20 protein-coding genes (2 of these 20 only partly in view) are annotated in these 57,671 nt (G+C 73.4%); 9 read left to right on the top strand and 11 right to left on the bottom strand.

Annotation, left to right across the window (positions count from 1 at the left end; translation table 11 throughout):
* The 5 genes from J8403_RS40490 to J8403_RS40470 form a co-directional block, all read left to right on the top strand.
* On the top strand, window positions 1-14,345 hold the 3' portion of the coding sequence (locus J8403_RS40490) for a non-ribosomal peptide synthetase (RefSeq protein WP_211127531.1). 4,294 nt of this gene lie to the left of the window's left edge; 14,345 of the gene's 18,639 nt are visible here — the last part of the coding sequence; its start codon lies off the left edge, out of view; the stop codon is at window positions 14,343-14,345.
* 11 nt (window positions 14,346-14,356) lie between these two features.
* Entirely contained in the window at window positions 14,357-34,411 is a 20,055-nt protein-coding gene (locus J8403_RS40485; protein ID WP_211127530.1) for a non-ribosomal peptide synthase/polyketide synthase, read from the top strand.
* Window positions 34,408-35,664, top strand: coding sequence for an MFS transporter (locus J8403_RS40480; RefSeq protein WP_211127529.1), 1,257 nt, complete (start codon window positions 34,408-34,410; stop codon window positions 35,662-35,664). The genes J8403_RS40485 and J8403_RS40480 overlap by 4 nt, the downstream gene beginning before the upstream one ends.
* A gap of 71 nt (window positions 35,665-35,735) precedes the next feature.
* Complete coding sequence (locus tag J8403_RS40475) at window positions 35,736-35,939, top strand: MbtH family protein (RefSeq protein ID WP_046086618.1); 204 nt, start codon at window positions 35,736-35,738, stop codon at window positions 35,937-35,939.
* A gap of 149 nt (window positions 35,940-36,088) precedes the next feature.
* Window positions 36,089-36,952, top strand: a complete 864-nt coding sequence (locus J8403_RS40470; RefSeq protein WP_211127528.1) for an SAM-dependent methyltransferase — start codon at window positions 36,089-36,091, stop codon at window positions 36,950-36,952.
* Between the two features lie 21 nt (window positions 36,953-36,973).
* Here J8403_RS40470 and J8403_RS40465 read toward each other — a convergent pair whose 3' ends face one another.
* Both J8403_RS40465 and J8403_RS40460 read right to left on the bottom strand, forming a co-directional pair.
* Window positions 36,974-37,189 carry a ferredoxin gene (locus tag J8403_RS40465; RefSeq protein WP_211127527.1) on the bottom strand — a complete coding sequence of 72 codons (216 nt, stop codon included), beginning with the start codon at window positions 37,187-37,189 and terminating at the stop codon, window positions 36,974-36,976.
* A 5-nt stretch (window positions 37,190-37,194) separates the two neighbouring features.
* Window positions 37,195-38,385 carry a cytochrome P450 gene (locus tag J8403_RS40460; RefSeq protein WP_211127526.1) on the bottom strand — a complete coding sequence of 397 codons (1,191 nt, stop codon included), beginning with the start codon at window positions 38,383-38,385 and terminating at the stop codon, window positions 37,195-37,197.
* Window positions 38,386-38,518: 133 nt separating this feature from the next.
* On the opposite strand from J8403_RS40460, the gene J8403_RS40455 reads away from it, so the two are divergent.
* On the top strand, window positions 38,519-39,112 hold the full coding sequence (locus J8403_RS40455; RefSeq protein ID WP_211127525.1) for a TetR/AcrR family transcriptional regulator: 594 nt from the start codon (window positions 38,519-38,521) through the stop codon (window positions 39,110-39,112).
* A gap of 42 nt (window positions 39,113-39,154) precedes the next feature.
* Here the strand turns inward: J8403_RS40455 and J8403_RS40450 are convergent, their stop codons facing one another.
* The 4 genes from J8403_RS40450 to J8403_RS40435 form a co-directional block, all read right to left on the bottom strand.
* Window positions 39,155-41,845 (bottom strand): SMI1/KNR4 family protein, encoded by a 2,691-nt coding sequence (locus tag J8403_RS40450; RefSeq protein WP_211127524.1) that lies wholly within the window; start codon window positions 41,843-41,845, stop codon window positions 39,155-39,157.
* Window positions 41,846-41,976: 131 nt separating this feature from the next.
* Window positions 41,977-43,296 (bottom strand): NAD(P)/FAD-dependent oxidoreductase, encoded by a 1,320-nt coding sequence (locus J8403_RS40445; RefSeq protein WP_246586225.1) that lies wholly within the window; start codon window positions 43,294-43,296, stop codon window positions 41,977-41,979.
* 128 nt (window positions 43,297-43,424) lie between these two features.
* Window positions 43,425-45,377 carry a glycoside hydrolase family 84 protein gene (locus J8403_RS40440; protein WP_211127522.1) on the bottom strand — a complete coding sequence of 651 codons (1,953 nt, stop codon included), beginning with the start codon at window positions 45,375-45,377 and terminating at the stop codon, window positions 43,425-43,427.
* A 223-nt stretch (window positions 45,378-45,600) separates the two neighbouring features.
* Window positions 45,601-46,095, bottom strand: coding sequence for an SRPBCC family protein (locus J8403_RS40435; protein ID WP_211127521.1), 495 nt, complete (start codon window positions 46,093-46,095; stop codon window positions 45,601-45,603).
* A gap of 203 nt (window positions 46,096-46,298) precedes the next feature.
* Here J8403_RS40435 and J8403_RS40430 point away from each other — a divergent pair, with 203 nt between their 5' ends.
* Complete coding sequence (locus tag J8403_RS40430; RefSeq protein WP_211127520.1) at window positions 46,299-47,816, top strand: glycoside hydrolase family 28 protein; 1,518 nt, start codon at window positions 46,299-46,301, stop codon at window positions 47,814-47,816.
* A gap of 150 nt (window positions 47,817-47,966) precedes the next feature.
* Here the strand turns inward: J8403_RS40430 and J8403_RS40425 are convergent, their stop codons facing one another.
* Both J8403_RS40425 and J8403_RS40420 read right to left on the bottom strand, forming a co-directional pair.
* On the bottom strand, window positions 47,967-50,222 hold the full coding sequence (locus tag J8403_RS40425; protein ID WP_211127519.1) for a HelD family protein: 2,256 nt from the start codon (window positions 50,220-50,222) through the stop codon (window positions 47,967-47,969).
* A gap of 139 nt (window positions 50,223-50,361) precedes the next feature.
* Window positions 50,362-51,321 carry an NAD(P)-dependent alcohol dehydrogenase gene (locus J8403_RS40420; protein ID WP_211127518.1) on the bottom strand — a complete coding sequence of 320 codons (960 nt, stop codon included), beginning with the start codon at window positions 51,319-51,321 and terminating at the stop codon, window positions 50,362-50,364.
* Between the two features lie 90 nt (window positions 51,322-51,411).
* On the opposite strand from J8403_RS40420, the gene J8403_RS40415 reads away from it, so the two are divergent.
* On the top strand, window positions 51,412-52,095 hold the full coding sequence (locus tag J8403_RS40415) for a TetR/AcrR family transcriptional regulator (RefSeq protein ID WP_211127517.1): 684 nt from the start codon (window positions 51,412-51,414) through the stop codon (window positions 52,093-52,095).
* 1 nt (window position 52,096) lies between these two features.
* Here the strand turns inward: J8403_RS40415 and J8403_RS40410 are convergent, their stop codons facing one another.
* Together J8403_RS40410 and J8403_RS40405 are read right to left on the bottom strand one after the other, a co-directional pair.
* Window positions 52,097-52,612 carry a CAP domain-containing protein gene (locus J8403_RS40410; protein WP_211127516.1) on the bottom strand — a complete coding sequence of 172 codons (516 nt, stop codon included), beginning with the start codon at window positions 52,610-52,612 and terminating at the stop codon, window positions 52,097-52,099.
* A gap of 351 nt (window positions 52,613-52,963) precedes the next feature.
* The gene (locus J8403_RS40405; RefSeq protein ID WP_211127515.1) at window positions 52,964-54,655 is read right to left on the bottom strand and encodes a phospholipid carrier-dependent glycosyltransferase; all 1,692 of its coding nucleotides are present in this window, start codon (window positions 54,653-54,655) and stop codon (window positions 52,964-52,966) included.
* 226 nt (window positions 54,656-54,881) lie between these two features.
* Here J8403_RS40405 and J8403_RS40400 point away from each other — a divergent pair, with 226 nt between their 5' ends.
* Window positions 54,882-56,450 carry an MDR family MFS transporter gene (locus J8403_RS40400; protein WP_211127514.1) on the top strand — a complete coding sequence of 523 codons (1,569 nt, stop codon included), beginning with the start codon at window positions 54,882-54,884 and terminating at the stop codon, window positions 56,448-56,450.
* Between the two features lie 20 nt (window positions 56,451-56,470).
* Here the strand turns inward: J8403_RS40400 and J8403_RS40395 are convergent, their stop codons facing one another.
* Window positions 56,471-57,671, bottom strand: partial view of an NHLP bacteriocin export ABC transporter permease/ATPase subunit gene (locus tag J8403_RS40395; RefSeq protein WP_211127513.1) — the 3' end only. It continues 1,670 nt past the right edge of the window; 1,201 of the gene's 2,871 nt are visible here — the last part of the coding sequence; the start codon falls outside the window, past its right edge; it ends in the stop codon at window positions 56,471-56,473.

Raw genomic sequence — 57,671 nt, 5'->3', positions numbered from 1 at the left:
CCCGGGGCTATCTGAGGCGGCCCGGGCTGACCGCCCACCGCTTTCTCGCGGACCCCCTGGGGCCGCCCGGCAGCCGGATGTACCGCACCGGTGACCTGGTCCGCTGGAACGGCGAGGGCCGGCTGGAGTACATGGGCCGGGCCGATGACCAGGTGAAGATCCGCGGCTTCCGGATCGAACTGGGCGAGGTGGAGACGGCGCTGCTGCGCCACCCCGACATCGCCGGGGCCGCCGCCGTCGCAAAGGAGGCGGACGGTCATACGCGGCTGATCGCCTATGTGGTGGCCGCCGCGGCCGCCGCACCCGACTCGGCGGGGCTGCGGCGGTTCCTGCGGCGTTCGCTGCCCGACTACATGGTGCCCGCCTCGGTCGTCGTCCTGGAGCGGATGCCCCTGAACCCCAACGGCAAGCTGGACCGCGCCCGGCTCCCCGAACCGGACTGGGCCGAGGCCGCGGCACCGGGCTATGTGGCGCCCCGCACCGCCACCGAGCGGACCCTGGCGGCGGTCTGGGCCCGGGTGCTGCGGGTGGAGCGCGTGGGGGTGGAGGACAACTTCTTCTCCCTCGGCGGCGATTCGATCCTCAGCATCCAGCTGGTCTCCCAGGCGCGGCAGGCCGGGCTCGCCGTCACCTCGCGCGATGTCTACCGCCACCAGACGGTCGCCGCGCTGGCCCTGCATCTGGACACCACCACCGCCCCGGCCGGGCCGCCCGGCTCCGACGGGGACGTAACGGCCACCGGGGAGCTGCCGCTGACCCCCATTCAGCACTGGCTGTTCACCACCGACCCCGAGCGGGCCGGCCACTTCAACCAGACCATCTCCCTGGTGCTGCCCGAGGACGTGGACGAGGACGCGCTGCGGCACGCCCTGGACGCGCTGGTGGCACACCATGACGCCCTGCGCTCCCGCTTCCACCGCCGGGACGACGGCTGGCACCAGCGGATCGAGGACGCGGCGGCGGTCCGCGTACCGCTGACGGCCACCGGCGGCGCGCATCTGGGCCGCTTCGACCTGGCCGGGGAGCCGCTGCTGCGCGCGGTGCTCGACCGGGACGCCGGGCCGCGCCCGGTCCTCCATCTCACCGTCCACCACGCGGTCGTGGACGGGGTGTCCTGGCGCGTCCTCCTGGAGGACCTCGACAGCGCCTACCGGCGGGCCGCCCACGACGAGGGGGCCGGACTTCCCGCGAAGTCCTCCCCGCTGCGCCGCTGGGCGCTGCGGCTCACCGCCCATGCGTCCGAGGGCGGATTCGCCGACGAGGAGGCGTACTGGACCGGCCTGGCCGGGGTCTGCGACCCCTCGCTGCCGATGGACCTGGACGGGCCGAACACCTATGCCTCGGCCCGGTCGGTCACCTTCCGGCTCGGCCCGGAGGAGACCGCCGCGCTGCTCCAGACGCTGCCCGAGGTCTACCGCACGCAGGTCAACGATGTGCTGCTGAGCGCGCTGGCCCGGGTGCTGCACCGCTGGACCGGGCGCCCCCGGGTGCCGGTGGACGTGGAGGGCCACGGCCGCGAGGAGCTCTTCGCGGACCTGGATCTGTCCCGTACGGTCGGCTGGTTCACCACCCGCTTCCCGGTGGCGCTCGACCTCCCGGACGGCGGCTGGGGCACGGTCCTCAAGTCGGTCAAGGAGCAGATGCGGGCCGTGCCACGGCGTGGTCTGGGCTACGGCGTGCGGCGCCATCTGCTCGACGGCGAGGGCCTTCCCGACGGCCCCACGGCCGGGATCAGCTTCAACTACCTCGGCCGGTTCGAGGCGCCGGGCGGTGGCGACGGCCTGTTCCGCGGCCTCCACCGGGAGCTGGCCCTGGACGCCGACCCGGCCTCGCCGCGCCCGCATCCGCTGGAGGTGGTGGGCCGGGTCGAGGGGAACGACCTGGAGTTCACCTGGTTCTACTCCGGGAATCTGCACCGGGAGGAGACGGTCGCCCGGCTCGCCGGGGAGTTCCGCGAGGCGCTGTGCGAGATCGCCCGGCACGGCAGCGCGCCAGGAGCGGGCGGCCGCACCCCGTCCGACTTCCCGCTCGCCGCGCTCGACCAGGCCGCCGTGGACCGGCTGGCGGGGAACGGCGGCACGGTGGAGGACATCTACCCGCTCACCCCCACCCAGGCGGGCATGCTGTTCCACAGCCTGGCCCAGGACGACCGGCGCGCCTACTTCCAGCAGCTCAGCTTCGTCCTCGACGGGGTGCCCGATCCGGCGGCGCTGGCCGCGGCCTGGCAGCAGGTCGCCGACCGTACGCAGGTGTTGCGCGCCCGTGTGGTGTGGGAGGGGGTGCCGGAGCCGGTCCAGGTGGTGGAGCGCGGGGTGCGGATCCCGGTCACCCTGCTCGACTGGCGTCATCTGTCCGGGCCGGACGAGCGCCGGGAGGAGCTGCGGAGGTTCCTCGCCGAGGACCGGGAGCGCGGTCTCGACCTGGCCGCCGCTCCGCTGACGCGGCTGGCGCTGGCCCGGCTGTCGGCCACCGAGGTCCAGGTGGTGTGGACGTTCCACCATCTGATCCTGGACGGCTGGAGCCTCTTCCAGGTGCTCTCCGATGTCTTCCACTGCCATGCGCGGGCACGTGACGGGGCGTCCGGCGCGGCCCTGGCCACCGGTCTGCCCGGCCGCCGCCCGTTCGGCGACTATGTGGCGTGGCTGCGGGAGCGCGACGGGGCGCTGGCCGAGGAGCACTGGCGGGCCCGGCTCGGCGACCTCACGGAGGCCACCCCGCTGCCGTATGACCGGGAGCCCACCGAGACCCATCACGCCGAGTCCACCGAGGACATCCGGCTCACCCTGCCCGCCGCCGCCACCAGTCGCCTTCAGGAGCTGGCCCGGGGCGAGGGGCTCACCCTGAACACGGTGGTGCAGGGCGCCTGGGCGCTGCTGCTGGCCCGGCAGTCCGGCCGCGAGGACGTCGTCTTCGGCACCACGGTGTCCGGACGGCCGCCGGAGCTGCCGGGCGTGGAGACGATGAACGGGCTGTTCATCACCACCGTGCCGACCCGCCTCACGGTGCCGGCCGGCTCCACCCTGCTGTCCTGGCTGGGCGAGGTGCAGGCCGGGCAGACCGAGGACCGGCGGTTCGACTTCGTACCGCTCACCCGGCTGCGGTCCTGGACCGGTCTGCCCGAGCGGGTGAACCTCTTCGACTCCATCGTGGTCTTCGAGAACTATCCGCTCGGCGACGACCTCGCCGCCGCCCACGGCCTCGCCCTGCGCGAGCTGGAGGGCGTGGAGACCACCAACTACCCGCTGTCCCTGGTGGTCTATCCCGGCGCCGAGCTGGCGCTGCGGCTCGGCTACGACCCGGCGCTGTTCGATGCGGCCACCGCCCGGCGGGCGGCGGAGTACCTGACGGTGCTGCTGACGGCCATGGCCGACGGCCCGGACCGGGCGCCCGCGCGCCTTCCGATGCTCACCTCCGTGCGGCGCCACCAGGTGCTCAGGGAGTGGAACGACACGGCGGTCCCGCTGCCCGAGTCCACGGTGGCCAAGATGTTCGCCGACCGGGTGCGGAGCGCGCCGGACGCGACGGCCCTGGACGGCGCGGCGGGCCCGGTGAGCTACCGGGAGCTGGACGCCCGCGCCAACCGGCTGGCCCACCGGCTCATCGGCCACGGCGTCGGGCCGGAGCGTCCGGTGGCCGTTCTGATGGACCGGTCGGTGGAGCTGGTGGTGGCGCTGCTGGCGGTCGTCAAGGCGGGCGGGGTGTACGTACCGCTGGACACCCGCGCCCCCGAGGACCGGCTGCGGAGCGTGCTGGCGGAGGCGGGGGCCGAGCTGCTGCTGACCGACCGCGCCTGGGAGCGCACGGCGGCGGACGTCTCCGGCGCCGGGCGGACCCTGGTGGTGGAGTCCGGCGGCAGCGCCGGCGAGGGCCCGTCCGAGCCGCCGAGCGTGGCACTCTCCCCCGACAACGCCCTGTATCTGATGTTCACTTCGGGCTCCACCGGGCGGCCCAAGGGGGTCGCGGTGCGCCACCGCGATGTGACCGCCCTCGTGGCGGACCGCGCCTTCGCGGACCACGACCGGGTGCTGGTGCACTCGCCCCAGGCGTTCGACGCCTCGACGTACGAGCTGTGGGTGCCGCTGCTGCGCGGCGGCCGGGCCGTGCTGGCGCCCGCCGGGGACGTGGACGCGGACACCGTGCGCCGGGCGATCGCGGAACACGGGGTGAGCTGTCTGTGGCTGACCGCCGGGCTGTTCCGGCTGATCGCGCAGGAGGCGCCGGAGGCGCTGCGCGGCGCCCGGGAGGTGTGGACCGGCGGTGAGGCGGTGCCCCCCGGGGCGGTGCGCCGGGTGCTCGCGGCCTGCCCGGAGCTGACGGTGGTGGACGGCTACGGACCCACCGAGACCACGACCTTCGCCACCCGGCGCTCCTTCGGCGCCGGGGAGGAACTGCCGCGCTCGCTGCCCATCGGACGGCCGCTGGACAACACCCGGACGTACGTCCTCGATGGCGCCCTCCAGCCGCAACCCCCGGGCATTCCCGGGGAGTTGTACATCGCGGGCGCGGGGGTGGCCCGCGGCTACCACGGCCGTCCCGGCGCCACCGCCGAGCGGTATGTGGCCGATCCGTTCGGGCCGCCCGGCTCCCGGATGTACCGCACCGGGGACATCGTGGCCTGGACCGACGACGGTGAACTGCGCTTCCAGGGCCGCGCCGACGACCAGCTGAAGGTCCGGGGCTTCCGCATCGAGCCCGGCGAGATCGAGGCCGCGCTGGCCCGCCACGAGGCCGTGGCGCAGGCGGTCGTCGCGCTCGCCCGCGTGGGCGACCGCACGCTGCTGACCGGCTATGCGGTGCCGGTCCACGGGGCCGAGATGCCCGGCGCCGGGGAGCTGCGCGCCTTCCTGGGCGCCCTGCTGCCCGACTACATGGTGCCCTCGGCCTTCGTCTCCCTCGACGCGCTGCCGCTGACCCGCAACGGCAAGGTGGACCGCCGCGGGCTGCCCGCGCCCGACCCGGACGCGGCCGGGACGGCGGGATACGTGGCGCCCCGTACCGACACCGAGCGGACCCTCGCCGAGATCTGGGGCACCCTGCTGGGCCGGGAGCGGATCGGCGCCGAGGACAACTTCTTCCATTTGGGCGGGGATTCGATCCTCAGCATCCAGGTGGCCTCCCGCGCCCGGCAGGCGGGGCTGGCCCTCACCCCCCGCGAGCTGTTCCGGCACCCCACCGTCGCCTCGCTCGCGGCCGTCACCACCCCGACGGCGGCGCCCGCCGCCGACACCGGGCCGGTGACCGGTGAGGTGCCGCTCACCCCGATCCAGCACTGGTTCTTCGGTATGCGGACCGCCCGGCCCGGCCACTTCAACCAGTCCGTGGTCGTCGAACTCCAGCGGGATCCGGACCTCCGCGCGCTGCGCGCGGCGCTCGACGCGCTGCTGGTCCACCATGACGCGCTGCGGACGCGGTTCGAGACCCGGGCCGACGGAAGCCACCGGCAGTACTGCCCGCCGCCGGAGCCGACGGGCACGGCGCTCCTGCGGGAGGACGACCTGTCGGGGCTCGGCACACCGGAGCGGCGGGCCGCCGAGGACGCGGCGATGGCGGAGGCCCAGGCCGGATTCGACCTGGCCCGGGGTCCGCTGCTGGCCGCGCGGCTCTTCCACCACGGAGACGGGCAGCGGCCGACGCTCTTCCTGACCGCCCACCACCTCGTGGTCGACGGTGTCTCCTGGCGAGTGCTGCTGGAGGACCTGAACACCGCGTACCAGCAACTCCTCACGGGCGGGCGGGCCGACCTCGGCCCGCGCACCACCTCCGTACGGGACTGGTCCCACAAGCTGACCGAGCACACCGCCACCGGCGGATTCGACGCCGAACTCCCCCACTGGCGGGCGGTGTCCGCGGAGTGCGCCGCCGGGCTGCCCGTGGACGGCGAGGGCGACAACACGGTGGCGTCCATGGCCCAGGTCACCGTCCGGCTGGACCGGGAGCGCACCGACGCGCTGCTGCGGCAGGTCCCCGAGGTCTACCGCACCCGCGTGGACGATGTGCTGCTCACGGCGCTGGGCCGGGTGCTCGGCGACTGGACCGGACGGCGCCGGATCGCCGTGGACCTGGAGGGCCACGGCCGGGAGGAGCATCTGCTGGACGGGGTGGACCTGTCCCGCACCGTCGGCTGGTTCACCAGCCTGTACCCGGTCGCCCTGGACCTCGCCGAGGGCGGCTGGGGCGAGACGCTCAAGTCCGTCAAGGAACAGCTGCGGGCCGTTCCCTCGCACGGCATCGGCTACGGCGCGCTGCGCCGTCTCGACCCCGCCTCGGGGCTGCGGAGCGCGGCGGAGCCCGGCATCAGCTTCAACTACCTCGGCCAGTTCGACTGGTCGGCCACGGCCGAGGACACCGAGGACTCCGGTCTCGTCCGCACCGTACGGGACGGTCTGGGCGGGGACGCCGCGCCCGACACCGTCCGGGCCCATCTGCTGGACGTCGTGGGCCGGGTGGAGCACCGGTGCCTGGAGATCACCTGGTACTACGGCTCCGGGACGCACACCGAGGAGACGGTGGCCGGGCTGGCGCGGGGGATGCTGCGCGCGCTGGAGGAGATCATCGGCCACTGCGCCGACCCCGCGGCGGGCGGCCGGACCCCGTCCGACTTCCCGCTGGCCCGGCTGGACCAGGCCGCGGTGGACCGGATCGCCGCCGACGGCCGGGCGGTCGAGGACATCTATCCGCTGACCCCGACGCAGGCCGGGATGCTGTTCCACGGGCTGATGGATCCGGCGTCGGACACCTATCTCAACCAGGTCCAGCTGACGCTGACCGGGGCGCGCGATCCGCAGGCGCTGGCCACCGCCTGGCGGCACACGGTGGACGCCAATCCGATCCTGCGCACCCATCTGGTGTGGGCGGAAACCGCGGAGCCGCTGCAGGTCGTGACGCGCGGGGCGAGGCTCCGGATCGTCCACCACGACTGGACGCAGCGGCCCGAGGAGTGGCGCGAGGCCGAGCTGCTCCGCATGCTCGCCGAGGACCGGGCCGAGGGGATCGACCTGGCCACGGCGCCGCTGATGCGGCTGGCGCTGATCCGGCTGTCCGCCGACGAGGTCCGGATCGTGTGGACCTTCCACCATGTGCTGCTCGACGGCTGGAGCGCGGCACAGGTCTTCGACGAGGTCTGCGAGCGGTACGCGGCGCTCACGTCGGGCCGGGCGCCCGTGGTCCCCGCCCGCCGGCCGTTCCGCGAGTACCTGGGCTGGCTCGGCGAGCAGGACACGGCGGAGGCCGAGCGGTACTGGCGTTCGGCGCTGGCGGGGTTCGCCTCGCCCACCGAACTGCCCCGTGACCGGCCCGCGTCGGAGGCGCACCGCACCGCCTCGTCGGGCTCGCACCGGGTCGCCCTCGGCGCCGAGGAGTCCGCCCTGCTCCGTACGACGGCGCAGCGGGGCGGGCTGACCATGAACACGGTGGTGCAGGGCGCGTGGGCGCTGCTGCTGTCCCGGTACAGCGGATCCGAGGACCTGTGCTTCGGCACCACCGTCTCGGGGCGGCCGGCCGCGCTGCCGGGGGTCGAGTCCATGGTCGGGGTGTTCATCAACACCATCCCCACCCGGGTCCGGGTGGCGGGGCGCAGCAGGCTGCTGGACTGGCTGCGGGAGCTGCAGTCGGCGCAGTCGGAGGCCCGGCTCTTCGAGTCCGTGTCCCTGGCCCAGCTGGGGAGCTGGAGCGAGGTGCCCGGCGGGATGAGCCTCTTCGACTCCATCGTGGTCTTCGAGAACTACCCGTTCGACAGCGAGGCCATCACGGCTCACGGCCTGGGCATCCGGCAGGAGCGGGACGTGGAGCCCACCAACTTCGCGCTCAGTGTCGTGGTGGCACCCGAGGAGCGGCTGTCGATCTCACTCGACTACGACCCCGCGGCCTTCGACGCCCCGACGATCGAGCGGCTGGGCGCGTGTCTGCGCACACTGCTGGAGGAGATGGCGGCCGATCCGGAGCGCCGGCTGGACGACCTGCCGCTGATCGGTGAGGGCGAGACCCGCGGGATCCTCGACCGCTTCAGCGGCACCGTCGCCGCCGCGCCGCACACGGTGCTGCCCGCGCTCTTCGAGGCACAGGCGGCCCGTACCCCGGACGCGGTGGCGGTGCTGGGCGACGGCGGACGGCTGACCTACCGGGAGCTGAACGAGCGCGCCAACCGGCTCGCCCGGCTGCTGATCGCCTCGGGCGCCGGGCCGGAACGGTTCGTGGCCCTCGCGCTGCCGCGCACCCCGGAGCTGGTGGTGGCCGTGCTGGCGGTGCTCAAGAGCGGGGCCGCCTATCTGCCGGTCGACCCGGCGTATCCGGCGGAGCGGATCGCCTTCATGCTCGGCGACATCGCCCCGGACACGGTGGTGACCACCGGGGACGTGGCGGACCGCATCCCCGCCGGGGCGAGCGCCCGGATCCTGCTGACCGACGCGGAGTGCGGCCGGCGGCTGGCCCAGCTGCCGGCCCACGACATCGACGACGCCGAGCGGCGCTGCCCGCTGGATCCCGGCCATCCGGCGTACGCCATCCACACCTCGGGGTCGACCGGTACGCCCAAGGGCGTGGTGGTCACCCATGCGAGCGTGGCGGCGCTGGCCGCATGGGCGCGGGAGGAGTTCGGCGCCCAGGGGCTCTCCCATGTGGTGGCCTCGACCTCCCTCAACTTCGATGTGTCGGTCTTCGAGATCATCTGCCCGCTGCTGACCGGCGGCGCCGTCGAGATCGTGCGCGATCTGCTCACCCTGACCGAGGGGACGGAACCCTGGACGGCGAGCCTGATCAGCGCCGTGCCCTCGGCGCTCGGGCAGGTGCTCGGCAAGGGGTCGGTCTCGGTGACGGCCGGCACGGTGGTGCTGGCGGGCGAGGGGCTCGCCGCCCGCACCGTCCAGGAGGTCCGCGCGGCCATCCCCGGCTGCCGGGTGGCGAACATCTACGGACCCACCGAGGCGACCGTCTACGCCACCGCCTGGACCTGCGACCCCGCCGATCCCGACCGCACCCCGCCCATCGGCGCCCCGGTCGCCGCCACCCGGGCCTATGCGCTGGACGCGCGGCTGCGGCCGGTGCCGGTCGGTGTGCCGGGCGAGCTGTATCTGGCGGGGCCGGGCCTGGCCCGGGGGTACTTCGGCCGGCCGGGGCTGACCGCGCAGCGGTTCACGGCCGATCCGTTCGGCCCCGCGGGCGGCCGGATGTACCGCACCGGCGACCTGGTCCGCTGGGACGAGCGGGGGCAGCTGGAGTACCTCGGCAGAACGGACGACCAGGTCAAGGTGCGCGGCTTCCGGATCGAACTGGGCGAGGTCGAGGCCGCGCTGGCCCGCCACCCCGATATCGCCGAGGCGGCCGCGACCGTCGTCGACACCGGCGGTCACAAGCGTCTGGCCGGCTATGTGGTCCAGGTCCCCGGCGCCCCGCCGGTGGACACCGCCGCGATCCGCGCCTTCCTCACCACGAGCCTGCCGGACCATATGGTCCCCTCGGCCCTGGTCGTCCTGGACCGGCTGCCGCTGGGGTCCAGCGGCAAGCTGGACCGGCGTGCGCTGCCCGCGCCCGTCTGGGCGGCCCGCGCCACCGGCCACGTCGAGCCGCGCACGGAGACCGAGAAGGCCCTCGCCGCCATCTGGGCGGAGGTCCTCGGGGTGGAGCGGATCGGCGTGGAGGACAACTACTTCGCCCTCGGCGGCGATTCCATCCTCAGCATCCAGATCGTCTCCGCCGCCCGGCGGGCCGGAATCGAGCTGACCCCGCGCCATCTCTTCGTCCACCAGACGGTGGCGGAGCTGGCCACGGCCGCGCGGGAGGCCCCGGCCGCGGCGCCCGCCCACGAACAGGACCCGGTCGTCGGGGAGGTGCCGCTGACCCCGATCCAGCACTGGCTCTTCGAGCAACTGCCCGGCACGGCAGGGCACTTCACCCAGTCGATCACGGCCGAGCTGACCGCACCGGTGGACGAGAACGCGCTGCGGGCCGCCCTGTCCACGGTGGTGACCCACCATGACGCCCTGCGGCTGCGCTTCGAGCGGACCGAGGACGGCGCCGTACGCCAGTACAACGCCCCGCCAAAGGACCAGCCGGTGCTGGACCTCCACGACCTGTCCTCCGTGGCGCCCCGGCGGCGGGAGGCGGTGATGCGGGAGACGGCGGCGCGGATACGGGCCGGGTTCGACCTGGCCCGGGGGCCGCTGCTGCACGCGGCGCTGTTCACCCGGGGCGAGGGGGAGCGGCCCGTACTGCTGCTGACGGCCCACCATCTGGTGGTCGACGCCGTCTCCTGGCGCATCGTGCTGGAGGACCTGGACACCTCCTACCGGCAGATCGCCGCGGGCCGGACGGTGGAGCCGGGTGCCAAGACCACATCGTTCCGCACCTGGGCACGGCGCCTGAGCGAGCACACGGCCGCCGGGGGCTTCGACGCCGAGCGCGGCCACTGGGCGGCCGCCCGCGGCTGCACCGACCTGCCCACGGACGGCGAGGGCCCCAACACCGCCGCCTTTGAGGAGGAGGTGACCGTCCGGCTCGGCGCCGAGGAGACCCGTCTGCTGCTGCAGGAGGTGCCGGGCGCGTACCGGACCCGGGTCAATGACGTCCTGCTCTGCGCCCTGGGCCGGGTGCTGGCCCGCTGGACCGGCCGGGACCGGGTGGCGGTGGCCCTGGAGGGGCACGGCCGCGAGGAGATCTTCGAAGGCGTCGATCTGTCCCGTACGGTCGGCTGGTTCACCAGCATGTACCCCGTCGCGCTGGAGACGCCCGCCGACTGGGGGCTGGAGCGGACGCTGAAGGCCGTCAAGGAGGGGCTGCGCGCGATCCCCGGAAACGGCCTGGGCTATGGCGCGCTGCGCCATCTGCCCGGCGCGGCCGCCGCCGGCCTCCCCGCCGCCCCGAAGATCAGCTTCAACTACCTCGGGCAGCAGGACTGGGAGCCGCCCGCGGCGGATGGTCTGCTGCACGCCCTGACCGGCGGGCTGGAGGGCGATATGAGCCCCGAGGCGGACCGGCCGCATCTCCTCGATGTGATCGGCCGGGTGGCGGACCGCCGGCTCGAGCTCAGCTGGTCCTACTCCCGGTCGCTGCACCGGCGCGCCACGGTGCGCCGGCTCGCCGAGGAGATGGTGGAGGAGCTGCGGGCCATCGTGCGGCTGTGCACCCGCCCCGACGCGGGCGGGCGGACGCCCTCGGACTTCCCGCTGGCCGCGCTGGACCAGGCGACCGTCGACCGGCTGGCGGGCGACGGCCGGGACGTGGCCGATATCCATCCGCTGACCCCGACCCAGTCCGGGCTGCTCTTCCACGCACTGGCCCAGCGGGACCAAGGGCTCTATGTGGAGCAGGCGACGTTCGTCCTGGACGGGGTCGCCGACTCCGGGGTGCTGGCGGCCGCCTGGCAGCATGTCGTGGACCGCACCCCGGTGCTGCGCGGCGAGGTGGTGGTGCACGATGTGGCCGAGCCGCTGATGGTCGTGCGCCGCACCGCGGTCGTACCGGTCGAGGAGCTGGACTGGACCGGCCTCACGGATGCCGAGCGCACGGCCGCGCTGGAGCGGCTGCTGGAGCAGGACCGCGCCCGCGGCATCGACCTCGCCGCGGCCCCGCTGCTCCGCGTGACCCTGGCCCGGCTCTCGCCCGGTGAGGTGCGGGTGCTGTGGACCTTCCACCATGTGCTGCTGGACGGCTGGAGCGTCTTCCAGGTGCTCGGCGATGTCTTCGCCGCCCATGCCGCCCTGGCCGCCGGTGAGCAGCCGAGACTGCAGGCCCGCAGGCCGTTCGCGGACTATGTCGCCTGGCTCGGCCGTCAGGACCACACGCGCGCGCAGGCGCACTGGCGGCAGGCCCTGGAGGGATTCACCGCTCCCACTCCCCTCCCCTATGACCGCAGGCCGACGCCGGAGATCGCGACCCGGTCCTCGCATTGGCTGTCGCAGCGACTCGGTGAGCAGAACACCGCCGCCCTGCAGGACTTCGCCCGGCGCCACCGGCTCACCATGAATACGATCGTGCAGGGCGCTTGGGCGTTGCTCGTATCCCGCTTGAGCGGCGAATCGGACGTCTGCTTCGGGACGACGGTCTCCGGGCGGCCGGCGGAGCTGCCCGGCGCGGACGACATCACCGGCATCTTCATCAACACCCTCCCGGTGCGGTGCGCGGTGGCGGGCGCCGCCGGGACCGCCGCCTGGCTGCGGGAGCTCCAGGCCGAGCAGGCGGACGCGCGCGGCTTCGGCCATGTGCCGCTGTCCGAGCTGCGGGGCTGGAGCGAACTCCCGGCCGGGGTGGACCTCTTCGAGAGCCTGGTGGTGTTCGAGAACTACCCCATCAACAGCGCCGCCGCGGCCGAGCACGGGCTGCGGGTGCGCGATCTGAACGCCCTGGAGTCCACCAACTACGCGCTGACCGTGGTGGTCTCGCCCGGATCCGAACTGTCGGTGGAACTCGGCTACGATCCGCGGCTGTTCGAGGAGGCCACCGCCGAGGCACTGGCGGACCGGCTCACCCATCTCCTCGGCGCGCTGGCCGCGGCCCCCGACGAGCTGCCGCTGGACCACATCGACGTCCTCCCGGCCGCCGAGCGCCACCGGCTGCTGGTGGACTGGAACGACACCGCCCGGCAGGTGCCCGAGGCGACATGGGCCGAGCTGTTCGAGGCGGCGGCGGACCGCGACCCGGACGCGGTGGCGGTGGACTCCCTGCGCCTGCGGCTGACCTACGCGGAGCTGGACGACCGGGCCAACCGCCTCGCCCACCACCTCATCGGGCAGGGCGTGGGCCCCGGGCGGATCGTCGCGCTGGTGCTGCCCCGGTCGGTGGAGTCCGTCGTCGCCCGGCTCGCGGTGGCCAAGGCCGGGGGCGCCTATCTGCCCATCGATCCCGACTACCCGGCCGAGCGCGTCGAGTTGATGCTCAAGGACTCCGCCCCGCATCTCGTGATCGAGCGGGCCGCCGAGCTCCGGACCCCGGACGGCCCGGCGCACCGCCCCACGGATCAGGACCGCCTCGGCCCCGTCCACCCGGACGACCCCGCCTATGTGATCTACACCTCCGGGTCCACCGGAACCCCCAAGGGAGTGGTCGTCACCCACCGCGGGATCGCCGGGTTCGCCACCGCCGAGGCCGAGCACTTCCAGGTGCGGCCGGGCGACCGCGTGCTGCAGTTCTCCTCGCCCGGCTTCGACGCCTCCGTGCTGGAGCTGTGCATGGCACTGCCGTCCGGGGCCGCCCTGGTGGTGCCCGAGCCCGGCCCGCTGCTGGGCGGCCACCTCGCGGAGATCCTGCGGCGGCAGCGGATCACGCACACCCTCATCCCGCCCGCCGCGCTCGCGACACTGCCCACCGGCACCGAGCGGGAGCTGCCCGACCTGCGGACACTGATCGTGGGAGGCGACGCCTGCGGGGCGGAACTGGCCGCCCGGTGGGCGCCGTTCCACCGCATGATCAACGCGTACGGGCCGACCGAGACCACCGTGGTGGCCACCTGGTCCGAGCCGCTCGACGCCAACGGCGCCCCGCCGCCGATCGGGCGGCCCCTCCCCAACACCCGGGTCCGGCTGCTCGACGCGCGGCTGCGCCCGGTGCCGGTGGGTGTGCCCGGCGAGCTGTGGGTCAGCGGTCCCTCGCTCGCCCGGGGCTATCTGGGCCGCGCCGGGCTGACCGCCGCCCGCTTCCTCGCCGACCCCTTCGGGCCGCCCGGCTCCCGGATGTACCGCACCGGCGACCTCGCCCGCTACGACGCCCAGGGCCGCCTCCACCATCTGGGGCGCGTCGACCACCAGCTCAAGCTGCACGGCCATCGCATCGAGGCCGGTGAGGTGGAGACCGCCCTGTGCGGCCACCCCGCGGTGGCGGAGGCCGTGGTGACGGTGCGGGAGGACGAACCCGGTGTGCGCCGGCTGGTGGCCCATCTGGTCCTCGCGCCCGGGGCCGCCGCCCCGGCCGACACCGAGCTGCGCACCCAGCTGGGCCGCACGCTTCCCGGCCCGATGGTCCCCTCGGCGTTCGCCGTGCTGGACCGGCTGCCGCTGACCGAGAACGGCAAGACCGACCGCGCGGCGCTGCCCGCGCCCGGCCCCGTCACCACCGCCGCCGCACCGGCCGGCCATATCGCCCCGCGCACCCCCACCGAGGAGGTCATCGCGGAGATCTGGTCGGCGGTGCTGGGGGTGGCGCCGGTCGGCACGGAGGACGAGTTCTTCGCCCTGGGCGGAGACTCGGTCCGCAGCCTGCTGATCGCCTCCCGGGCCAAGGAGGCGTTCGCCGTCGATCTGACCCCGCGGGACATTCTGACCGCGCGCACCGTCTCCGCCCTCGCCGACCTGGTCGAGGAGCACATCCTGCGCGAACTCGAAGACGCCGCTTCCGGCGGCAGCGACCACGACGACCGGTGAGGAAGGACGACATGACGTCTTCGAGGAACGATCGCGCCGCCGCGCTGCCCGTGGAGCTGCGGGAGGCCCTTCGGCGCCGCCTCGCGGGCAAGGCCGGGCGCACCGACGCCATCCCCCGCGCGGACCGCGCGCGGCCGCTGCCGCTGTCCTTCGCCCAGGAACGGCTGTGGTTTCTGCATACCCTCCAGCCCGAGGAGGCCGGGTACAACAGCGCGGTGGCGCTGCGGCTGACCGGCGCGCTGGACGTGGCGGCGCTCTCCGGGGCGCTGGATGCCCTGGTGGAGCGCCATGAGGCGCTGCGGACCACGTTCGACGACATCGACGGCCGGCCCGCCCAGGTGGTGCGCCCGGCCGCGCCCGTCGCCCTGCCGGTGGCCGACCTCACCGGCGCGGACCGGGGCCCGGGGGCGCTGGACCAACTGCTCCTGGCCGAGTACGCCCGGCCGTTCGATCTGCGCACCGGCCCGCCGCTGCGGGCGCTGCTGATCCGGTCGGCCGAGGACGAGCACGTGCTGCTGCTCACGGCCCATCACATCGTCACCGACGGCTGGTCGATGGGGGTGCTCCAGGACGAGCTGTGTGCGCTGTACGCGGCGGAGCCGCTGCCCCCGGTGCCGGTGCAGTATCCCGACTTCGCCGTGTGGCAGCGGGAGCGGCTCTCGGGGGCCGCGCTGGACCGGCAGCTCGACTACTGGAAGGGGCGGCTGGACGGGGTCGTCCCGCTGGAGCTGCCCACCGACCGGCCCCGGCCCGCGGCGCACACCTCGGCGGGGGCGATGCATGAGTTCACCGTGGACCGCGCCACCGCGGACCGGCTGCGCGCGCTGGCCGCGCGGGAGCGGACCACGCTGTTCACGGCGCTGGTCGCCGCCTGCCAGGGGCTGTTCGCCCGCTGGTCGGGGCAGGACGACATCGCCATCGGCACCGTCACCTCCGGCCGCGGCCGCACCGAACTGGAACGCGCCGTCGGCTTCTTCGTCCATACGGTGGTGCTGCGCTCCACCGTGGACACGGCCCGTTCCTACCGCGAGCTGCTGGCCGACGCCGGGGCCACGGTGCTGGACGCCTTCGCCCACGACGAGACGCCCTACCAGCGGCTGGTGGAGGCCGTGGGGGCGCGCCGGGAGGCGGGCCGCAATCCGCTGTTCGACGTGATGGTGCTGCTGCACAGCGCCCCGCGGAGCGCGCCCCGGCTGTCCGGGCTGGCCGCGGCGAGCGTGGATGTGCCCCGGCAATCGGCCACCTTCGACCTCAGCGTCGAGTTCGTCGAAGACGGGCCGGATGGGGCGGAGCTGCGGGGGCTGCTGGAGTACAGCACCGAGCTGTTCGACACGGCGACCGCCGAGCGGATGGCGGGCCATCTGCTGGTGCTGCTCGACGGGGTGGCCGCCGATCCGGACCGGCCGGTGCGGGAGCTGCCCCTGCTCACGGACGGCGAACGGCGGCGGATGACGGCCGCCGGGCGCGGCCCCGCGCTCGCGGTCCAACCGGCCACGTTCCCGGCGATGTTCGAGGCTCAGGCGGCCCGTACGCCGGAGGCGACGGCGCTGGTGGCCTCCGACGCCACCTACGACTTCGCGGGACTCAACGCGGCCGCCAACCGGCTGGCGCACCATCTGATCGCCCAGGGCGTCGGGCCGGAGCGCGTGGTCGGGGTGAAGCTGCCGCGGACCGCCGACATGGTTGTGGCGATCCTGGCGGTGCTCAAGGCGGGCGGGGTCTATCTGCCCCTCGACCCGGAACTCCCCGCCGAGCGCCTCGCGTTCCTCCTGGCCGACGCCGATCCGGCGCTGGTGCTGGACGAGGACGCCCTGCGCGCCGTCCCCGCCACGCTGCCGACGGCCGATCCCACCGACGCGGACCGGACCGCCGCACTCCACCCCGACGGCGCCGCCTACGTCCTGTACACCTCCGGCTCCACCGGCCGCCCCAAGGGGGTGGCCGTGGAGCACCGGTCGATGGTCAATCTGCTGGTCAGCCATCGGCAGGGCTTTGTGGCGGAGGCGGGCGGGGGGCCGCTGCGCGCGGGGCTGACCGCGTCGTTCTCCTTCGACACCTCGCTGGAGGGGCTGCTGCTGCTGGCGGACGGCCATGAACTGCACCTCGTCGACGAGGCCACCCGGCTCGACCCGGCCGCGCTGGTGGAGCGCATCGCCGAGCACCGCATCGACTTCCTCGACCTCACCCCCTCCTATGTGCGGCAGCTTCTCCCGGCGGGGCTGCTGGACCACCCCCGGCACCGGCCGCGGGTGCTGATGCTGGGTGGCGAGGCCCTCGGCCCGTCGCTGTGGCGGCGGCTGGCGGACACGCCCGGCACGACGGCGTACAACTTCTACGGTCCGACCGAGTGCACCATCGACGCGCTCGCCGCCCGGATCGGCGGCGCCGGGCGGCCGGTGGTGGGCCGGCCGCTGGGCAATCTGCGCGCCCATGTGCTCGACTCGCGGCTCCAGCCGGTGCCGGCCGGGGTGGCGGGTGAGCTGTATCTGGCCGGTGCGCAGGTGGCCCGGGGGTACCGGGGCCGTCCGGGGCTGACCGCGTCCCGTTTCGTGGCCGATCCGTACGGGCCCGCCGGGAGCCGGATGTACCGCACCGGCGACCTGGCCCGCTGGACCGCCGACGGGGAGCTGGACTGCCTCGGCCGCGCGGACGACCAGGTGAAGATCCGGGGCCACCGGATCGAACCGGGCGAGATCGAGGCGGCGTTGCTCGAGCTGCCGTCCGTCGCCGAGACGGCCGTCGTCGCGGTGACCGACGACCGCGGCCACACCCGGCTGGCCGCCTACTACGTGCCCGCCCCGGGCGGTGAGCCGCCCGCCTCCGCCGAACTGCGCGCGGCCCTCGGGCGCACCCTGCCCGGCCATATGGTCCCCGGTGCGTTCGTCGCCCTCGACGCCATGCCGCTCAACTCCAGCGGCAAGCTGGACCGCCGGGCGCTGCCCGCCCCGCGGCTCGACGTGGACCGGCCGGAGGGGACCACCACCGCCCCGCGCACCGAAACCGAGCGGGAGCTCGCCCGGATCTGGGCCGAGGTGCTGGGCGCCCGAGCGGTGGGGGTGAGCGACAACTTCTTCGAGCTGGGCGGCGATTCGATCCTCAGCATCCAGATCGTCTCCCGCGCCCGCCAGGCCGGGCTCGCGCTCACCTCGCGGGATGTCTTCCTGCACCAGACCATCGCCGAGCTGGCCGCCGCCGTGACGCCGCGCGGCGTGCCCCACGCCCCCGGCGACGAGGCGGTGGACGCGGCGGGGCCGGCGCCGCTCACACCGATCCAGCACTGGTTCTTCGCCACCCACGGCCCGCTGCGCCACTTCACCATGTCGATGGTCCTCGATCCGCCGCAGGATCTGGACGAGGGCGCGCTGGAGACCGCGCTGGACGCCGTGGTCGCGCACCACCCCGCCCTGCGCACCCGGTTCGTCCAGGACGACGACGGCGGGTGGCGGCAGTTCGCGGACGGCGCGACCGGCGGGCCGCTGCTGCGCCACCACGATCTGGCCGGGCTCGAGGGGGCCGGGGAGACGGCCGCCGCCGAGGCGGCCGCCGAGGCCGCCCGCGCCGAACTCGACGTGACCACCGGGGCGTTGCTGCGGGGCGTCCTCTTCCGGCGCGGCGCGGGGGCCCGGCCGCGGCTGTTCCTCACCGCACACCATCTCGCCGTGGACAGCGTCTCGTGGCGCATTCTGCTGGGCGATCTGGAGAGCGCCTACCGGCAGGCCGCCGCCGGTGAGCCGGTGCGCCTGGAGCCCGCCTCCACCGCCTTCACCACCTGGGCCACCCGGCTGGGCGAGCGGGTGCGGGAGGGCCGGCTGGACGGCGATCTGGCGTACTGGGAGGGCGTACGGGAGGCGGGCGGCGCGGACCTTCCGGTGGACCGCCCGGGCACGGCCACGGCCGGGTCCACCCACACCGTGCGCGTGACGCTCGACCGCGAGGTCACCGACGGGCTGTTGCGCCGGGTGCCCGGGGTGTACCGGACGCAGATCAACGATGTGCTCCTCAGCGCGCTGGGGCGGGTGCTCGCCGGCTGGACGGGCGAGGACCGGGTGCTGGTGGCCATGGAGGGCCATGGCCGGGAGGAGCTGGACGGGGCCGTCGATCTGTCCCGGACCGTGGGCTGGTTCACCACGCAGTACCCGGTGGCGCTGACGCTGCCCTCAGGCGGCTGGGGCACGGTGCTGAGGTCGGTGAAGGAGCAGTTGCGCGCGCTGCCGCACCGGGGGCTGAGCTATGAGGCGCTGGCGTATCTGAGCGCCCCGGACTCCCCCGCGCGGGCGCTCGCCGACGCGCCGCTGCCGGGCATCTGCTTCAACTACCACGGCCAGTGGGGCTCGGGCGGGGACGGTGGCGCGTTCGCGCTCACCGGGGAGAGCCTGGGGCGGGATCTGGCCGCCGACGAGCCCTCGGTGTATCCGCTCGATGTGTCCGCCGTGGTGGCGGACGGCGAACTGGAGCTGACCTGGCTGTTCTCCGACCGGGTCCATGACGCCGCCACGGTGCGGCGGCTCGCGGACGGCATGCTCACGGCGCTGCGGGAGATCGTGGCGCACTGCGACGGACCGGGCGCGGGCGGCCGGACGCCCTCCGACTTCCCCCTGGCCCGGCTGGACCAGGCCGCCGTCGACCGGCTGGTGGGTGACGGACGGGAGATCGAGGACGTCTATCCGCTGACTCCGCTCCAGGAGGGCATGCTCTTCCACCGGCTGGTCGGCGGCGCGGAGGACGTCTACCTCGACCAGGCCGTGCTGACCCTGGAGGGGGTCCGCGACCCGGAGGCGTTCGCCCGGGCCTGGCAGGAGACGGTGGACCGCACCCCGGTGCTCCGCAGTGGCGTCGTCTGGGAGGGTGTGGAGCGGCCGTTGCAGCTCGTCCGCCACCGGGCCGAGGTGCCCGTGACCCATCTGGACTGGCGCGGGCTGTCCGATGAGCGGCGGGAGGCCGAGCTGGAGCGGTTCCGCGCCGAGGACCTGGCCCTGGGCATCGATCTGGCCGCGCCGCCGCTGATGCGGCTGGCCATCGCCCGGCTGGCCGACGCCCGGGTGGCGCTGATCTGGACCTCGCACCATCTGGTCCTGGACGGCTGGAGCCTGGCGCAGGTGTTCACCGAGGTGTGCGAGCGGTACACCGCGGCCGCCCGGGGCCATGCCCCGGCGCTCCCCGCCCGCCGGCCGTTCCGCGACTATCTGCAGTGGCTGGCCGGGCAGGACGGCCAGGAGGCCGAGCGCCACTGGCGGGACCTTCTCGCGGGCTTCACCGCGCCGACCCCGCTCCCCCGCGACCGCGTGGCCGTGGAGTCCCACCGCGCCCGGTCCTCGGCGACCGTGGCGGTGGCGCTCACCCCCGAGGTGTCGGAGGCGCTGCGCCGCACGGCCCGCGGCGGCGGCCTGACCGTCAACACGATCGTGCAGGGCGCCTGGGCCCTGCTGCTGGCCCGGTACGGCGGTGTGGAGGACGTGGTCTTCGGCACCACCGTCTCGGGCCGTCCGGCGGAGCTGGCCGGGGTCGAGTCGATGGTGGGGATGTTCATCAACACCCTGCCGACCCGGGTCCGGGTGGACGCCGCCCGGAACACCGGTGACTGGCTGCGGGAGCTCCAGATGGCGCAGTCCGCGTCCCGGCGCCATGAATCCGTCTCGCTGGCGCAGGTGTCGGGCTGGAGCGAACTGCCGCCCGGGACACCGCTCTTCGACTCCATGGTGGCCTTCGAGAACTACCCCTTCGACGACTCCTCGGCGCGCGAGGCGGGGCTGCGGATCGTCGAGGTGCGATCCGTCGACGCGACCAACTTCGGGCTGAGTCTGCGGGCGCATCTCTCCGACCGGCTGGGCTTCGACCTCGGCTATGACCCGGGGCTGTTCGACGCCCGGACCGCGGCCGCGCTCGCCGACCGGCTGTGCCTGCTGCTCACGGCGATCGCGGCGGACACCGACCGTCCGCTGCGGGCGCTGCCGTGGACCACCGGCGAGGAGCGCCGGCGGATCCTGGTGGAGTGGGGCGGCGGCGCGGCACCGGCGGCACCGGAGCGGACCCTGGTGGAGCTGTTCGAGGAGCAGGCCGCCCGCACTCCCGGGGCCATCGCCGTCTCCTGCGCCGGGGAATCGCTGTCGTACGCCGAACTCGACGCGCGGGCGGGCCGGTTGGCGCACCGGTTGTTCGCCGAGGGCGCCGGGCGGGAGCGGTATGTGGCGCTGGCGCTGCCCCGTTCGCCGGAGATGATCGTGGCGATCGTGGCGGTGCTGAAGACGGGGGCGGCCTATCTGCCGCTCGACCCGGACCAGCCGTCCGGCCGGATCGCCCGGATGCTCGCCGACGCCGAACCGGCCGTCCTGCTGGCCACCGCCGCCCTGGAGGCGCGGCTGGCCGAGGACGACGATGCCCTCACCGCCGTGGCCCGGCTGTGCCTGGACGACCCCGCTCTGATGGCCGATCTGGAGCGCCGGCCCGCCGCCGTCCCGGCCGGTTCGGGGCCGCTGCCGGACAGCCCCGCCTACGCCATCTACACCTCCGGGTCCACGGGTGTGCCCAAGGGAGTGGTGATCCCGCACGCCAATGTGGTCCGGCTGTTCTCCCGGACCCATGCGTGGTTCTCGTTCGACGCGAGCGATGTGTGGACGCTGTTCCACAGTTACGCCTTCGACTTCTCCGTGTGGGAGATCTGGGGGCCGCTGCTGCACGGCGGCCGGCTCGTGGTCGTGCCGTACGCCGTCTCGCGCTCCCCGGAGGAGTTCCTGCGGCTGCTGGCGGACGAGCGGGTGACGGTGCTCAGCCAGACGCCGTCCGCCTTCCAGGGGCTGATGCGCGCGGACGAGGAGAACCCCGGGGCCCCGCTCGCGCTGCGCCGGGTGGTGTTCGGCGGTGAGGCGCTCGACGCGCGGCGGCTGGCGGGCTGGTACGCGCGGCATCCGGACACCGCGCCGGTGCTGGTCAACATGTACGGGATCACCGAGACCACCGTGCATGTCACCTACGCCCCGCTCGACCGCGCCACCGCGTCCGCCGCGGCGGCCACCGGGAGCGCCATCGGCACCGGCATTCCCGACTTGCGGGTGTACGTGCTGGACGAGGGTCTTCGGCCGGTGCCGCCGGGGGCGGTCGGCGAGCTGTATGTGGCGGGGGCCGGGCTCGCCCGGGGCTATCTGCGCCGGCCGGGGCTGACCGCGTCCCGTTTCGTGGCCGATCCGTACGGGCCCGCCGGGAGCCGGATGTACCGCACCGGCGACCGGGCCCGGTGGAGCGCGGACGGGGAGCTGGAGTATCTGGGCCGCGCCGACGACCAGGTGAAGATCCGCGGTTTCCGGATCGAGCCCGGGGAGATCGAGGCCGCCCTGGCCGCCCATCCGCGGGTCGGCGACGCGGTGGTGACCGCGCGGGAGGACCAGCCCGGGGTGCGGCGGCTGGTGGCGTATGTGGTGGCCGCCGGTGCGGCCGCGCCACCGGACGCCGCCGAGCTGCGGGAGTTCCTTCAGCGGTCGCTGCCCGCACAGATGATTCCGGCGGCGTTCATGCCGCTGGACGCGCTGCCGCTGACCGTCAACGGCAAGCTGGACCGGGGCGCGCTGCCCGCGCCCGGCCCGGACGGCTTCGCGGCGAGCGCCGAACGGATCGCCCCGCGCACCGAGGCCGAGCGTACGGTGGCGCGGGTGTGGGCCGAGGTCCTCCCGGTCGAGGAGGCCGGGGCCACGGACGACTTCTTCGCCCTGGGCGGCGATTCGATCCTGGCCATCCGGGTGGCTTCCCGGCTGCGCACGGCCTTCGGCACGGACGTCACCCCGCGCGCGCTGTTCACCCACACCACCGTGGCCGAGCTCGCCGCCGCGCTGACCGCGCCCGGGGAGGGCGGGAGCGCGGACACCATCCCCGGCAGCGCGGACACCATCCCGGCCGTGCCACGGGACGGCGAGCTGCCGCTGTCCTTCGCGCAGGCGCGGCTGTGGTTCCTGGACTCCTTCGACGACGGCGGTACGGAGTATGTGACGCCGTTCGCGCTGCGGCTGCGCGGCCATCTGGACACCGCCGCCCTGCACACCGCCCTGGACGGTCTGGTGGCCCGGCACGAGCCGCTGCGCACCACCTTCGCCGAGGTGGACGGCCGCGGGGTGCAGCGGGTGCACGACCCGTACCCGGTGGCACTGCCCCCGCACGACCTCACGGACCGTCCCGCGGCCGACCGTGAGCGGGAGCTGGCGCGGCTGCTGGAGCGGGAGGGCGCCACCCCCTTCGACCTGCGCACCGGGCCGCTGCTGCGGGCGTCGCTGATCCGGCTGGACGACGAGGAACACGTGCTCACCCTGACGATGCACCACATCGTCACCGACGGCTGGTCCACGGCCGTCATCGGCGCCGATCTGAGCGAGCTGTACGGCGCGGCGGTCATGGCACGACCGCCCGCGCTCGCCCCGCTGCCGCTGGGTTACGCCGACTACGCGGCGTGGCAGCGCGATCCGCTCGGCGGCGCGGCGGCGGTGGAGCCGCAGCTGGAGTACTGGCGGGCGCGGCTGGCCGAGCTGGCGCCGCTGGAGCTGCCGACCGACCGTCCGCGGCCGGCCGTACAGACCAAGAATGGGGCGCTGCTGGAGTTCACCCTGCCCGCCGGGCTGGTGGAGCGGCTGCGCGCGGCCGGGCGGCGCGGCGATGCCACCCTCTTCATGACACTCCTCGCCACCTGCCAGGTGCTCCTCGCCCGCTGGTCGGGCCAGCGGGACATCGCGGTGGGCACCGTGACCTCGGGACGGGAGCGCCCCGAACTGGAGCAGCTGGTCGGGATGTTCGTGAACACGCTGGTGCTGCGCACCGCCGTGGACACCGACCAGCCGTTCGAGGAAGTGCTCACCCGGGTGCGGGCCACCGTGCTGGACGCCTTCGCCCATCAGGACGTGCCGTTCGAGCGGATCGTGGACGCGCTCCAGCCGGAGCGGGACACCAGCCGCACCCCGCTCTTCCAGGTCATGGTGGCGCTGCACAATCTGGGCGCCGAGGTGCCGGATCTGCCCGGGCTCAGCGTGGAGGCCGTCCGGGTTCCGGGCCGGACCGCCGGTTTCGATCTGGGCTTCGACTTCGTGGAGCACCTCGGCGCCCTGACCGGCTTCGTGGAGTACAACACCGATCTGTTCGACGCGGCCACCGTGGAGCGGATGACCCGCCAGCTGCGGCTGCTGCTGGAAGCGGTGGCCGAGGACCCGGGGCTGCGGGTGGGCGAACTGCCGCTGCTGACCAGCGAGGAGCGGCGGACGGTGCTGGAGGAGTGGAACGACACCGCGCTCGCGGTGGCGGACACCACCTTCCCCCGTCTCTTCGAGGAGCAGGCCGCCCGCACCCCGGGCGCCACCGCGCTGGTGGCCCCCGACGCCACCTACGACTTCGCGGGGCTCAGCGCCCGCGCCAACCGGCTGGCCCACCAGCTGATCGCCCTCGGCGTGGGACCGGAGAAGGTGGTCGCGGTCAGGCTTCCGCGCACCGCCGATCTGCTGGTGGCCCTGCTCGCCCTCCTCAAGGCGGGCGGTACGCATCTGTACATCGACCCCGAACTGCCCACAGAACGCGCACGATTCCTGCTGGAGGACGCGGCACCCGAGGTCGTCCTCACCCCCGAGGTCCTGCGGGACGCGCCCCTGGAGGCCCTGCCGGACACCGATCCCACCGATGCGGACCGGCTGTCCCCGCTGCTCCCCGGGCACACCGCGTACATCACCTACACCTCGGGGTCCACCGGCCGCCCCAAGGGTGTCGCCGTCGAACACCGCCAGCTGGTCAACCTCTGCCTCGACCACGCGGCCGAGCTCATCGCACCGCATCAGGCCGAGGCGGGCCGTCCGCTGCGCGCGGCGCTGACCGCCGCCTTCTCCTTCGACACGTCCTGGGAGGGCGCGGTGTTCCTGGCCGCGGGCCAGGAGGTGCATCTGGTCGACGACGCGGTACGGCTCGACCCGGCCGCCCTCGTTGCGCTGATCGACACCCGTGGCGTGGACTTCGTCGACCTCACCCCGTCGTACCTCCATGAACTGATGGCGGCCGGGCTGTTCGCCCAGGGTCGCCACCGCCCCCGGATCGTCATGGTGGGCGGCGAAGCCCTCGGGGCGGCGCTGTGGCGGGAGCTGCGCGCGGTGCCGGGCGTGGCGGCGTACAACTTCTACGGGCCCACCGAATGCACGGTGGACGCGGTCTACGGCGACCTGGCCGGTCTCGGCGAGCGTCCGCTCATCGGACGGCCCGGCCGCAATCTGCGGGCGTACGTCCTGGACGGCGCGCTGCGGCCGGTGCCGCCTGGTGTCCCCGGTGAGCTCCATCTGGCCGGGGCCCAGGTAGCCCGCGGCTATCTGCGCCGCCCCGGACTCACCGCGGGGCATTTCGTCGCCGACCCGTACGGCCCGCCCGGCGGCCGGATGTACCGCACCGGCGACCGGGCGCGCTGGACGGCGGACGGGGCGCTGGAGTTCCTCGGCCGCGCCGACGACCAGCTCAAGATCCGTGGGCTGCGGATCGAGCCCGGGGAGATCGAGGCCGCGCTGCTGGACCATCCGGCGGTCCAGGAGGCGGTGGTCGTGGCCCGCGAGGACACCGGCCACCGGCGGCTGGTGGCCTATCTGGTGGCCGCCGGTCCCGCCGACTCCCCCGCCTTGGACGCCGCTTCGCCCGCTGAGGCCGCCGATTTCCCCGACCCGGTGGAGCTGCGTGCCCGGCTCAGGCGCACCCTGCCCGACTACATGGTCCCGGCCGCCTTCGTGACGCTGGCGCGGATGCCCCGCACCGACAGCGGCAAGGTCGACCGGCGGGCGCTGCCCGCTCCCCCCGACCGGCCGGAGCAGGGCGCGCCGTATGTGGCGCCCCGCACCCCTGCCGAGACGGTGCTGGCGGGCGTCTGGGCCGAGGCGCTGGGCGTCCCCCGGGTGGGCGTGGAGGACAACTTCTTCGCCCTGGGCGGGGATTCGATCCTCAGCATCCAGATCGTCTCCCGCGCCCGCCAGGCCGGGCTGACCCTCACCTCCAAGGACGTCTTCCGCCACCAGACCGTCGCCGAACTCGGGTTGAGCGTCGAGACCACCGGGCGGCAGCCGCTTCCGGAGCCGGCCGGGGCGGTGGCCGGACCGGCGCCGCTGACCCCGATCCAGCACTGGTATCTGGACGGGCGGCGGCCCGGCGAGCGGCACCACTTCACCATGAGCCACCGGCTGGAGCTCACCGGCGACCTCGACGAGACCGCCCTGCGGCAGGCGGTGGACGCCCTGGTGGCGCAGCACGCGGCGCTGCGCACCCGCTTCCTGGCCGTCGACGGGCGGTGGCGGCAGGAGGTCCTTCCCGCCGCCCCCGACGGGGTCCTGGAGCGGCACGACCTGTCGGGTCTGGACGACGCGGCACGCGCCGCCGCCGTACGGGAGGCCACCGTCGCGGCCCAGACGGGGCTGGACATCGCCGAGGGGGCCGTACTGCGGGTGCTGCTGTTCACCTTCGGCCCCGGGCGGCCGTCCGAGCTGCTGCTCACCGCCCACCATCTGGTGGTGGACGGCGTCTCCTGGCGGGTGCTGCTCGGCGATCTGGAGACCGCCTACCGCAGCGCCGCCGCCGGTGGCGCGGCCACCCTGCCCCCGCCGAGCAGCGCCTTCACCCGGTGGGCCGCCCGGCTGGCGGAACACGTGCGCTCCGGCGGCCTCGACGGCGATCTGGCGTACTGGACGGGCGTGGCGCGCTCCGCGCCCGCCGCGCTCCCCGTCGACCGTGAGGGCCCCAACACCCATGAGACGGCGGCCACCGTGACCACCGTCCTCGGCCGTGCCGAGACCGAGGCGCTGCTGCGTCAGGTCCCCGGTGTCTACCGGACGCGGATCGACGATGTGCTGCTGGGCGCGCTCGGCCGGGCGCTGGCGCGCTGGACCGGTGGGGACACGGTGCTGATCGGCGTGGAGGGACACGGCCGCGAGGATCTCTTCGAGGACCTGGATCTCTCCCGGACGGTCGGCTGGTTCACCTCCGAATACCCGCTCGCGCTGGCCGTCGACGCCGGGGCGGGGTGGCGCGACACCCTCCGGTCCGTCAAGGAGCAGCTGCGCGCCGTCCCGCACCACGGGCTCGGCTACGGCGCGCTGCGCCATCTGGCCCCCGAAGGCTCCCCGGCCGGGGAGCTGCGGGGCGGCCCGTCGCCGCAGATCGTCTTCAACTACCACGGCCAGTGGGAGGTGGCGGCGGACGACGACGGCGCTGCCCCCGGCCTCTACCGTGCCGCCCTCCCCGTGACCGGCCAGGACGCCCCGCCCGGGGAGACCCGCCCATGTCTGCTGGAGGTCACCGGCGCGGTCCAGGACGGCCGTCTGGAGCTGGGCTGGAGCTATCCGGCCCGGATATACGACGAGGCGACCGTGCGGCGGCTCGCGGACGACTGTCTGGCCGCGCTGAAGGAGATCGTGGCGCACTGCGCGGAGCCCGGCGCGGGCGGGCGCACACCGTCCGACTTCCCGCTCGCCCGGCTCGACCAGCGCCAGGTGGACCTGATCGCCGGTGACGGCGGTGCGGTGGAGGACATCTATCCGCTGACCCCGCTCCAGGCCGGCATGCTCTTCCACGGCCTCGTGGACAGCGGTGCCACCGGTGGCGCCTACTTCGACCAGATCGCCATCCGGATCGGCGGGATCGCCGACCCGGACGCCTTCGCGGCCGCCTGGCAGCGGGTGGTGGACCGTACGCCGGTGCTGCGCAGCTCCGTGCGCTGGGAGGGGCTCGCCGAGCCCGTCCAGCTCGTCCACCGCCAGGCCGAACTGCCCACCACGCGCCTGGACTGGCGGGAGCTGACGCCGTCCGCGCGGGAGGAGGCGCTGGGCCGGCTGCTGGCCGAGGACCGCGCCGCCGGGATGGAGCTCACGTCGGCCCCGCTCAGCCGGATCGCGGTGGCCCGGCTGCCCGATGACGAGGTCATGCTGGTGTGGACGTCGCACCATCTGATGCTCGACGGCTGGAGCACCGGCCAGATCTTCGCCGAGGTGTGCGAGACCTACGCCGCCCTCGTCGCCGGGCGCACACCGCGGCCGATCGCGCGCCGGCCCTTCCGGGACTTCCTGCGCTGGCTGCGCGGACAGGACCAGGAGCGGGCGGAGCACCACTGGCGCGGGGTGCTGGCGGGCTTCGGCGCCCGCACGCCGCTGCCGTACGACCGGCCGCCCCGGGAGGCGCACCGCACCACCTCGACCGCGCTGACCCGGCTGGAGCTGACCGAGGAGGTGTCCGCCCGGCTGCGGGAGACCGCGCGCGGCGGCGGGCTGACGGTCAACACAGTGGTGCAGGGGGCGTGGGCGCTGCTGCTGTCGCGGTACGGCGGTGAGCGCGACGTGGTGTTCGGCACCACCGTCTCGGGCCGCCCGGAGGGGCTGCCGGGCGTGGAGACGATGGTCGGCATGTTCATCAACACGGTCCCCACCCGTGCCGTGGCCGAGGGCGGCCGTGAGGTGGTGGAGTGGCTGCGGGAGCTTCAGGAGCAGCAGAGCGAGTCCCGCCGCTTCGACTTCGTCGCCCTCCCCCGGATCCAGGCCCTCAGCGCGCTCCCGGCCGGTGAGGCGCTCTTCGACAGCATGGTGGTGTTCGAGAACTACCCCTTCGACGAGGCGTCGGCGGCCGGTGCCGGGATCCGTGTCCGGGAGGTGCGGGCCGAGGACGCCACCAGTTTCCCGCTGTGTCTGCGCGCCTATCTCGGCGACCGGCTGGGCTTCGACATCGCCTACGATCCGGCGCTGTTCGACGCGGCCACGGTGGAGCGGACGGCGGACCATCTTCGGACGCTGCTGACCGGGATCGCGGACGGCGCCGGACGGTCGCTGGACGAGCTGCCGCTGCTGACGGCGGCGGAGCGCCTCCGGGCGGTACGGGAGTGGAACGCCACCTCCCGCCCGCTGCCGGAGGGCTCGCTGGCCGAGCTGTTCGCCGAGCGGGCCCGCCGTGCCCCGGACGCCGTCGCCGTCACCGACGGCGCCACTTCGCTCAGCTATGCCCAACTCGACGACTGGGCGGGCCGGTTGGCGGGACACCTGCTGCGGTGCGGGGTGCGGCCGGAGGACCGGGTGGCGCTGCTCATGGACCGGTCGGTGGAGCTGGTCGTGGCCCAGCTCGCGGTGGTCAAGGCCGGTGGGGTGTACGTCCCGGTGGACGTCCGCGCCCCGGGCGATCGGCGGCGGACGCTGCTGGACCAGGCGGGCGCCGCGGTCGTGCTGACGCCGGAGGAGGTGGCCGCCGCGCGGGAGGGCGAGCCGATGGCGCAGGTGGTGCCGGTGCACCGGGACCAGTTGGCGTATGTGATGTTCACCTCCGGGTCGACCGGTGTGCCCAAGGCCGTGGGGGTGCGCCACCGCGATGTGGCGGCGCTCGCCCTCGACCGCGCCTTCGCCGGTGGCGGCCACGAGCGGGTGCCGCTGCATTCGCCGGTGGCGTTCGACGCCGCCACCTACGAGATGTGGGTGCCGCTGCTGGGCGGTGGCCGGGTGGTGGTGACACCGGGCGAGCTGGACGCCGCGGCGGTGCGCGGGCTGGTGGCCGGGCAGGGGATCACCGGGCTGTGGCTGACCGCCGGGCTGTTCCGGCTGCTGGCACAGGACACGCCGGACTGCTTCACGGGGCTGCGCGAGGTGTGGACGGGCGGCGACGTGGTGCCCGCGGCCTCGGTGCGCCGGGTGCTGGAGCACTGCCCCGGACTGACCGTGGTGGACGGGTACGGGCCGACCGAGACGACGACCTTCGCCACGTCCTTCCCGATGTCCCGCGCCGACGAGGTGCCCGAGGTGGTGCCGATCGGCCGCCCGCTGGACAACATGCGGGTCCACGTCCTGGATGCGCGGCTGCGGATCGTGCCGCCGGGCGTGGTCGGGGAGCTTTTCGTCGCCGGGGAAGGGGTGGCGCGTGGCTACCTCGGCCGTCCCGGTCCGACCGCCGCGGCGTTCCTCGCCGATCCGTACGGGCCCGCCGGGGAGCGGATGTACCGCACCGGCGATCTGGCGCGCCGGCGGCCGGACGGCACGGTGGAGTTCCTCGGCCGCGCCGATGACCAGGTCAAGGTCCGTGGCTTCCGGATCGAACCGGGCGAGGTGGAGGGGGTGCTGGCCGGGCATCCGGAGGTGGCGGATGTCGCCGTGGTCGCCCGGAGCGGCGGTCCCGGCGGGAAGCGGCTGGTGGCCTACGTGGTGGCCGGTGGCGACGGGGCGGTGGACGGTGAGCGGCTGCGGGCGTACGCGGCGGAGCGGCTCCCGGACTATATGGTGCCGTCCGCCGTCGTCCCCCTGGACGCGCTGCCGCTCGGCCCCACCGGAAAGCTGGACCGCGCGGCGCTGCCCGCCCCGGGCCAGGACATCCGCCGTACGCCCTACCGCGCGCCGCGCGCGGGGACCGAACAGGCCGTGGCGGCGGTGTGGGCCGAGGTGCTGGAGGTGGAACGGGTCGGCGCCGGGGACAACTTCTTCGAGCTCGGCGGCGACTCGATCCTCTCCATCCGGCTCACCTCACGGCTGCGGGAGGTGCTCGGGGTGGAGCCCTCGCCCCGCCTGGTGTTCACCCATCCGACCGTCGCCGCCCTGGCCGAGGCGCTCGGTGGCGCGGACGGCCGCGCCGAGGACCGGCCCGCCCCGATCACCCCGGTGGCCCGGGACGGTGAGCTGCCGCTGTCGTATCCGCAGCAACGCCTGTGGTTCCTGGACTCCTTCGCACCGGACAGCGCCGAGTACATCACCCCGCTGGCGCTGCGGATGCGCGGCGCCCTCGATGTGGACGCGCTCGGCGCGGCGCTCACCGCGCTGGTGGCCCGGCATGAGTCGCTGCGGACCACCTTCGACGCGGTGGACGGCCGTGGCGTGCAGATCGTGCACGACCCCTGGGAGATCCGGCTCGAGCCGTACGATCTGTCCCACCTCCCCGCCGACGGGCGGGAGGCGGAGCTGGTGGAGCTGCTGGCGTACGAACGGGCGCGCCCGTTCGATCTGCGGCGCGGACCGCTGCTGCGCACCCGGCTGATCCGGCTCGGCGCCCAGGAGCATGTGCTGAGCCTGACGTTGCACCACATCATCACCGACGGCTGGTCCACCGGTGTGCTCACCGGCGATCTGCGGGAGCTGTACCGGGCGGCGCTGAGCGGTGAGCCCGCGGCGCTCCCCCCGCTGCCGGTGCACTACGCGGACTTCGCCGCCTGGCAGCGCGCCGAGCTCACCGCTCCCCGCGCGGATGAGGAACTGGCTTACTGGACACGCCAGTTGGCCGGGGTGCCGCCGCTGGAGCTGCCCACCGACCGGCCCCGGCCCGCGGTGCGGACGAAGAACGGCGCGACCGTGGAGTTCGCGGTGCCCGCCGAGGTGAGCCTGCGCCTCAAGGAGTTCGGGCACACGCGGGGCACCACCCTGTTCATGACGCTGGTGGCGGCGTCCCAGATCCTGCTGGCGCGGCTGTCGGGCGGGCGGGACATCGCCGTGGGCACCGTCACCTCGGGTCGGGAGCGCCCCGAGGTGGAGCGGCTGATCGGCTTCTTCGTCAACACACTCGTGCTGCGCTCCACGGTCGATCCGCGGGCCCGGTTCGGGGACTTCCTGGCCGAGGTGCGCGGCACCGTCCTGGACGCGTTCGCCCATCAGGCGGTGCCGTTCGAGCGGGTGGTGGACGAGGTGCGGCCGGTCCGGGACACCAGCCGGACCCCGCTGTTCCAGGCGATGGTGGTGCTGCAGAACGCCCCGGGCCGGGCGCTGGAGCTGCCCGGTCTGGAGCTGGCGGATGTGGAGCTGGAGACCGACACCGCCGCCTTCGACCTCACCTTCGAGTTCGCCGAGGCCGAGGGGGGCGTGCTGCGCGGGCTGATCGGCTACAGCACCGATCTGTTCGACGCCTCGACCGTGGAGCGGATGGGCACGGCCCTGCGGGCGCTGCTCGCCGGGATCGCCGAGGATCCGCGGCGGCCGGTGGGCGCGCTGCCGCTGACCACCCCGGCCGAGCTGCGGCGCACCCTGGTGGAGTGGAACGACACCCGGCGGGAGGTGGAGCGGGCCACGCTGCGCGAGCTGTTCGAGCGGCAGGCGGCCGTCTCCCCGGATGCCACGGCCGTGCGGTACGGGAAGGGCGATCTCACCTTCGCCGAGCTGGAGACGGCCGCGAACCGGCTGGCGCACCGGCTCATCGGCCAGGGTGTGGGGCCGGAGCGCCTGGTGGCGCTGGTGCTGCCGCGTTCGGTGGAGATGCTGGTGGCGCAGCTGGCGGTGGCGAAGGCGGGCGGTGCGTTCCTGCCGGTCGACCCCGGCTATCCCGAGGAGCGGGTGGCGTTCATGCTGCGGGACGCCGCGCCCTCGGTGGTGCTCGACGGCGCGGCGTCGGTGTGGGCCGAGGAGGGCCCGGCCGGGCCACCGCCAAGGCGTGGCCTGACGCCGGACCATCCGGCGTATGTCATCTACACCTCCGGCTCCACCGGTGTGCCCAAGGCGGTCGTGGTCACCCATGCGGGGCTGGCCAGTTTCTCGGCGGCCGCGGCCGCGCACTACGACGTGCGGGCCGGGGACCGTGTGCTGCAGTTCTCCTCCCCCAGCTTCGACGCCTCCGTCCTGGAGCTGTGCGTCTCGCTGCCCCGTGGCGCGGCGCTGGTGATCGGTGACGAGGGCCCGCTGCTGGGCGAGCGGCTGGCCGAGGTGCTCGGCGGGCAGCGGATCACCCATGCGCTGATCCCCCCGGCCGCGCTGGCCACCGTGCCGGAGGCGGCGTGGCGGGCGGGGCTGCCGGATCTCAAGACCCTGATCGTCGGCGGTGACGCCTGCTCCGCCGAGCTGGTGGACCGCTGGGCGCCGGGCCGGCGCCTGGTCAACTCCTACGGCCCGACGGAGGCCACGGTGGTGAGCACCTGGTCCGGGCCGCTCACGGCGGGGTCGGGGGCGCCGCCGATCGGCAGGCCGATCGCGAACACCCGGGTCTATGTGCTGGACGAGGCGCTGCGCCCGGTGCCGGTGGGCGTGGCCGGGGAGCTGTATGTGGCGGGCGCAGGTCTGGCGCGCGGCTATCTGGGCCGCCCGGGGCTGACCGCCGGGCGGTTCGTGGCCGATCCGTTCGGCCCGGCGGGCGGCCGGATGTACCGCACCGGCGATGTGGTGCGGTGGACCGGCGAGGGCGAGCTGAGGTTCCTGGGCCGGGCCGATGACCAGGTCAAGGTGCGGGGCTTCCGGATCGAACTCGGCGAGGTGGAGAGCGCGCTGCGGCGCAGTCCGGAGGTGCGGGAAGCGGTGGTCGCCGTGCGGGAGACCGACCCGACGCCGGAGCAGCCCTCCGGCGGGAAGCGCCTGGTGGGCTATGTCGTCCCGGCGCCGGGCGCCTCGCCGACCGCCGCCTCGCTGCGCGACGCCCTGGGCCGGACCCTGCCGTCCCATATGGTGCCGTCGGCGTTCGCCACCCTGGACGCCCTTCCGCTCACCGCCCACGGCAAGGTCGACCGGCGGGCCCTGCCCGATCCGGATCCGGCACCCGTCACCTCCGGCGCGGGCCATGTCGCCCCGCGCACCCCGATGGAGCACCGGATCGCGGACATCTGGGCGGATGTGCTCGGTCTGGAACGGGTGGGCGTGGAGGACAACTTCTTCGACCTCGGCGGGGATTCCATCCTCAGCATCCAGGTGGTCTCCCGCGCCCGCCAGGCCGGGCTCCGGCTGACCACCAAGGATCTGTTCGCTCATCAGTCGGTGGCCGCGCTCGCCACGGTGGCCACGGCCGAGCGGGACGAGGGCCCCGCGGCGCCGGTCACCGGATCGCTTCCGCTCACCCCCATCCAGCGCTGGTTCTTCGCCACCCACACCGTGAATCCGCGCCACTTCAACCAGTCCACCCTGCTGGAGCTGCACCAGGAGCCGGACGAGAAGGCGCTGGAGGGGGCGCTGGCCGCGCTGCTGGTCCACCATGACGCGCTGCGCACCCGGTTCACCGAGGACGGCGGCGAGTGGCGGAGCCACGTCCCCGAGCCGGAGTCCGAGGTCACCGTCCTGGACCGCCATGACCTGTCCGGTCTGCCGGCGCGGGAGGCGGACGCGGCGATGGAGAAGGCGGCCGACGCGCTCCACGCGGGCTTCGACCTCGGCCAAGGGCCGCTGCTGAAGGCCGCGCTGTTCCGCTTCGGCGCGGACCGGCGGCCGTTCCTCTTCCTGACCGCGCATCATCTGGTCATCGACGGGGTGTCCTGGCGGATCCTGCTGGACGATCTGGACATCGCCTATCAGCAGGGCGTACGGGGCGAACTCGTGGACCTCGGCTCCAGGACCACCGCCTTCCGCGACTGGGCGCGGGGGCTCGCCGAGCATGTCGCGGGCGGCGCCCTGGACCATGAGGCCGACCACTGGTGCGGAGCGCTCGACGCCCGGCCACTGCCGGTCGACCACCAGGTGGCGGCGCCGGGGGCCGAGATCCGTACGGTGCCGGTCGAGCTCGGCGAACGGGACACCGAGGCGCTGCTGCGCGCGGCGCCCACCGCCTATCGCACCCGGATCAACGATGTGCTGCTCGCGGCCCTCGCGCTGGCGCTGTCCCGCTGGACGGGCCAGGAGCGGGTCTCCGTGGAGCTGGAGGGCCATGGGCGCGAGGACATCCTGGACGGGGTCGATCTCTCCCGTACGGTGGGCTGGTTCACCACCATGTACCCGGTCTCCTTCGAGCTGCCGGACATCCCCGAGGACGGACCGGCCGACTGGCGCGGTCTGGTCAAATCGGTCAGGCGGCGGCTGCGGACCGTCCCCGGCAACGGCTTCGGCTTCGGGGCGCTACGGGCCTTCGGCCCGCCGGAGCTGCGCGAGCGGCTGTCCCGCGACGGCACCGGGCCGCAGATCGTCTTCAACTACCTGGGCCAGTGGGACGCCCGGTCGGCGCGGTCGCAGGGCGGGCTGGTGCACGCCGAGCACGGGTCGTTCGGCCAGGACCACGATCCACGCGAGGGCGGTTCCCATCTGCTGGAGGTGGTGGGCGCGGTGCAGGACGGCCGGCTCGGCTTCACCTGGCGCTACCGCCCCGATGTGCACGAGAGGACGACCGTGGAGGCGGTGGCCGGGGACTTCGCGGAGGCGCTGCGCCGGATCGCCGAGGACTGCCGGGGCGCCGTATGACCGCGGCCCCGCCGGTGTCCCCGCCGGTCCCCCTCTCGCGCAACCGGGACTACCGGCTGCTGTGGGGCAGTCAGGCGCTCTCGGAGTTCGGCTTCCACGCGGCGGTGATCGCGTTTCCGCTGCTGGTCCTCGCGCTCACCGGCTCCGGCGCCGCCTCCGGTCTGGTCATGGGCACCATCGCCGCCGCGCAGATGGTGGTGGGGCTTCCGGCGGGTGTCCTGGTGGACCGCTACGACCGCAAGGCCATCATGCTGGGCTGCGAGGCGGCCCAGGCGGTCTCCGCGATCAGCCTGGTGGTCGCGGTGTGGGCCGGTGCGGCCACCGTCTGGCACATGGTGGCGGTGGCGGCGGTGTTCGGGGCGAGCGCGGCGCTCTTCGAACCGGCGGAGAACGCGTCGCTGCCGGCCCTGGTGGCGGACGACCATCTGCCCACGGCGGTGGCGATGAACACCGCACGTGCCTCGATGGGCCAGCTGGCGGGCACCGCGACCGGCGGATTCCTGTTCGCCGTGGGGCGGTTCGTTCCCTTCCTGGTGGACGCCGTGACGCATACGCTCTCCTTCGTCGCGCTGCTCTTCGTCAGGCTGCCCCGGCGCGAGCGGCCCCCCGGCGGGGTGGGCCCGCTGGGCCGTGAGGCGCTGGCCGGGCTGCGGTGGGTGTGGGGGGAGCGCAGGATCCGGGTCACCGTGGCGTGCGCGGTGGTGCTCAATCTGTTCTTCAGCGCCTTCTATCTCGTCGTCATCGTGCTCGCCGAGTCCCGGGGGGTGCCCTCCGGGGAGGTCGGTGTGATGGCGGCCATGCTCGGGGTGGGCGGGGTGGCCGGTGCGCTGGTGGCGCCCGTACTGCACCGGCGGCTGGGTTCGTACGGCGCCATCGTCGCGGTGTTCTGGGCCCTGGCCGTGTTCGCCCCGGTCACCGTGCTGGTGGACAGCGGCTATCTCATCGGGGTGCTGTTCGCCCTGATGGCGCTGTTCCCGCCGACGGCCAACACCGCGATCATGACCGATCAGCTGCTGCGCACCCCGGACGGGCTGCGCGGCAGGCTCACCAGCACGCTCGTGCTGGCCTGCGGTGCCGCGGGCGCGGCCGGTCCCGCGCTGGGCGGATCGCTCGCCCAGATCGTGCCGGGCGACCGGGCGATCCTGCTCTGCGCCGCGGGGATGGCCGCCGCGGCCGTCCTGGCCACCGCCAGCCCGACCCTGCGCACGCTGTCCCGGCGCCATGAGGAGGGGCAGCCGACCCAAGCCGACTGACCGTCACCCGTCATCCGTCACCGCACCGACCATCCCCGACCTGACCGAAACACCGACAGGAGAGAACGACCATGGACGACAACGCCCGCTACCAGGTGCTGCGCAACGACGAGGACCAGTACTCGCTGTGGCCCGCCGACCTCGAGGTGCCCGAGGGCTGGCGCCCCGTCGGCAAGGAGGGCACCAAGGACGAGTGCTCCGCCTACGTCGACGAGGTGTGGACCGACATGCGGCCGCGCAGCCTGCGCGAACGCATGGACAACGTGGCCTCCTGACCGGGTCCTGACCGGGCGGTGCGGCCGGCGCCTCACGGCGCCGGCCGCGACCGGGCCCCTCAACTTCCCGTAACCGGAACGCGGTTTACCATCCTGGGAACAGTCGGCCGCGGCGCGAGGGATCGCGCCCGGATACGGAGGAGAACCACGTGACCGCGCAAGGGGTAGCATCCCAGACCGGAAGCGGGCCGGAGCCCCCCAACACCCCTCTCAACCAGGGGCGACCGCACAGCGCCCGGATGTACGACTATTTCCTGGGCGGCAAGGACAACTACGTCGCCGACCGTGAGGCCGCGGCCAAGGTGCTCACCCTCTGGCCGGGTGTCATGATCGCCGCCCGGACCAACCGGGCCTGGATGCACCGCGCGATCCGGTTCCTGGCCGCCGAGCGGGGCATCCGCCAGTTCCTCGACATCGGCACCGGCATCCCCACCCGGCCCAATCTGCACGAGGTCGCCCAGGGAATAGCCCCGGACGCCCGCGTCGTCTACGTGGACAACGACCCCATCGTCCTCGCCCACGCCCAGGCGCTGCTCAAGAGCAGCCCCGAGGGCCGTACCGCCTATGTGCACGGGGACATCACCGAGCCCGGGAACATCCTCGCCTCGCCCGATCTCACCGAGGTGCTGGACCTGTCCGAGCCCGTCGCGCTGAGCCTGGTCTCGTTGCTGCACTTCGTCCCCGACGAGTGGGGCCCGTACGAGATCGTCCAGCAGTTGGTCGACGCGCTCGCCCCCGGCTCCTTCCTGGTGCTGAGCCACATCACCCCGGACTTCGACCCCGAGGCCACCCAGAAGACCGTGCAGATCTACAACAAGGGGGGCATCCCGGGGAAGATCCGCACCAGGGACGAGGTGGAACGCTTCTTCACCGGGCTGGAGCTGGCCGAACCGGGCCTGGAGGTGCCGCACCGGTGGCGCACCGACCTGGCCGAAACGGACTCCCAGGTGGAGACCGGCGATGTGACCGACGAAGAGGTGTCCTTCTGGGCGGGTGTCGCCCAGAAGCCCTGACGCGGGGTTCGCGGAGCGGGTTCAGGGACGCGGTCCGACGGTCGTGGTGCCGTCGCGGATGGTGATCGCCAGCGCGGGACAGGAGTCCGCCGCGTCCAGCACCCGCTCCTCCTCGGGGACCTCCTCGTCAAGCGGCCGGGCGTGTTCCTCGTCGAGGACGAACAGGTCGGGGGCGATTCCGGCGCACATGCCGGACGCCATGCACCGGCCGGGGTCGATCTCCGCCTTCCAGGTCATCCCGCTCACCACGCGATCGGCATGACACGGGGCCCGCGGACCAGCATCTGGCCCTTCCACTCCACATCCCCGGCCGCCCGCAGCCCCGGGAACCGGGTGATCAGCGCGCCGAGCGCCTCCTGGAGCTCCAGACGGGCCAGCGGCGCGCCCAGGCAGTGGTGCACTCCGTGGCCGAAGCCGAGGTGCTGGGCGGCGGGGCGGGCGACGTTCAGAACGCCCGCCTCGTCGAAGCGCAGCGCGTCGCGGTTGGCCGAGCCCACCGCGACCAGCACGGGCTCCCCGGCGCGCACCAGGGTGCCGCCCACCTCGACGTCCTCGGTGGCGTAGCGGGCCTGGGAGGCCCCCATGCCCAGCGGGACGAAGCGCAGCAGCTCCTCGACGGCGCCGTTCAGCAGCTCGGGGTTCTCGCGCAGCCGCCGCAGCTCCCGCGGGTGCTCCAGCAGCGTCAGCACGAAGTTGGGGATCTGGGTGGCCGTGGTCTCGTGCCCGGCCACCAGGATGGCCACGCACAGATCGACGAGTTCGAGCTCGGACAGCCGGTCGCCCGCGTCCCTCGCCTCGATCAGCGAGGTCATGATGTCGTCCCGGGGGCTGCCGCGATGGGCCTCGACCAGCCCGGCCATATAGGCGCGCAGCTCCTCGGTGTTGCGGGCGGACTCCTCGGCGGTCAGCGAGCTGGTGGACAGCGCGGCGTCGCTCCAGGTCCGGAACTTCGGCCGGTCCTCCTCCGGGACGCCGAGCATGGCGCAGATGACCCCGACCGGAATGGGCAGGGCATAGCGGTCCACGAGATCGGCCGGTGGCCCCGCCGCCTCCAGGTCGTCGAGCAGGTCATGGGTCAACTGCCGGACCCAGGGGCGGAGTTTCTCCACCTGGTGGACGGTGAACGCCTTGGCGACGAGGGTGCGCAGCCGGGTGTGGTCGGGCGGGTCCATGGTCAGGATGCCGCTGTCGCGCCGGCCCTCGGACTGCCGTGGCTCGTCGTGGTGGAGCGCCTCCGCGCGGCTGAACCGCCGGTCGCCGAGCACCAGCCGGGCGTCGGCGTACCGCGTGGCCAGCCAGGCGGGCTCGCCGTAGGGCAGGCGCACCCGGAGTAATCCGGTGCGGTTCCTGGCCTGTTCGTACGCTTCGCTGAGCGCCAGCCCGTCGGAGGAGTTGAAGGGATAGGTGAGGGGTGTCGTCTCCGCTGTGGTCACCGTGGCCTCCCTTGCGTAAGCACGTGCTTACAAACGTAGGAGCCGTCGGCTGGTACGGTCAACGGCCCCTTTGCGCCGTTGATCTGGCGGCCCGACGGGGAATCGCCGCAAGCTGACGAGAGGGTGTGGCGTGATGGGGACGACCGTGTCCGAGGGACAGCGGCGGGACGCGCGGAACACACGTCGGCGGCTGCTGGAGGCCGCGGCGGCGCTGTTCGCCGAGCGGGGCTATGAACGGGCGACGGTGCGGGACATCGCCGATCGCGCGGGGGTCAACCAGGCGCTGCTGTTCCGCTATTTCGGCTCGAAGAGAGCGCTGTTCGGCGAGGTGATCGCGCGCAACGGGGAGGAGCAGCTGCGCACCACCCCACCCCATGAGCTGCCGGAGACCGCCCTGCGGGGGCTGCTGGGCCACGGTGCGAAGGATCCGGGCACCCGCGCGCTGGCGACGCTGCTGCGCTCGGTGGACAGCGGTGACGAGATCGGTACGGCCGTGCGCGCCATCAGCGACGACTACGCGCGGGTGCTGGCCTCCCTGTCCAGCGCCGACAACCACGAGCTGCGGGCGGATCTGGCGCTGTCCTGGTTGCTCGGCATAGGGATGATGCGGGTGCTCGTGGGCAAGGAGCCGCTGGCCGACGCGGACCCGGACGAGGTGTGCGCGCTGGTGACGGCCGCGCTCGGCACCCTCCTGGACGGCCTTCCGGCGGCGGACGGCGGGCCATAGGACGGCGGGCCATAGGAGAGCGGGCCACAGGAGGGCCGGGGCCTACTCGCGGAACTCTCCCCGGGGCGTGGTGACGACGCGACGGGCCCGGGCCGGGGTGATCACCTCGCGGAACGCCGGATCGGTGAGGAGGACGACCGGGGCGATGCGATGCGGGGAGTCGGAGTGCCAGTGGGGCAGGGCGGCCTCGATCACGGCCCAGGACTGGTCGATGGCACCGCGGTCGGCCAGCGCCCTGGCCAGGTCCAGGGCCTGCTGGAAGGTGCGGGATTCGGGCAGGGCCGGCGGGACGAAGGCGGCGGCCCTGGCAACCCAGGCGGCGGTGTCGTCGCCCTCGGTGGCGGCGCCGCCCGCGGACACACCGCCCGCGCCCACGACCCCGTCCACGCCGTCGGGGAGCCGGGGCAGGATGTCGCCGAGGGCCGAGACATAGCCACCGGGGGCGCCGGTCCATTCCTCGGCCGCACAGCGCAGATAGAGCGGGGCGGCCTCGGCCCGTATCTGTTCCCTGCCGATCACCTCGATGACGTGCGGGTCCCCGAGGACGCGGTTGCGGATCCAGTGGTGGGCGACGCTGATGTCGAGGAACGCCCCCAGGATGGTGCCCAGATACGCGCCGGCGCCCGAGCCCTTGACCGCGGCCCGCTCGAAGGTGGCCATCGCCTTGCGCACCTCGCCCCGCAGGGCCTGCGCCCGGCCCTCGGCCACCAGCTCCCCGGCGCTCCCGGGCCGCGCCATGCGGATGTCCAGGGCCGCCTGGTCCTCGAAACCGGTGCGCTCCTCGGCGACCAGTTCGGCGAACGAGGCGTGCCGGTCGCCCAGGGCCGGGTACCAGCTCGCCCAGATGTACGCCGCCCACTCCCCGTCCTCGGACACATCGGCGGGGTCCAGCAGCCAGTGCTGGGCGTCGCCCTCCTCGGAGACCAGCAGCGCCCGGTCCATTAACGCGGTGTCGTCCCAGTCCTCGCCCTCGCCGCCGCGGATGACGGCCCAGGTCTCGGGGTCGGCCTCGCGCAGCCAGCCGACGGTCTTGGCCGCCCGCATCCGCCACATGAACGGGCTGATGTTCAGCCAGCCGTCGGAGGCGCCCAGGAAGGCCCGGTAGCTCGGCGGGAGCCGGGTGCCGAGCCGCTCCTCCAGGGCGAGGAGGCTCTCCTCGTCCGCGCCCTCGAACCCGAGCCAGCCGGCGGCCCGCTGATCGTCGCCGACCTCGCTCAGGTCCTCGTCGTCGGCCACCCGCAGGATGGCCGCGCTGTACTCCGCCAGATAGGACCGCCACCGCTCGACGGTCCGCGGCAGCGCCTTCGACTCCGGCTCCGGCTCCGTGGTGGCCGACAGCGAGGTGCCGCGGTATCCGGTCGGCGCCTCGCCCGCCCGCTGGTAGTGGCCGATGAAGCCCCTCGGTTGGGGGGCGGAGGTGAAGAACCGGACCTGGGAGAGCTGGACATGGTCCTCCCCCGCGTTCCGGGTGATCTCCAGGCGGTAGTGGCCGTAGGCCGTGTGGGCGGGGAAGGTGAACCCGCGGGGCTGATGGCGATGGGCGAAGCTCTCCTCGACGCGGGTGTCGAGGTCCACCCAGTGCTCCCCGTCGTTCGAACCCTTGAGGGTCCAGTCCCTGGGGTCGCGGCCGGGGACGTCGTTCGCCGAGGTCAGGACGTAGTGGCCGACGGCGACCGGCCGCCGCAGGGTGAACTCCAGCCAGGCGCGGCCGCCATGGCCCAGCCACTTGTGCCATGAGTCGTGCAGCAGGTTCTCCGCGACCTCGCCGGCCTCGGTGAACTCGCTGTGCGCCCGGACCCTGGTGACCAGGTCGGTCACCTCGGCCTCCGGGCCGGGCTCGGCGGCCAGCAGCGACACCGTGCCCGAGTGTCCCGACGGGTCGCCCCAGATCACCCGCTCGACGGGCGGCCCCCCGTCCTCGATCAGCAGGCGCAGCTCCTGGCGGAGGTGGCGGCCGCCCCCGGCCGCACCGCCCTCCTCCGTACGGAAGCGGTGCATCACCTCTTCCCACGCGCTGTCCCGAAGGGCCGAGCGGCCCTCCAGCGCTCCCCGGTATTCGGTGAGCGTGCCGTCGGCGGCCCGGCGGTGTCCGTAGAACTCCGTCATCGCCGGCTGGAAGCCGATGGATGCCTCCGCGCCGTCCTGCCCGCGCCAGGCGAGCCGGGCGGGGAGCGAGCCCTCACCCCGGTCCAGATGGACCAGCAGCCGCGGGGCGGGCCGCCATTCGACCGAGCCCGGGGCGCGCCACTCGGTGCGGTAGACGCACACCGCGGCCTCGGCGGGCTGCTCCTCCGTCATGAGGTGGATACGGGCGCAGATACGGGAGGGCTCGACGGTGATGCGGTACAGCCACAGCAGACCGCGTGCCTCGGCGCAGCCGCGGACGCACAGTGTGTTCGTGCCCACCACCAGCGCCTCACCGGGGACCGCGAAGGCCACCTCCCGGGGGCGGGCGCCGCCGGGCACGGTGAACCGCTCGATCACCGCATGCCCGTTGACGGTGATGTCGATCGGCGCGCATCCTAAGGATTCGCCCAGCGGTGAGACCCGCGCGATCAGGGTCAGCGTGAGCTGCTCCGGCAGTTCGCCGTCGTCCAGCGCGAAGTCGAGTGCGACCCGTCCGCCCGCGCCGATCGCGAGCCGGTCACGGTCGGGATGGCATCGCTCGTACCGGGCCGTGCCATTGCCGAATCGAGGCGGATCGGTGGTGAAATCCGCGAAAGTCGCTCGCACGCTGTGCTCCTGATGGGGCCGTCTGGACGTCCGTTGACGTGTCGTCGGGGCAGGGTGCGGGTGGCCTCAACACCCGGATGCTGTCGATGCTAGGACGCTCCACCAGCGCCGTCCGGCCGCCACGACGATCACTAGGGGGATGCGGGTCGGCCGCTCCCTCCCCCGCGCAGCACGGCTCCCAGGACGGCGGGCCGCATCAGCGCGGTGGGGGCGGCGACCAGCGACATCACCTCGTGCAGGGTCTTGCAGACCCGCGGGTCGACGGTGGCACCCCGGATGACCCGGTCCAGGTAGCGGTGCTGAGCCCGCACCGACACTCCGGCCGGGCCGCCCGTGGTGGCGGGGAAGCGCACATCCTCGCTGGAGGACAGCATCCAGGCCGTGTTCGTGGCGGCCGTGATGCCCTTACGGGCGGTGTGCGCCGTACGGGGGCCGATGCCGCCGTGGCGCTCGGCGGCGACCCGCAGGGCGCGGGCGCCGAGCGCGGCCACGGTGATTCCCTGGCCGTAGACCGGGTTGAAGGTGCACACGGCATCCCCGATGACGACCAGCCCGCGCGGCGCCCGGCGCTCGTAGTGCCGCCGCACACTGGGGCCGGGCCAAAAGCCCCGGACCGCACCGGCGGGCTCGGCCCCGGCCAGCAGCTCGCGCAGGCTCGGGTCCCGCAGCAGCCGCAGCTGCCGGTCGAAACCGGCCGTACCGGGCTCGGCCTGCGCCCCGCGCATACTGCCGACGCTGGCGATCCACCGCCCGTCCTCCACGGGCAGCACCACCCCGAGCCTCGGCGCGTTGGGGGCCTTGGTCTGCAGATAGAGCGCGGGGAAGCCCGGACCCGGCCCGGCGGGGCGGTGGTAGAGCCGGCTGACGTAGGACACGCCCGCGTCGACGCGCTCCTCTGCGGCGGGCGGGCAGCCCAGCCGGGTCAGCCAGGACGGGAGCGAGGAGGTGCGCCCGGAGGCGTCGACCACCAGCTCCGCGCGCACCTCGCGCACCTGGGCGCGGGCGTCGCCCCGCGCCCTGACCTGGACGCCGGTCACCTCGCCAGGTGCGCCGAGGAGCCCGACGACGTCCGTGTTCTCCAGCCATCGCACCGTGGGCTCGCCGCGCACCCGGCGCAGCACCGTATGGTCGAGCAGCGGTCTGGTGCACGAGAGGAACGCGACCTCGCTCTCGTACTCGGCGAGCCACCCGGCCGCGCTCAGCCAGCGCACGCCCGACATGGGGACGCGCACCGCGCCGGCGGCCGTCAACTCCTCGCGCACACCGGGCATCAGCGCCTCCAGCGCCCGATGCCCGGCCTCCAGCAGCAGATGTGCGTGGCGCGCCTGCGGAACACCCGAGCGGAACGCGGGCCGCTCGGGATAGCGGTCGCGCTCGACGATGACGATGCGCTCGGCATATCCACGCAGCGCCCATGCGGCCAGCATCCCGGCGAGACCTCCGCCGATCACCACCGCGGTCCCTCGCCCCGTACTTTCCCCCTGTACCCCCATACTACGGAGCGTAGTGCACAACCATCCGAGCGTCACCACCTTCGCCGGGATACAACTCTTCCGAGGGTTCGGGCGGTTGGGGAGGGCTAGGCTGTATCGGCCGCCTCGGCGATGAAGGTGTCGAGCACGCCGTCGGCGATGCGCACCGGACCCTCGGGGCGGGTCTCGCCCGGGATGGTGCGGATCTCCCCGGCGCGCTTCGCGTCCGCCGCCGCCTCGGCGAACCACCGTGCGGCCTCGGCGTCGCGGCCGTCGAGACGGGCGCCCAGCGCGTCCAGGGTGCGCTCGAAGGCGCTCCCCCATAGCGACAGCGCGTCCAGCCAGGGCGCGGAGTCCGCCACGAATCCCGGGTCGGTGACACCGGCCCGGATGCGCTCGGGAGCGGTGGCGAGCAGCCGGGCGTACGGGCGCAGCTCCCGCAGGGCCGTTCGTTCGTGCCCCGCCTCCCAGGCGGCGCGGAACCGGTCGAGCCGGGCCGCGAGTGCGGGGGCCTGCGGCTGCCAGGGTTCGGCGCCGAAGGTGGGCGCGAGATGCTGGGTGTCGAAGAAGGCCAGCAGTGAGCGAACGGTGGAGGCCGTACGGTCCGCACGCGCGCCGGGGCGGTCCCCGGCGAGGTGGCGGGCGGCGGCCTCCCAGGTGCGGGTGGCGTCGTAACCGGTGTCGTTCCAGGCGAAGTCCGCCCCGCCGAAGAGGGCGACCTTGCTGGCGGCGGCCTGGTTCATCGGGTTGAGGACCAGGCCGGAGAGCTGCCGGTGCAGACCGGGCTCGCGGGCGTCGTAAGGAGCGAGCAGCAGCCGGCCCTCCGCCTGGCCGTAGTCGTTGACCGGGTAGTTGTCCCAGACGAAGACCTTGCGCCCCCATACGGCCGCGGCCCGCTCCGCGTCGGCGACGGTGATGCGTGGCGGCACCACATCGGTTCCGGTCCACATCACCTCGACCCGCGCGTCCAGCCGCTCGCGCAGCACGCGCTTGTACGGGGTGTCGGTGACATCCCCGTACTCGGTCGGCACCATCTGGAGCGGCCTGGTGTCCGCCCGCTCGTCCAGGAACTCCTTCTGCACCGCGTTGAGCAGGTCGGACTGCGCCTCGGCGGCCGCCTTCGACGACGGGTCTCCGTAGGTGGCGCGGTCGGCCTCGCAGTTCCAGCGGGTGTAGCTGATGTCGTCCAGCGGCATGGAGAAGCTGCGCACCCCGAGGTCGTAGACCGCGTCCAGCTTGGCCTCCAGCGCGGCGAGGTCGGCGGGGTCGCTGTAGCAGATGGAGTTGCCCGGGGAGACGGCGAAGGTGAACCGCACATGGTGGTCGGTGGCCTGCCGGACGAGCTCGCCCAGCTCGGCGAGTTTGGCGGCCGGATACGGCTCGCGCCACTTCTCCCGGTGGTAGGGGTCGTCCTTCGGCGCGTAGATGTAGGTGTTCATCTTGACGTCCCCGTAGAACGCCAGCTGGTCCATGCGCTCGGCATGGGTCCAGGGGCTTCCGTAGAAGCCCTCGATCACCCCGCGCAGCGGCATCAGCGGATGGTCCGCGACCCAGACGGACGCGATGGTCCGGTGGCCGGATACCAGCTGACGCAGCGTCTGCGCCGCGTAGTACGTCCCGTCCGAGTCGGCGCCCGCGAGCGCCACCGAGGCGCGTCCCGCGGCCAGTGCGTAGCCCTCGGCGGGAAGCTCGCCGGGCACCCGGCCCCCGGCGGCCCGGAGCGCCCGCACCACCCGTGCGTCGGTGATCCGGCCGACGGTCACGGTCAGCTTCGGCCCGGGGCCGTCCTGGATCCGCGAGGCCCCCGCGTGGCGCAGCACGGAGGTGACGAGTTCACGTGTCGGACGGTCCACACCGTCCGCGACGACGAGGCGGACACGGGCGGGGACATGGACGTCCGCTCCGATGCGGGACATCTCCCGCGGGTGCGGGGTGACGACCGGCAGCGGCCCGGGGGCGGTGGCAGTGGCCGCGGTGGCGGCCGCACCGGTGGGCAGCAGCAGGGCGAGGAGGGTGAACAACACCGTGACGCTGGCCAGGGTGCTGGAGCGACTGCGCATGGGACATCTTCTCCGTGGCGTTCGGTGGCCTTCGGGGGCGGTGCGGTGCCGTGCGGTGATGCCGGGCGTGTGCGGTGCGCCGTGCGCGGTACGAGCCCCGGCGGGGCCCGGCGTATCCCTACCCAGCGGTGAGCGCGAATGATCGGACCTGTCGCCGGTCGTCCATTGCCGTGCGGGGCGGGGGGTTCGTAGCGCCGGGCACTCGGCGGGAGCGGCGCGCCCGTCAGTCCCCGAGCAGCGCGTCGACCACCCGGCCGAAGAGCAGCCGGCCGGACCAGGCCGTGGGCGGGTCGAACAGCCGGGGCAGCCCCCGTAGCCGGGCCTCCTCGCGCCACACCACCTCGGACCCGCCGTCGCGGGGGCGCACCTCGATCTCGGCCCAGCCGAGGACCACCGAGCCGCGCTTCTCCAGCCTGCAGATGCCGGGAGTGCCACCGCCGGGAGCGCCACCACCAGGAGCGCCACCACCAGAAGCGCCACCGCCGGGAGTGTCGTCGGCGGGCGGGTCCCAGCGCACGACCTCCATGGGGTCGTCGAATCCGGCGCGGCCGACGCCGGTGCGCACCACGACCACGGTGCCCACCCGGGTCGGCCCCGCCGGACGGACGGTGACGCCGCTCAGTGGTACATGGGCGCCATGACGCGACCAGTCGGTGAGTCGTCGCCAGGTCTCGCCGACGGGCAGGGGGGTGCGCCGCTGGATTCGGAAGTGGGCCACAGCGGGATCGTAGGTGATCGGCGGCCGGAGGCCATTGACAGCTCGTATCCGCCTGTTACTTTCCACAGAGGAGAGAGGTCCTACCTTTACTGGGCCAGCATCGAGAAATGTCGCCCCGCCAAGGGGATCATTGCAGGTCAAATAGGTCCAGACCTAACAACACGTCGGATCTCCACGGCTCCACAGGAGAAGGAGAACGAGAGATGAAGAGACTCGCCGCAGGCGCGGCGCTCGCACTCGCCGCCGTCTTCGGGTTATCGCAGGTGCCCCAGGCGACCGCCGCCCCCGCACCCGAGGAGGCCGCCACCGCGGTCCCGGTGTTCAGCGTGATGGACTACGGCGCGAAGGCCGACGGTTCGAGCAATGACTCCGCCGCCATCGAGAAGGCCATCACGGCGGCCAACAGCGCCGGAGGCGGGACCGTCCGCTTCCCGTCGGGACAGTACAAGTCCAAGAACACCGTCCACCTCAAGAGCAAGGTGACCCTCCAGCTGGACTCCGGGGCCACGATCCTCGGGTCGAGCGCGGACACCTATGACAAGCCCGAGTCCAATCCGAACGACGACTACCAGGACTACGGCCACAGCCACTTCCACAACGCGATGTTCTACGGCGACAAGCTCACCGACATCGGGTTCACCGGCTCGGGAACCATCGACGGCGCGGGCAACCTCATCACCGGCAACCCCGACTCCGGTGAGGCGGACAAGATCATCTCCCTGACCCGCTGCGACGGACTGACCCTCGACGGGATCACCCTGCGGCGCGGTGGCCACTTCGCGGCCCTCATCAACGGCTGCAAGAACGTGACCTCGGACCATCTCACCATCGACACGGCGAGCGACCGCGACGGCTGGAACATCATCAGCACCACCAATGTCACGGTCACCAACGCCGATATCGCCGCCAATGACGACGCGCTCGCCTTCAAGAGCGACTACGCCCTGGGCGCCAAGCTGCCCAACGGCCATGTGCGGGTGACCGATTCACATCTCTCCGCGAAATGCTGCAACGCCCTGATGTTCGGCTCCGAAACCTGTGGTGACTTCACGGACTACGTCTTCCAGGGCATCACCATCACCGGTGCGGACAAGTCCGGGCTCGGCATGGTCTCGATGGACGGCGCCAACATCTCCGATGTGCACTATCGCGACATCACCATGACCAATGTGCACTCCCCCATCATGCAGAAGATCGGGACGAGAAAACGGTGCGGGGGAAATCCGGGAGTCGGCCACATCAGCGACATCACCTACGACAACATCACCGGCACCGGTAACACCCCCTCCTTCAGCCCGACGCTGTGGGGCGAGTCCGGTGGCAATCACATCAGCGGTGTGACCTTCAATCACGTCAATCTCACCGTCCCCGGCGGCAACGGCACCATGTCCACCGGAGTGCCCAGCAACGACTCCGGCGACTACAACCCGAAGAGCATCGGCACCCGTCCCGCCTTCGGCTGGTATCTGCACAACGCGGACCACATCACCTTCAACGACAGCTCGGTCAGGTTCGCCAAGAACGACGGCCGTCCGGCGGTCATCGCCAACTCCGGGACCGCGCTCAGCTTCAACCGCTTCACCGCACAGCGCGGCAGCGACAGCCCGGCGGACGTCATCCTCCAGAACGTGTCCGGCTACTGCCTCGCCGACAGCGCCAACACCTCCGGCGGCGCGCTGCGGGTGAGCACCAGCGGCTCCAGCGAGAACTGCTCCTCATAGCGGACGGCAGTTGACCACACCCCCCCCGGTCGCCCCCGCCACCAGCGGCGCAGCACCTGCTCGGCGGGGTTGCCATGGGGGGTGTAGTCGTCCGCCGCCGCGCGCTTCCCGTGACCGGGAACGCCCGAACGCGGCGGGGAGCGTGGGCGTCTACACCGAGGACGCCCGGTCGGACAGGCCGGACAGGTCGCGCAGCCCCTCCGGCAGCGGCCCGGTGTGCACCACGCCCAGCCGCTGGGTGGCCCGGGTGAGCGCCACATAGAGGTCGCTGGTGCCGAACTCCGCGGGCTCGGCCACGATCACCGTGTCGAACTCCAGCCCCTTGGCCTGCCGGGGGTCGAGCAGCACCACCGCGCTGGTCAGGTCCGGGGACCGGCCTGTGGACGCCTCCGGGAGGGCGGCTGACAGCGCGTCAAGGCGGTCCCTCGGGGCGATCACCGCGAGACGGCCCTCGGTGCGGGTCTCCCGCCCCACGGCCGCGGCCACCGCACCGGGCAGATCGCCGGTGTGCTCCGCCCAGGGCCGCACCCCCGTGGCGCGGACCGAGCGCGGTGGCTGGAAGTCGGGGTCGACGGTGCGGGCCACCCGCGCCGCGATCTCCATGATCTCGGTGGGGGTGCGGTAGTTGACGCCGAGCCGGGTGTGCTCCCAGCGGTCGCCCACGTACGGCTCCAGGATCGAGGACCAGGAGCCGCAGCCGCCCGGTTCCGCGGTCTGCGCCGGGTCGCCGACCAGTGTCATCGAACGGGTCGGGCTGCGCCGCATCAGCAGCCGCCACGCCATCACGGACAGCTCCTGGGCCTCGTCCACGATGATGTGGCCGAAGGCCCAGGTGCGGTCGGCGGCGGCACGTTCGGCGGCGCTGCGGTGGTCGCGCTCCTCGGACCGGTCCGCCAGCCGTTCGGCGTCGATGAGGTCATGGGCGGCCAGCACCTCCGACTCCTCGTCGTCGCGGTCCTCGAACTCCAGGGTGCGGGAGCCGTAGGAGAGGTCGAGCACGCCCTGTGCGTAGTCGATGCGCTCCTGGCGCTCGGCCTCCGCGGCGGCGCGGGCGGCCGAGTCGTCGTGGCCTAGGAGTTCGGCGGCCTCGTCCAGCAGCGGGACATCGGCGGGGGTCCACTCGCCGTCGGTGCGGCGGATCGCGGCGGCGTCGGCGTCGGAGAGGTGGACGGGGTCGCTGAGGAAGTCGGCCACGAGCCGCTGCGGGGTGAGGGACGGCCACAGTTGCTCGATGGCGGCGTGCACCTCGGGGTTGACCGCGATCGCCTTGCCGAGCTGGGCGACGTCGTCCGCGCCGAGGAGGTTGGGCCCGCCGTAGGGGTCCGCGCCGATCCGGTCGACGAGCTGATCGGTGAGGTCGTCGATGATCCGGAAGGCGAAGTGCGGACGGGCCAGGTTGTGCGGCAGCCCGGTCTCCCGGGCCTTGTGGCCGGCCTCGGACGCGATGTCCCGGTCCAGCACCAGCTCGCCGTCGTCGTGCTCGATCACGATCGCGGGCTCGGGCAGTGTCTGCCGGTCCCGTACGAAGCGGGCCAGGACATCCGCCATCTCCGCGCGGCCCTTGACCTCGGCGGCCTCGGGGGTGTCGGTGCCGGTGGCCGTCACCCCGGGGAAGAGCTCACCGAGCGTGGCGAGGAGCACGCCGGTCTCGCCGAGCGAGGGCAGCACCTCACCGATGTAGCCGAGGAACGCCGGGTTGGGCCCGACGATCAGCACCGCGCGACGGGCCAGCAACTCCCGCTGCGCGTAGAGCAGATAGGCGGCGCGGTGCAGCGCGACGACGGTCTTCCCGGTGCCGGGGCCGCCCTCGACGACATGGACGCCGTGGTGCGGGGCGCGGATGATCTGGTCCTGTTCGGCCTGGATGGTCTGCACGATGTCGTGCATCCGGCCGGTGCGCGCGGCATCGAGCGCGGCGAGCAGTACGGCGTCCGCGTCGGACCCCTCATGCCCGGTCCGTATGGTGTCCGCGAGATCCAGGATCTCGTCGTGCAACCCGGTGACCTTGGGGCCTTCCGTGGTGATGTGGCGCCTGCGGCGCAAACCCATGGGGGTGTGCCCGGTGGCGAGGTAGAACGGACGTGCCACATCGGCCCGCCAGTCGATGACCAGCGGGGTGCGGTCCTCGTCATCGCGCCGGATGCCGATGCGGCCGATGTGGTGGTCACGGCCGTCGCGGAACATCAGCCGGCCGAAGCACAGCCCCCGCTCCCCCGCCTCGAACGCGGCGAGCAGTCCGGACCGCTCGGCCACCAGCACATCGCGCTCCAGCCGAGCCTGGAAGGTGGTGCCCTCCAGGGACAGCGCTTCGGTCACCGACTCCTCGGCTCGTGCCCTGAGCTCGGCGAGGCGCCCGTTGAGCAGATCCAGGAATTCTTGCTCACGGTCCCATTCCTCGTTTGACAATTCGACTCCCGCCGGGATACGATGACTTCATCAGGTTTCCCTATGCCATGAATTCATTGGCACATGGAAATCCCCAATATACGCTGAGAAACGCCCCGGCCGTCAAGGCAGCCGGGGCGTTTCTCTGTTTTTATGGCCCTCACACCACCTGGATGACGTGTTTGCCGCGGACACCGCCGGCTTCCATGGCGCGGTGGGCCTCTGCCACGCCGGAGAGCGGATGGACGGTGTCGATGACCGGCCGGATCGCCCCCTTCTCCACATACGCGGCAAGGTCCGCGAAGAGCTGGTGCAGCGGATTGCCGGAAAAGGCCCGCACCCGCCGTGAGCCGTGCACGGTGGACAGGAGAACGGCGCCCACCGAGGACAGCGGGCGGTCGGTGTCGTAGGCGATGGCCACCATGCGCCCAACGGGCGACAGCAGTCCGCGGTAGGCGCGAAGCTCGGTGCCCACCGTGTCCAGCACGGCGTCGAAGGGCCCGAGGTCGGCCGGGCCGGTGGTCCGGTAGTCATGCGCCTCATCGGCTCCGAATTTCCGGACGAGATCGAGCGCCTTCGCCCCGGCGAGCGCGGTGACATGCGCGCCGAGCGCGTGTCCGAGCTGCACGGCGACGCTGCCCACACCACCGGCCGCGCCACGCACCAGCAGCCGCTCGCCGCTCCGCAGACCGATCTTGTCGCGCAGCGCCGTGATGGCCGTGGTGCCGACGGCGGGCAGGGCCGCGGCCCGGACCAGCTCGATGCCGTCGGGGGCGAAGGAGAGCTGACGGGGCCGGACGGCCACGTACTCGGCGGCCGCCCCGAACGTCAGGTGCCGCATCGCCCCCCACACTCGGTCGCCCACCGCGAGATGGCGCACGTCGGAGCCCACCTCGGCGATCTCCCCGGCGATGTCGACGCCGGTGCCCTGGGGGAACTTCCGCCCGGTCACCAGCTTCGCCTTGCCCGCCCGGCCCGAGAGCTCGCCACCGTTCACGCTCGTTGCGTGCACCCGCACCAGCACCTCCCGCGGACCGGCCACCGGCTTGGGCAGTGTGCCCTCGTACAGCACCTCGGGAGGTCCGTACCGGTCGTACCGCGCCGCGCGCATCTCACTCATCGCCCTCATCGTCCCTTTCGCACATCGGGGTGGTCGCCACGCTAATGCGCACAAAGGGTCGAACCGCCGGGTCGGCGTAATGTAAGAAACATGCCTTCCCGCGTCTCTCACATAGCGCCCGCCACCGGGGATCCGGACGTCCAGAGCTCAGCGTTGCGGTCCGACGCGGAGTCCAACCGCCTGCGCATCCTCCAGACGGCCCGGGCGCTGTTCGTCTCGCGCGGGATCGATGCGCCGATGGCCACCATCGCCCGACATGCCGGAGTCGCGGTGGCCACGCTCTACCGGCGCTTCCCCACCCGCGAGGCGCTGATCACGGCGGTGTTCTGCGATGAGTTCGCCGCCTGTTCGGCGATCGTCGACGACGCCCTGGCCGACGAGGACGCGTGGCGGGGCTTCCGCCGGACCATCGAGTCGGTGTGTGCCTCGCAGGCACACGACCGGGAGTTCAACGAGGCGTTCCTGGCGTCGTTCCCCGACGCGGCCGGCTTCGAGCGGGAGCGGCTGCGCATCGAGGACGGCTTCGCCGAGGTGGTCCGGCGCGCCAAGGCCGCGGGACGGCTGCGCCAGGACTTCGACGTGTCCGATCTGACCCTCGTCTTCCTGGCCAACCGAGGTGTCATCGGCGACGCGGCGACCGCGCCGGCCGCGTCCCGGCGGCTGGTGGCGCACCTCCTGCGGTCCTTCGAGGCCGAGCGGGCCGAGCCGGCCCGCCCCCTGCCGCCACCGGCGGCACCGGGACTGGGCCGGCTGTACCCGGCTCGGGAGGGATGAACTACCGGGCGGCGCCGAAGTCCTGCGTCCAGTAGTGGCCGGGCTGCGCCACGCCGACGCCGATCTCCTTGAAGTCGCAGTTCAGGATGTTGGCCTTGTGGCCCGGGCTGGACATCCAGCCCTCCATGACGCTCTTGGGCGACTCGTAGCCGTAGGCCACGTTCTCGCCGTAGGTGCTCCAGGAGTAGCCCGCGCGCTCGATCCGGTCGCCCGGGGAGGATCCGTCGGAGCCGGTGTGCGACATATTGCTGTGGGCCGCCATGTCCTCGCTGTGGTCCTGGGCGGCCTTGGTCAGCTTCTCGTTCACGGTCAGCGGCTTACAACCGGCCTTGCTGCGCTCGCTGTTGACGAGATCCACCACTTCCTGCTGGTCGGTGGCGGCCGCGGAAGTGGCGGCGGAGGGGGAGCCCGCGGTGGCGGACTGTGCCATCGCGGCCGAGGGAATGCCCACCGCGGCCACGGCGAGGGCGGCGATGGCTATCTTGCGGTGCGTCGTGCTGTTGCGGTGCTTGCTCATACGTGACCTCACACTGGGGGGAGGCCCGTCATTCTTGGAGCCGTCGCCACGCGGGGCAACACACGTGTTCGTACTACAAGGGTTCGTAGCGAGGACGGCGCTTGCGATCAGCGGCGAGACATGCTGAGCCGGTTCCGGGGAGCGCCCTGGACGCCCGACGCCCCATCAGAAGTCCCGGCAACCAGGCGAGTGGACGACCGGCCCGGAACACCGGGGATCGACAGGGCGCGGAAGCGGCCATTTCCGACAGAGAAGATAAAACCACTATGTCGGCTAGTCGCTATGCGCCACTACGCCCCCTTTACGACGGCGCCCAGTGTGAGAGATGTCATGACATGGCGGCGGTGGTGGTCAGCGGCGGTAGAGGGTGATCGAGTGGCCGACCTCGTCGATCGGCTCGCTGCCGTCGATCAGTGCCGCCAGCCGGCCGGTGGCCTGGGCGATCGAGGAGTCCGAGACCACCAGCAGCCCGCGCACCTCCTCCGGGCGGGCCCGGCGCGGGTCGGACGCGTGGATGCCGTAGGCGGACGGCACACCGGCGCCCTTGTAGACGAGCCAGATCCGCTCGCCCCGGTATCGCTCCCGGAGGCGGTCGGCCAGCCGCCCCAGGTCCTGCCCCCAGTCGACGTTCGAGTCATGCAGCCGCAGATGGGTCCGGGACGGGCCGCCGAATGCCTCGTTGGAGTACGGCAGATAGTACGGATACGTCCGCAGCGAGCTGACCGCGACGAACAGGACCAGCGCCAGCGTGGCCCCGTACGCCCAGCGCCGCCGCACGGCCATCAGCCCGGCCGCCGCCACCGCAAGGAACATCGGCAGGAAGATGGCGTACCGCACCCCGAGGTTGCGGGCCCCGTCCAGGGCGGCGAGCAGCAGCACGGCCGCGGGGATCAGCACATACGGCGCGGCGGGCCGCAGCCGGGGCACCACCGGCAGCACGGCGGTCCCGGCCGCCCAGAGCGCGAGCATGCCCAGGGGCGTCTTCACCAGCAACGCGACGGGCAGGTAGTACCAGAGCGACCCGAGGTAGCGGCGGCCGAGCAGAAAGCCATGCCAGGTGTCGTGCTCGAAGCCGAACTGGACACGCATCCCGTCGCGGTACGCCTCCGGGAGCGGCAGCAGGTCGACGGCGAGCCCGCGCAGCCCGTGGACGACCGGCACGGGCCCGGTGGGCGTCCAGCGCAGCCGGGGGTCGACCAGGAAGTAGACGGCCCACACCACGGCCACCGCGATCAGCGCCACGGCCATCGCCGCCGCCACCCCGATCCCGAGGGACCGCGCATGGCCGCGCGGGGTGCGGTCGTGCGGACGGCGGGCGCACCAGACCGAGAGCACGGCCAGGAGAAGCAGCACCGGAACGGCCGCCAGCATGCTCATCTTCGTGGCCAGGGCCGCGCCGAGCGCCACCCCCGCGAGCGGAAGATACCGCCGTGGCCGCCGCCGGGCCCGCCACAGCAGCCAGACCGACGTCAGCAGAAAGCCGGCCGCCGGTACGTCGAGCGTGGCGAGGGAACCGTGCGCGATGATGTCCGGCGAGAAGGCGTACAGGGCGAGCGCCACCGCCCCGCCCACGGGTCCGGTCAGCTCACGGGCGAACGCGAACACCACCAGCCCGAACAGCAGCGTCAGCGCGATCATCGGCAGCCGTGCGCACAGCATCAGCCGCCAGGGGTCGTTGCCCGACGCGTAGAGCACCTGCCGTCCGAGCGCCGTCTGGTCACCGGTGAAGTCGGCGTCCAGGTGCGGCCGGGCGAGGGCCGCCCCCGCCGCGATGATGAGCTTGCCCAGCGGTGGATGCTCGGGGTTGTAGCGCACCCGGTGGTGATGCAGGGAGTCCACCGCCGTGCCGACGTACACGGGCTCGTCGATGGTCGGTGTCTGCTTCACCGCCGTGGTGACCATCGCGACCGCCATCTGGGCGAGGAGCGCCACGACGGCGGCCACCACCAGCCACCGCCGATGCCGCCCCGGCCCCGCCGCCCACCGGCCCTTCGGCCCGCCGACGGTCCTGGTCACGCTGTCGATCACGCCCGCCCACCGCATAGCGACCGACGCTAGTGCCGATGCGCCACCGCACAGGGCATCCGCCGGGAAACTTGAGCGAACTCCGCAATCCGAACCGTGGCATCCGGGGGTCGTGCTCGCCGTCGGAGTGCATCCGCAGCGTGTGCTCGCGCAGGGCTTCGGGGATTTTTGTCCGGTGTGCTCTTCTGATCGGGGCCGCCTGAGCACCACCGCGCCGAGCGCGTTGAGAAGGAAGTGATCAGCCATGTCCGTATCCGACGCACCGCCGTCCGGCAGTCCCGCCCCGCCGGAGACCACCCCGAAGAGCGTCCGTCTGGCCCTGCTCGGTGTGCTGCTCGCGATGCTGCTGTCGATGCTCGACTCCACGATCGTCGGCACCGCGATGCCGACGGTGGTCGGCGATCTCGGCGGCCTGGAACACATCTCCTGGGTGGTGACCGCTTACACCCTGGCGACGGCCGCCTCCACCCCCGTCTGGGGCAAGTTCGGCGATCTGTACGGCCGCAAGCACATGTATCTGATCGCCGTCGTGGTCTTCGTGCTCGGCTCGGCGCTGACCGGCGCGGCCCATTCGATGACCCAGCTGATCGCCTTCCGGGCGCTGCAGGGCCTGGGCGCGGGCGGGATCGGTGCCGGTGCGTTCGCGCTGATCGCCTCGCTGGCCCCGCCCCGGGAGCGGGGCCGCTACCAGGGCATGACCGCCTCCATCATGGCCATCGGCACCATCGGCGGCCCGTTGCTCGGCGGCTTCGTCACCGGCCATCTGGGCTGGCGCTGGGCGTTCTTCATCAATCTGCCGCTCGGGATCCTCACCCTGGTCTGGTGCCAGCTGATGCTGCGGCTGCCCGCCACCCGCGCCAGGGCCCGTATCGACTGGCCGGGCATCACCTTGATGACGGCCACCGTCTGCGCCCTCACGCTGGCCGCCACCTGGGCCGGTTCCACCTATCCATGGGCCTCATGGCAGATCCTGGGGCTGTTCGCCCTGGCCGCGGTGGGTGTGGCCGCCTTCGTGGCCCGGCAGCGGCGCGCGGCCGAACCGCTCATGCCGCTGCGCATCTTCACCGGACACCGCAACTTCGCCCTGGCGTCCTCGCTGATCCTGGTGGGCGGGGTGGTCATGTTCGGCTGCTCGCTGTATCTGCCGCTGTACCAGCAGACCGTCCAGGGCGTCTCCGCCTCCCGCTCCGGGCTGCTGCTGCTTCCCCTGATGATCCCGGTGGTGATCATGTCCCAGGTCGGAGGCAAGGTCATGTCCGCCACCGGCCGGTACAAGATCTTCCCCATGGTCGGCACCGTCTGCATGGCCGTCGGCCTGTTCCTGCTGGCCACCATGGACACCACGACCTCCCGCACCGCCACCGGATGCTTCATGGCCCTGGTGGGCATGGGCATGGGCTGCCAGATGCAGATGGTCACCACGATCGCGCAGAACAGTGTGGAGATGCGCGACATGGGGGCCGCCTCCGCGTCGGTGACTCTGTTCCGCACCATCGGCGGCTCGCTGGGCGTCGCGGTCTTCGGTTCGCTCTTCACCAGCGCCGTCCAGGGCCACGCACCGGCCGGTGCCGAGACGGGCGAGGCCCGGCCGGATGCTGCGGCGCTGGCACGGCTGCCGCGGTCCGCCAGGGACGGCTATCTCCACGCGGTCGCCACCGGCACCCAGCAGATCTTCCTGACCGCGGCCGTCGTCTGCACCGTGGCCTTCGTCGCCGCGCTGTGCGTCCAGGAGGTTCCGCTGCGGGGCCGGTCCGGGCCGGTGGCCCAGCCGCACCAGGCCGAGGAGGAGGCCGCCAGCCCGGCCGCCCCGTAGCACCGCGGGGCCCGGCCCGGCTAGGTCATCTGGCGCCGCACCAGCTCGTGCAGCTTTCCGCCCGGGATGGCCATCAGCTCGGCCGGGGCGCCCTGCTCCACGATCCGGCCGTCCTCCATGACCAGCACGCGGTCGGCGTCCATGACGGTCGACAGCCGGTGCGCGATCACCAGCCGGCTGGCCTGGAGACGGCGGGTGCTGTCGATGACGATGCGCTGGGTCTCGTTGTCCAGGGCGCTGGTGGCCTCGTCGAAGAAGAGGATGCGCGGACGGCGGATCAGGGCCTGGGCGATCATCAGCCGCTGCCGCTGGCCGCCGGAGATGGCGCCGCTGCCGGAGATCATGGTCTGCAGCCCCATGGGCATCTGGCGGATGTCCTCGGCCAGACCCGACAGTTCGGCGGCCTCCATGGCCTCCTCGGGGGTGAACGGCTCGGCGCCGCGGATGCAGTCGAGCACCGTGCCGCCCAGCGGCTGGGCGTTCTGGAGGACCACCCCGCACTGGCGGCGCACGGCCGCCTGGTCGAGGGCGGCGAGGTCCTGGCCGTCGTAGAGCACACTGCCGGACACCGGCCGTTCGAAGCCGATGAGCAACCGCAGCAGGGTCGACTTGCCGCAGCCGCTCGGGCCGACGACGGCCACGAATTCACCCGGCCGGATCTCCAGCGAGACATCGTCGAGCACCAGCGGCCCGTCGTCGCCGTAGCGGAAGGTGAGGTTTCTGGCGCGGAGGTCGCCGGTGAGCGTCCCCGGCTGGGCGCTGCCGCCGCGGACCTCGGGGGGCTCGTCCAGGATCGGCTTGACCTGCTCGAACATGGGCAGCACCGCGACCACCGAGACCAGGGCGTTGGTGAGCTGGGTCAGGGAGGTGAGCAGCATGGTCACGGAGGTGTTGAAGGTCAGAAAGGCCCCCGCCGACATGCTGCCCCGCGCCGGACCGGCCAGCAGCATGAACACGGTGAGGGAGACCAGCGGAAGGTAGACGGCGTCCAGTACCTGGGTGAGGTTCTTGATGCGCCCGGTGCGCTGGTGCAGATCGCGGGAGTCGGCGAAGCCACGGGCCCAGGCCGCGTAGGCGAAGTTCTCGGCCGCGGCGACGCGCAGCTTGGGCAGCCCGCGCAGGGTCTGGAACGCCTGGTTGTTGAGCTTGTTCTCGCTCTCCACCAGCCGTCGCTGCCAGCGCACCTGCCACAGCCCCATCCCGAGGAAGACCCCGGAGACC

Source organism: Streptomyces yatensis, assembly GCF_018069625.1.
GTDB lineage: Bacteria > Actinomycetota > Actinomycetes > Streptomycetales > Streptomycetaceae > Streptomyces > Streptomyces yatensis.
This window is presented reverse-complemented; position numbering and strand designations above follow the sequence as displayed.

Excerpts from the sequence above, each read along its gene's own strand:
- J8403_RS40465 (WP_211127527.1), bottom strand. The coding sequence starts at position 37,189 with ATGACCTGGAAGGCGGAGATCGACCCCGGCCGGTGCATGGCGTCCGGC.
- J8403_RS40485 (WP_211127530.1), top strand. The coding sequence starts at position 14,357 with ATGACGTCTTCGAGGAACGATCGCGCCGCCGCGCTGCCCGTGGAGCTG.
- J8403_RS40430 (WP_211127520.1), top strand. The coding sequence starts at position 46,299 with ATGAAGAGACTCGCCGCAGGCGCGGCGCTCGCACTCGCCGCCGTCTTC.
- J8403_RS40475 (WP_046086618.1), top strand. The coding sequence starts at position 35,736 with ATGGACGACAACGCCCGCTACCAGGTGCTGCGCAACGACGAGGACCAG.
- J8403_RS40440 (WP_211127522.1), bottom strand. The coding sequence starts at position 45,377 with ATGCGCAGTCGCTCCAGCACCCTGGCCAGCGTCACGGTGTTGTTCACC.
- J8403_RS40400 (WP_211127514.1), top strand. The coding sequence starts at position 54,882 with ATGTCCGTATCCGACGCACCGCCGTCCGGCAGTCCCGCCCCGCCGGAG.
- J8403_RS40405 (WP_211127515.1), bottom strand. The coding sequence starts at position 54,655 with ATGCGGTGGGCGGGCGTGATCGACAGCGTGACCAGGACCGTCGGCGGG.
- J8403_RS40410 (WP_211127516.1), bottom strand. The coding sequence starts at position 52,612 with ATGAGCAAGCACCGCAACAGCACGACGCACCGCAAGATAGCCATCGCC.
- J8403_RS40480 (WP_211127529.1), top strand. The coding sequence starts at position 34,408 with ATGACCGCGGCCCCGCCGGTGTCCCCGCCGGTCCCCCTCTCGCGCAAC.
- J8403_RS40415 (WP_211127517.1), top strand. The coding sequence starts at position 51,412 with ATGCCTTCCCGCGTCTCTCACATAGCGCCCGCCACCGGGGATCCGGAC.
- J8403_RS40455 (WP_211127525.1), top strand. The coding sequence starts at position 38,519 with ATGGGGACGACCGTGTCCGAGGGACAGCGGCGGGACGCGCGGAACACA.
- J8403_RS40420 (WP_211127518.1), bottom strand. The coding sequence starts at position 51,321 with ATGAGTGAGATGCGCGCGGCGCGGTACGACCGGTACGGACCTCCCGAG.